Origin of the sequence: Microbacterium pseudoresistens (assembly GCF_013409745.1) — a bacterium.
Classification (GTDB): Bacteria; Actinomycetota; Actinomycetes; order Actinomycetales; family Microbacteriaceae; genus Microbacterium; species Microbacterium pseudoresistens.
On record NZ_JACCBH010000001.1, the window covers coordinates 448983 to 506653 of the forward strand.

A 57671-nucleotide genomic window follows, 5' to 3' on the forward strand; every position below is an offset into this window, starting at 1 on the left:
TCGCCGGTGTAGTTCTTCACGATGTGCAGCACGCCTGCACCGCGGTCGATCGCCGTCGTCGCCGCCTGCATCTGGTCCGGCGTCGGCGAGGTGAACACCGCGCCGGCGCAGGCCGCGTCGAGCATCCCGGGGCCGACGAATCCGCCGTGCAGGGGCTCGTGCCCCGAGCCGCCGCCGGAGAGGAGCGCGACCTTGCCCTGATCTTTCGGCGTCGCGCGGGTGATCACGCGCGTGTCGAAATCGACGGCGAGTTCGGGATGCGCCAGCGCGAGGCCGCGCAGCGACTCGACGAGCACGTCCTCGGGTGCGTTGATGAGCTTCTTCATACGTCCTCCTTGACGTCGTCCTCCCGAGGAAATCGGGTTAGAGATTTGGAATGCTTTTCGCTAATGTCGAATATCACGGGCTCAGGCTCGATTGTCAAGTGCGACGATCCGCTCCCCGGATTCGACGACGACACGGAGGGGAGAGCCCGCATGATCCAGTCGATCGATCGCGCCGCGCGGGTTCTCGAACTGCTCCAGGGTGCGCGGCATCTCGGCATCACCGAGCTCGCCGCGCGCCTGGAGCTGTCGCCGTCGACGGTGCACGGCATCGTCAAGTCGTTGCACGAGCACGGCTTCGTCGCCAAGGAGCGGGGCGGCCAGCGCTACATGCTCGGCCCCACGCTCCTACGCCTGAGCAATGTCTACCTCGACACCCTCGACGTGCGCGCCCGTGCCCTGCGGTGGACGCAGGAACTGTCCCGCCGCACAGGCATGGCCGTGCGGCTGGGTGCCGCGCACTTCTCCGATGTGCTCGTCATCCACCACGTGCTGCGCCCAGACGACAGCCCGCAGATGCTGGAGACCGGAATGGCCATCCCCGCGCATGCCTCGGCCATGGGCAAGGTGCTGCTCGCGCACGACCTCGGCTTCCAGCGCACCGTGTTCGCCGAGCCGCTGCGCAGCCTCACCGGCGACACCGTCACCGACCCCGCGCGCCTGGCGCTCGAGCTGCCCGGCATCGCCGATCTCGGCGCGGCGAGTGAACTCGACGAAGCTGTCATCGGCGAGTCGTCGCTGGCGGCACCGATCGGAGACGCCAGGGGCGACATCGTGGCGGCGCTGGCCGTCGTGTTCCCCTCCTCGCAGGCGCCGACCCCCGACCCCGTGCTGCAGGCGCTCCGCGAGACGGCCCGCAACATCTCGCGCGAGCTGGGCGCCACGATCTGGCCCCCGCATGTCGCCCCCGCCGACGACTGAATGCCTTCGCCTCAGCCCGACGAGATCATCGAACAGGCCCGAGGGGCCGCCCTCTCGCGCGCGTCCCTCACCCTGTGTCATAATTACTGAACGATCGGTCAGTAATTATGACAGGAGTCGATGATGACCTCCCCCGCGGACGCGCACGACGCCGACGCGCAGCGCGCCTTCGACGACCTCATCGCGAACGAGCGGCGCATCGAACCGCGCGACTGGATGCCGGAGGCCTATCGCAAGACGCTCATCCGGCAGATCAGCCAGCACGCGCACTCCGAGATCATCGGCATGCAGCCCGAGGGCAACTGGATCACCCGCGCGCCGAGCCTCAAGCGCAAGGCGATCCTCATAGCGAAGGTGCAGGACGAAGCCGGCCACGGGCTCTACCTCTACTCCGCGGCGCAGACCCTCGGCATCACGCGCGACGAGATGACCGACCAGCTCATCGACGGCCGCGCCCGCTACTCCTCGATCTTCAACTACCCCACCCCCACCTGGGCCGACATGGGCGCGATCGGCTGGCTCGTCGACGGCGCCGCCATCTGCAACCAGGTGCCGCTGTGCCGCGCCTCGTACGGCCCGTACGCCCGCGCGATGGTGCGCATCTGCAAAGAGGAGTCGTTCCATCAGCGGCAGGGGTTCGAGATCCTGCTCGCGCTCATGCAGGGGTCGCCCGAGCAGCGGGTGATGGCGCAGGATGCCGTGGACCGCTGGTACTGGCCGAGCCTGGCGATGTTCGGCCCGCCCGACGATCAGTCGCCGAACTCGGCGCAGTCGATGGCGTGGAAGATCAAGCGCTTCAGCAACGACGAGCTGCGTCGCCGTTTCGTCGGGATGCTCGTGCCGCAGGCCGAGGCGCTCGGCGTGACGCTGCCCGATCCCGACCTCCGCTACGACGCCGACCAGGGCGTGACGGCGATGGGCGAGATCGACTGGGACGACTTCTTCGCCGTGCTGCGCGGCGACGGCCCGTGCAACGCCGAGCGCATCCAGCGCCGCCGCACCGCCCACGAGGAGGGCGCGTGGGTGCGCGAGGCCGCGGCCGCCTACGCCGCGAAGCAGGCGGCGCCCCGAACGGAGGCGGCCTGATGACCGAGCCGACGACGAACCCCTGGCCGCTGTGGGAGGTGTTCGTGCGCGCGAACCGCGGACTCAGCCACGTGCACGTCGGCTCGCTGCTCGCACCCGATGCCGAGATGGCCGTGCGCAACGCGCGCGACCTGTACACGCGCCGCGGCGAGGGCGTATCGATCTGGGTGGTGCGCGCCGACGACGTCACGACGAGCGATCCCGACGCCAAAGACGCCTTCTTCGAGACCGCGGCGGGCAAGAACTACCGCCACGCCGTGTACTACACGGCATCGGAGGGGGTGCCGCACCTGTGAGCACCGCCGATGCCGCCGCGCACGTCACGGTCGAATCGCTCCGGCTGAGCGCAGAGCTCGCCGGATCGGACTCGCGCGCCCCGTCGGCCGATGTCGCCGCATACGCGCTGCGGCTGGGCGATGACGCCCTCATCCTGTCGCAGCAGCTGGGCGCGTGGATCTCGCGCGCCCCCGAGATCGAGGAGGACGTGGCCCTGGGCAACATCGCGCTCGACCTGCTCGGGCACGCCAGGGCGCTGCTGCGATACGCCGGTTCGTGGGACGGACGCACCGAAGACGATCTGGCCTACTTCCGCGACGAAGCAGAATTCCGCAGCTGCTGGCTCGTCGAGCAGCCCAACGGCGGTTTCGCCCAGACCATCGCGCGGCAGTTCGTCGCAGCGACCTTCATGGTCGAGCTCTACGCCCGACTGCGCACGAGCACGGATGCCACCCTCGCCGCCATCGCCGAGAAAGCCGCGAAAGAGGTCGACTACCACCGCGACCATGCCGTGCAATGGGTGCTGCGGCTCGCCGGCGGCACCGCGAAGTCGCGGCGACGGATGCTGCGCGCGCTGAACGACGTCTGGCCGTACGTCGACGAGCTGTTCCGCGACGATGCGCTCATCGACCGCCTCGACGGCACAGCCGTTCGCCCGTCCGAGCTGCGCGACGGGTTCGACACCGTCGTCTCGACCGTGCTCGGTGAGGCCGGGGTTCCCGTGCCCGACGTGCACCCCTCCGCCGCGGGCGGACGCAACGGTGAGCATTCCGTCTGGTTGTCGGGCATCCTCGCCGAGATGCAGGTGCTCGCCCGCCGCCACCCGGGAGCGCGCTGGTGACCGCGCCCGCCGCCATCGGCCGCCGCACCGCCCCCGGCGAGCCCTGCTCCGAACCTCGTGCCGACCGGGCCCGGAAGGTCGCGGCGCGCATCGTCGACCCGGAGATCCCCGTGCTCACGATCGACGATCTCGGCATCCTGCGCACGGTCGAGGTCGACGGCGACTGCGTGCGGGTCGACATCACCCCCACCTACAGCGGCTGCCCCGCCATCGACGCCATCCGCGACGACCTCGTGCTCGCCCTCACGGCGGCCGGCTACGCCGAGGTCGACGTGCGCCTCGTGCTCTCCCCCGCGTGGAGCACCGACTGGATCAGCGAGAAGGGCCGGCGCGCCCTGACCGCGTACGGCATCGCCCCGCCCACCGGGCGCCGCGCGGCGTCCGGTCCGATCCCGCTGCGGTTGTCGGTGCGCTGCCCGCGATGCGGCTCGCTCGACACGCGCGAGCTCTCGCGCTTCGGCTCCACAGCGTGCAAGGCGCTGTACTCCTGTGGCGCATGTCAGGAGCCGTTCGACCACTTCAAGGCGTTCTGATGAGCCTGTTCCGCCCGCCGATCGCCGCGCCGCTCGCCCGTTCCACGGCTCTCGGCGCCGCGACCCGCAGCTCCGCGACGGACGGCTCCGCGGAGTCGCCCCCGCGCCGCCGCGCCCGGTTCCACTCCCTCGCCGTCAGCCACGTGCGTCCGCTCACCGACGCCGCGATCGAGGTCTCGTTCGCCGTGCCGCCCGAGCTCGCCGACGACTACGACTACCGTCCCGGCCAGTACGTCGCGCTGCGCACGAGCCTCGACGGCGCCGAGGTGCGCCGCTCGTACTCGCTCTGCCGCCCTCCCGAGCACCGGGTCGACGGCTCGGCGGTGCTGAGCATCGCCGTCAAACGCGACGAGGGCGGCGTGTTCTCGACGTGGGCGCAGACCGGGCTCGTCGCGGGCACCCGGATCGACGTGATGAGCCCCCAGGGCACGTTCGTCTCCGCGCTCGAACGGCTCGACGGCGCGCACGTCGTCGGCATCGCGGCGGGCTCGGGGATCACCCCGCTCATGGCGCTCGCCCGCGACCTGCTCGCGGCATGCGAGTCGACCCGGTTCACCCTGCTCTACACCAACCGCGCCACGAGCGACGTGATGTTCCTCGACGATCTGTCCGACCTCAAAGACCGCTATCCGACCCGGCTCGTGCTGCATCACGTGCTTTCTCGCGAGCAGCGCACGGTGCCGGTGCTGTCCGGCCGCATCGACGAGAAGAAGCTGCGCATGATCCTCGCCGCGCTCATCCCGCCCGCCACGGTCGACGAGTGGTTCCTGTGCGGGCCGTATCCGCTGGTCGCGCTGTGCCGGCGTGTGCTCGCCGACCAGGGCGTGACCCGCGAGAACGTGCGGTTCGAGCTCTTCACGACGCCGGACTCGCCCACGACGTTGAACGCGCGCGGACAGCGGCCCACCGCGCCTCGTGCCGATGGCCCGAGCCGTCGCATCGAGCTCACCCTCGACGGGGTCTCATCCCTCGTGCGGAGCCCCGTGGATGCGCACGAGAGCGTGCTCGACGCGGCCCTGCGCGTGCGCCCCGATGCACCGTTCGCGTGTGCCGGAGGCGTATGCGGCACGTGCCGCGCCCGCCTCATCGAGGGCGACGTCGTCATGGCCGAGAACTACGCGCTCGAGCCCGACGAGATCGAACGCGGGTATGTACTCACCTGCCAGTCCCACCCCACCACCGAGCGGATCGTCGTCGACTACGACGGATGATCGGAGAGTGAGCGGCCATGATCGAGCTGACGATCGCCGACGACGTCGCCGACGTCGTGCTGAACGCGCCGGACAAGCGGAACGCCCTCGACGCCGAGGCACTGCGCGAGCTGGATGCCGCATACGCCGAGGCGGAGCAGGTGCGCGTGCGCGCCCTCGTGCTGCACGGCGAGGGCCCGTCGTTCTGCGCGGGCCGCGACATCGCCGGGGTGGATCCGGCCACCGACAACGTGCCGGGCTACCTCGACGGACTGCTCACGCCGCTGCTGCGACGCATGTCGGCCTTCCCCGCCCCCACCTTCGCCGCCGCGCACGGCGCGTGCCTGGGCGTGGGGCTCGGGCTGCTCATCGCGACGGATGTGGTGTACATCGCCGAGTCGGCGAAGATCGGCTCGCCGTTCGCGGCGCTGGGAGCGCTTCTCGACTCGGGCGGTCACGCCCTGTTCGTCGACCGGCTGGGCGCGCACCGCACCCTCGACCTCGTCTACACCGGGCGGCTGCTCACCGGCGCCGAGGCCGTCGCGGCGGGTCTTTTCTCGCGAGCGCTCCCGGACGACGAGGTGCTCGAAGCGACGCACGCCGCGGCGACGGCTGCAGCCCACGGGCCCACCCAGGCGTTCCTGGCGAGCAAGGCGCTCGTGACGCGCATCCGCGACGAGCGCCTCGCGCTGTGGGAGTCGATGGCCGTCGAGAACGCCGTGCAGGAGGCGCTGCGCGGCACCGCCGACTACCGGGAGGGCTTCGCCGCGTTCGCGCAGAAGCGCGCACCGCGGTTCACCGGGCTGTGATGCCGCGGGTCGACCCGCGACATGGGCTCATGCCGTGGGCGGCAGACCCAGATCCTCTTCGCGCACCGTGCCCCGGTAAGACCACGGGAAGTTGATCCACAGCGGGGTGTCCTTCCACGCGTAGTCGGGCTGGATGACCGTGCCCGGCTTCGTGTAGATCGTCACCGAGCGCACATCGGCGCCGCGTCCGCGCAGCAGATCGACGGCCAGGGCGAGGGTGCGCCCCGAATCGGCCACGTCGTCGACGAGCAGCACGCGACGTCCGTTCAGGTACTCCATGTCGAGTTCGGGAGGCAGCACCTCGGGCGCGTCGAGCACCGTGCCGATACCGGTGTAGAACTCCACGTTGATCGCACCGCAGTTCTTCGCCCCGAGCCCGTAGGCGATGGCGCCGGCCGGCAGCAGCCCTCCACGCGCGATGGCCACGACCACCTCCGGCACGAAGCCGCTGTCGAGAATCCGCCGTGCGAGGTCGCGCGTGGCCACCCCGAACCCATCCCACGTGAGCGTCTCGCGCCCGTCGTCTGCATCCGTCATCCCCTCATTCTCACCCATCCGCATCGCCGTCCCCGTCGCCGGCGCAGGCGCAGCGGTGCAGGCATCGACGCGGCGGTAGACTGGGGCCGTCCGGCGGTCGTGCACACACCGCCGCCGGTGCCCGAAAAAGGGGCACGCAGCCTGCGATGCCGCAGCGCGTCGCGCGAGACACATACGGAACACCACTCCTTCGTCTCGAAAGGCACGTTCATGCCGACCGTCTCCGCGCACGTCGCGCTCACCCTCGCCCAGCACGTCGACCACGTCTTCGGCCTCATGGGCAACGGCAACGCCTATTTCCTCGACGCGCTGTCCACCCAGACCGACGCCTTGTTCACCGCCGTGCGCCACGAGCAGGGCGCGGTCGTCGCCGCCGATGCGCACTACCGCGCCTCGGGGCGCATCGCCGCAGCCACCGCCACCTACGGCGCCGGGTTCACGAACACGCTCACGGCGCTCGCCGAGTCGGTGCAGGCGCGCATCCCGCTCGTGCTCGTCGTGGGCGACGAGCCGACCTCGGGCCCGCGCCCGTGGGATGTCGACCAGATCGCGCTCGCCTCGGCGGTGGGCGCGCGCACCTATACGACGGGGCGCGCGGATGCCGCGGCCACCACCGTCATCGCGATCGAGCATGCTCTCACCTACCGGGTTCCCGTCGTGCTCGCGATCCCGTACGACGTCGCGGCGCTCGAGGCCGGCGTCGTGCCCGAGGCGCCCGCGCCGCGCGTTCCCGTGGCGCTCGCCCCCGCGGGCGAGTTCGCCGACGGGATGCTCGACGAGATCGCTGCAGCGCTGCGCGGCGCCGAGCGTCCGTTCCTGCTCGCCGGGCGCGGGGCGTGGCTCGCCGGTGCAGGGGACGCACTGGGCGCCCTGGCCGATCGGGTCGGAGCCCTGACGGCATCCACCGCGCTCGGCCGGGGTGTGTTCCCCGCCGCGGAGTACGATCTCGGGGTGACGGGCGGGTTCGGCGCCGAGGGCGCCATGTCGCTCGTGCGGGAGGCCGACGTCGCGGTCGTGTTCGGCGCATCCCTCAACCAGTTCACGATGCGCTTCGGCGAGCTCTTCGCACCGGGAACGCGCGTCTTCCAGGTCGACGTGGCCCCCGCGGCGACGCACGCGCACATCGGCGGGTTCATCCGCGGCGACGCGCGGCTGGTCGCCGAAGCGCTCGTCGACCGTCTCACCTCCGCGAGAAACCCTTCTCTGCATGAGAAACCCCGCTCTAGGGGGTTTCTCATGCAGGAAGGGGTTTCTCACCGCGCGCCGTGGCGCGATGCGGATGCCGTCACCGCCGCCCGCGCGTACGCGCCCGGCAACGAGCTCGCCCCCGACGGCCGGCTCGATCCCCGCTCCGCCGCCCGCCGCATCGCCGAGCTGCTGCCCGACGACCGCGTCGTCGTCTCCGACGGCGGGCATTTCATCGGCTGGGCGAACATGTACTGGCCGGTCGCGTCGCCGGATCGGATGATCATGGTCGGCACCGCGTTCCAGTCCATCGGTCTGGGCTGGCCGAGCATCGTGGGCGCAACCAGGGCCCGACCGGAGTCGACGGTCGTGCTCACCAGCGGCGACGGCGGCGGGCTCATGGCGATCGCCGATCTCGAATCCGCCGTGCGCTCGGCCGCCGGTCGCGGGATGGCGGTGATCTGGAACGACGCCGCGTACGGCGCCGAGGTCAACCTCTACGGGCTGAAGGGGCTCGCCGAGGGGCCGATGCGCATCCCCGAGGCCGACTTCGCCGCGCTCGGCACGGCCGCCGGCGGCGAAGGCGTCGTCGTGCGCCGCCTCGAAGACCTCGACCGGCTGGGCGAATGGGCCGCGGAGGATCCCGCAGAGCGGCGCTTCCTCGTGCTCGACCTGCGCATCTCCGGCGATGTCGTGGCTCCTTACCAGCAGGAGATCATCCGCGTGAACTCCTGACCGGAACTCGACACCGACAGACATCGTGAGTCAGAGCCAGCCCTTGTCCTGAGCCATGCGCACGGCCTGAGCACGGTTGGCGGCGCCGACCTTGCCGATCGCCGACGACAGGGTGTTGCGCACGGTGCCCGCAGAGAGGAACACCTCCGCGGCGATCGCTGCGGCGCTGCGGCCGTCGGCGGCGAGTCGAAGCACCTGCCGCTCGCGTTCGCTGAGCGGATTGGCGCCTTCGAACAAGCTCGCCTCGGCGAGCGCGGGGTCGAGCACCCGCAGCCCCGCGTGCACACGCCGCACGGCATCGGCCAGCTGCTCCGCGGGAGCGTCCTTCACGACGAAGCCGTCCGCACCGGCCTCCAGCGCGGAACGCAGGTAGCCGGGTCGCGCGAAGGTCGTGACGATGAGCACCCGGGTCGCCGAGCTCGCCGCCCGCACCGCCTGCGTCGCCGCGATCCCGTCCATACCGGGCATCTGGATGTCCATGAGGCAGACGTCCGGATGCGCCTGCGCGACCACGCGCACGGCCTCCGCCCCGTCGCCGGCCGTCCCCACGACGGTGAGATCGTCTTCCAGCTCGAGCAGGGCGGCGAGCGCCCCGCGGAGCATCGCCTGATCGTCGACGACGACAAGGCGGATGGGCGTTGTGCCGCTCACCACGTCACCTCCACACGCGTGCCACCGCTCTCCGGCGCGCTGACGGCAAGGGTCGCGCCTCCCGTCGTCGCCCGCTCCCGCATCCCGCGCACCCCGTTGCCCTCCGCGCCGCCGACCCCCCGGCCGTCGTCGATCACGGCGAACGTCCCCGGCGCGATCCGCACGGTCATGGTCCGCGCGCCGGAGTGGCGCAGCACGTTCGTGGTCGCTTCGCGCAGGATCCAGCTCGCCGTGAGCGACTGCGCGGGCGACAGAGCCGCGGCATCCCCGTCGACGCGCAGCGCGATGTCGGCGGCGCCCAGGGCGTCGCGGCACGACCGCAACTGATCCGAGAGCGTCGCGCTGCGCACGCCAGCGACGGTCGCCCTGACGCCCGCGATCGCCTCCGCCGTGAGGGACTCGATGTCAGCGAGCTCGGCCTTCGCGCGTTCCGGGTCGCTGTCCATGAGGCGGCGCACGAGCTGCGCCTTGAGCTTCACGACCGTGAGGGAGTGACCGACGAGATCGTGGACGTCGCGGGCGACGGCCTCGCGCCCCTCGCTCGTGGCGAGTTCGAGCCCCAGCCGCTCCGCTTCGGCCGAGCGGATGATGAGGCTCGTCGAGACCGTGTTCACCACGCCCAGCAGCACGATGATCGCGAGAACCGATGCGTACGAGAGGCCATCGGGCAGCAGGAACACCAGCACGCCCGTGACGCTGACGCTCGCGGCCGCCGTGACCCAGTGCGCGAGCCGGTTCAGGCCGTAGGAGGCGAACGACATGATGAACGGCAGGAAGCCGACCGCGTATCCGCCGATACTGGGGATCGTCAGTGCGGCGCACGCGATCATTCCGCCGAAGGCGGCCCACTGGATGGGCCTGGGCGGATCGACGAGCCCTCCGCCGCCGAAGCTCATGCCGTTGATGAAGCCCGCGACGTAGACGACGACGAACGCCACCAGCGCCGCCCACCCCGTGACGATCCATCCCTGTGACGCCTCCGAGCGGACCAGCTGGATGAGCGGGTACGCGAGGAAGACGAGCCAGATCACGGCCATCAGCCAGCCGTAGCGCTCCCACGGCGACCCGGACCCCGGCCGGGGCCGCCGCGCGCCGGACGCCGCCCATGCCGCCGGCGCGGCGCCGGCCGCTGAGGCCGACACCGCGTCGCGGGTCACGTCTTCCGCCATGCAGTCGACCCTAGCGGCGCGACCGCGAGCGCTTGACGCCCGCCGCGACGAGCACCGCGAAGATCACGAGCCACACCACGACGTTCAGCACGACCCCCCAGAGCGGATCGGTCTGCCCCGTAGTCAGCACGCCGTCGGTCAGCGGCCAGCGGCTGAGCGCCACGAAGCCGTACAGCGGCGTGAACCGGGCGATGTCGAGCATGACGCCGTCGAGCGGGATGAAGACGTTCCCGAAGAACGCGAAGAAGGTCATCGAGATGGATGCCAGTGCCGCCGCGGAGTCGGAGTTGAAGAACAGGCCGACGCCGAGACCGAACAGGCCGTAGATGAGGCCGATGCCGAGGATGATGCCGGCCGCCGCCCACCAGCGCCAGGCGTCCGTGGCCTCCGCCCCGGTCGCGAGCCCTGCGGCGAAGACGAGAATCACGGCGAGCGCGGCGAACGAGACCGCCGTGAGCAGCTTCGTCATCGCGTACCCGGCCGTGCCGAGCGGTGTCATCGCGAGCTGGCGTCCCCAGCCCTGCTTGGCCTCGGTCGCGGCGAGCGAGGTGAGCGAGCTCATCGCGACCGCTGTGCCGTACGCCGCCATCGACACCATCACGTAGAACTTGACGTTGCCGTGTCCGGCGGAGATGTCGCCGTAGCCCATGCTCGCGCCGAACAGCAGGTACATCGCAACCGGCATCGCGAGGGTGAAGGCCAGGGTGTAGGGGTTGCGCACCTGACGCATCGCCTCGACGCGCATCATCGTGGGTGAGATGGTCATGATCAGTCCTCCGTCAGAGCCGTGAAGGCGGTTTCAAGGGTGGGGGCCGCGATCTCGAGATCGTGCGCGCCGGCGTTCAGCAGAACGGATGCCGCAGCATCCGAGTCGGCAGCACGCAGGCTCACACGGCCGGCGTCGATACGCACGTCGCCGATTCCCTCGGTCCGTTCGAGCCGGAGCACCAGCTCGTCCGCACCGCCTGCGGGGAGGTCGGCGGAGAGCGTGCGGCCGCCGAGGTTCGCACGCAGCTGTGCGGTCGGGGCGTCGGCGACGATCACTCCACGATGCATCACGACCGTGCGGCGGGCGAACTGCTCGGCCTCTTCGAGATAATGGGTGGCGAACAGGATCGTGCGTCCGGCATCTGCATCGGCGCGCATGACGTCCCAGAAATGGCGGCGGGCGGTGACGTCCATCCCCGCGGTCGGCTCGTCCAGCACGAGGATGTCAGGATCGGCCACGAGCGCGAGCGCGAACTTCACCCGCTGCTGCTCGCCGCCCGAGCACTTCGAGATGCGGCGGCGCGCGATGGGCGCCAGATCCGTGCGGTCCAGCACCGCGGGGACGCGGGCGAGGGCGTCGCCTCCGTGCAGGGATGCGATGACCTCGACGGTCTCGCGCACGCTGAGGTCGGAGAGGAGCCCACCGGTCTGCAGAACTCCGGCGATGACGCCGGCCTTCGCCGCCCGTGCGGGTCGCTGTCCGTAGACGGCCACCGATCCTGCGCTGGGATCGGTGAGTCCCAGCAGCATGTCGAGCGTGGTGGTCTTGCCCGCGCCGTTCGGCCCGAGGAGGGCGGTGATCTCGCCGCGACGGATGCTGAGGTCGATGCCGGCGACGGCCTTCACCGTGCGCTCGCCGAGACCGAAGTGCTTGTGCAGCCCTTCGATGGAGACGGCCATCTCGGACGCGTTGGTCGATGTGGATTCGTGAGTCTGCGTTTCCGCTGCTGTGCTCATGCCTCCAGCCTGGCCGCGCGGCACTCCGGAGTCCGGAGGGTGGTGTCACCTCGTTCGCATGACACGTGTCACGCGCATCCGCCCCACCGACGCCGGTTCAGGTCGCGAATCGTGCCGCTCCGGGGCCGCAATAACGGCATCCTTTGCGACCTGAACGGGACGAGGTCCGCATCGTCTGGGATTCGGACCGTCTCAGGCCGGCAGGAACACACCCTCGAGGAACTCGGCGAGCTGGGCCGTCGCGTCCATCGGCAGGACGGCGGCCACGTACTGATCGGGGCGCACGACGACGACGACCCCGTCACGCGACAGCTCGCGCTCGTCGAAGATGTCGGTTCGGCACCACGCGTTGGGCGCCGCCGAGTACACCTTCTCCCAGTCCGTGAGTCCCAGCGAGCCCGTCTTCGGCAGGAACAGCTCGGGCGATGCCAGCTGTTCGACCACGTCGAAGCCCTCCTGATAGACGACCTTCGCATCGATCACGGCATCCGCGTCGGCATCCACCGGCGTGACCCGGGCGATCAGCGGCGTCACGGCCGACGCCCACTCGCGGACCTTCGCGCCCCCCGCATCGGCGAACGCGTACACGCGCCAGCGTCCGTCCGCCTTGGCATGGTGCCCGAGGTGCACGACGTTGCCGTCGCAGACGCGGACGACCTCGGACGACGTGAAGCGCTTGCCGATCGGGAATCCGGCGGCGAGCGCCTGATGCGCAGCATCCCCCGTGATCGCCGACGGCGCGTACTGGGTCATGAATCCGGAGGGGAACTCGGCGGTGGCCAGGTAGTAGGTCGCGAGATCCTGAGGATCCGAGATCTCCTCGGGCTTGCGGGCCATGAGGCTCGACCACTCGCGGTCGAAGTCGATGAGCTGCTGGGCGACGGGCCGGCGCTCGGCCGCATAGGTGGCCAGCAGCGACTCCGGGCTGCGCCCGGTGAGCACCGATCCGAGCTTCCAGCCGAGGTTGAAGCCGTCCTGCATCGACACGTTCATGCCCTGACCGGCCTTGGCGCTGTGCGTGTGACAGGCGTCGCCGGTGAGGAAGACGCGCGGGGTTCGGTCGACGCCCTCGGGCACGTCGTCGAACCCGTCGGTGACGCGATGGCCGACCTCGTAGACGCTGTGCCAGGCGACCTCCTTCACGTCCAGCGTGTACGGGTGCAGGATCTCGTTCGCCCGACGGATGACCTCCTCGATCGGCGTCTTGCGCACGGCGTGGTTGTCGCTCTCGGGCACCTCGCCGAGGTCGACGTACACGCGACTGAGGTATCCGCCCTCGCGCGGGATGTGCAGGATGTTGCCCGCCTTGGCGTTGATCGCGCACTTGGTGCGCCAGTCGGGGAAGTCCGTGTTCACGACGATGTCCATGACGCCCCAGGCGTGCGCGGCGATGCTGCCCACGTGCACCCGCCCGATCGCCTCGCGCACGCCGCTGCGCGCCCCGTCGCAGCCGGCGACGTACTTCGCGCGGATCGTGCGCTCCTCGCCCTCGCGGAGCCCGGCCGAGTATCGCACGCGCACCTCGACCGGGTACTCGCCCTCCTCGTGCACCGTGAGTCCGAGGAACTCCACGCCGTAGTCCGGGGCGATGCGCCCTGGACCCTGTGCGGCCGCCTCGGCGAAGTAGTCGAGCACGCGCGCCTGGTTGACGATGAGGTGCGGGAACTCGCTGATCTTGAGTCCGTAGTCCTCGGTGCGGGAGGTGCGGATGATGTTGTCGGGCTGCTCCGGATCGGGCCCCCAGAAGTTCATCCAGCCGATGTTGTACGCCTCGGCGACGATCCGCTCGGCGAAGCCGAACGCCTGGAAGGTCTCGACGCTGCGCGGCTGGATGCCGTCTGCCTGCCCGAGCACGAGGCGGCCGTCGCGCTTCTCGATGAGGCGGGTCGTGACGTCCGGATACTGCGACATCTGCGCGGCCAGCAGCATGCCTGCAGGGCCCGATCCGACGATGAGCACGTCCATCTCGTCGGGAAGGTCTGCGGGCCGGTCGATGCCGGTTCCCGCGGCGTCCGCGATCCGGGGATCACCGGAGACGTACCCGTGGTGATGGAACTGCATCGTCGTCGATCCTTTCCGAGCCGCGTCCGCGCGGTCTTGTACGTATCTCTCGAATGTTCTATATTCGAACGTACCGTTCTGATATTGAACAAATCGTATACGACCTTGCGGGGCGACACAAGGCGCGTCCCGATCCCGCTCGTATCCCACTCGCACGCAGGAGGAGACCCCGTGGCACAGCAGACCGCCCCCGCGTCGCAGACGCTCAGCCGCGGCATCCGACTGCTGGAGATCCTCGCCGATGCGCGCACCGCGCTCTCGATCGACGAGCTGGCCGCGCGGCTCGGGGTGCACCGGTCAATCGCGTACCGGCTGCTGCGCACACTGCAGGATCACGGCCTCATCGTGCGCGACGCCGCCGGCCTCATGGCGCTGGGCCCGCGCATGGCCGCCCTGGCCGCGGGCGTCGCCCACGACCTTCAGGCCGAGGCCCTCCCCGAGCTCACCGCCGTCGCCAACGAATTGGGGATGACGTGCTTCCTGGGCGTGCTCGATGCCGGCGAATGCATCACGCTTGTGAGCGTGGAGCCGCGGCACGCGGTGGCCAGTGTCGTGCAGCATCCCGGTGCGCGGCATCCCGTCACCGTGGGAGCACCCGGCAAGGCCATCCTCGCGCAGGTGCGCGACGAGGAGTGGCCCGCCGACGTCTCCTCGACCCTGCGCGACGAGGTCGCCCGCATCCGTGTCGACGGCTTCGCCACGAGCCACGACGAGGTGATCCCCACCGTGCAGGCGGTGGCCGTGCCTCTACAGCTGCGCGGCCAGCGGCCGCTCGCCATCGCCGTGGTGCACGTGGCGACCGACCTCACGGATCCGCAGATCGCCGCACGTCTGCGCGAGAGCGCCGACGCGATCCGCGCATCCCTCGGCGCGTAGCCGGCCCCGGGGACGGGATCAGGCGTCGGCGAGGAGACGCTTCGCGGCCGCGGTGTGACTGGCGATGAGTTCCGCCAGATCCAGGTCGGCGATCGCACCGTCGAGCACGCGCCAGTCGCCCGCGACCATGACGCGGTCAGCCTGGCTGGCCCCGCACAGCAGCAGCGCCGAGATCGGATCGTGGCTGCCGGAGAAGCGCAGCTCGTCGAGACGATACATCGCCAGATCCGCCTGCGCGCCCACCTCGAGCCGCCCGATGTCAGTGCGCCCCAGCGCCGCCGCCGAGCCGCGTGTCGCCCAGCCCAGCACCCGCTCGGGCGTGACCTGCTCGGCGGGGTAGCGCAGCCTCTGGATGAGCAGGGCCTGACGCGCCTCCCAGATCATGTTCGAGTGGTCGTTCGAGGCCGAGCCGTCGACGCCCAGTCCCACCGGCGCTCCGGCATCCTCCAGCTCCACGGCACGGCAGATTCCGGAGGCGAGGCGCATGTTCGACGACGGGCAGTGCGCCACCGCCGTGCCCGCGGCACCGAGGCGTGCGATCTCCTCATCGTCGAAGTGGATGCCGTGGCCCAGCCACGTACGATCGGTCAGCCACCCGACACTGTCCAGATACTCGACCGTGCGCATGCCGAACATCTCGCGACAGAAGTCCTCCTCGTCGATCGTCTCGGCGAGGTGCGTGTGCAGGCGCACGTCGTGCTTCTCGGCGAGCAGCGCGCTGTCGCGCATTGTCTCGCGCGTGACGGAGAAGGGCGAGCAGGGCGCGAGGGCGATCTGCACCCTGGCTCCCGGACCGCGCTCGTGGTACTGCTCGATGAGGCGCACGCTGTCGGCGAGGATCACCTCGGGATCCTGCACCGTGCTCTGCGGCGGCAGGCCCCCCTCATCCTCACCCAGCGACATGGATCCGCGGGTGAGCGTGGCGCGCATCCCGAGGCGGCGGACGACCTCGACCTGGGTGTCGATCGCGTTCTCCAGCCCGGCAGGGAAGAGGTAGTGGTGATCGGCCGCGGTCGTGCAGCCCGACAGCAGCAGCTCGGCCATCGCGGCGGTCGTCGCCAGCTCCAGGTCGCGCGGGGTGAGCCGCGCCCACACCGGGTAGAGGTTCTTCAGCCAGGGGAAGAGCGGGGTGCTCACCACGGGCCGCCAGGCGCGGGTGAGCGTCTGGTAGAAGTGATGGTGCGTGTTGACCATGCCCGGGATGACGACGTGGCCGCTCGCGTCGAGCGTCTCGTCCACCGGGGCTGAAGGCGTGTGACCAGCGCCCAGCACTTCGGCGATGACGCCGTCTTCGACGACGATCCCGGCGGTCGCGTCGGCGTCCGTGGCGGTGAAGATCCCCTGCGGGTTCGAGATCCAGATCCTGTGCGGCATGTCCCACTCCTTGCTCGGTGGAGCGGAACCGGCCGGCCCCGCTCGGGTGCCAGCTCAGTGGGCCTGTCTGCTGATCCAGGGCCTGCGTCGACGCAGCGCAGGGCTGGGGAAAGATTACGCGGAGCCCCTCCGCGGTGTCAACGCGCGGAGGGGCACCCCCTCAGGCCCTGGCGAGCCCGTAGATCGGGCTGACGGCCTGCTCCTCCTCGTGCTCCGGCCCCAGCGGGATGCCGCTGCGGTCGCGCAGCAGGAGCGTCGCGATCAGGCCGATCACCGTCATGCCGGCGAGGTACCAGGTCACCGACATGGTCGTGCCGGTCGCCTTCACCAGCGCCGTGGCGATGGTCGGGGCGAACGCACCGCCGGCGATGGCGCCGATCGCGTACGAGATCGAGACGCCCGAGAACCGGATGCTGGCGGGGAACAGCTCCGTGTACAGCGCCGCCTGGGGGCCGTAGGTGAATCCGAGACCGATCGTGAGGATCGCGAGCCCCGCGAACAGCAGACCGATGTTGCCCGTGTTCACCAGCGGGAACAGGGCGAACACGCCGGCGAGCTGCAGAACCCAGCCGATGATGTACGTCGTGCGGCGGCCGAGCCGATCCGAGACGAAGCCGGCGAGCAGGGTCGACAGCAGCCAGGTCACGGCGGAGCCGGCCACGGCCCACAGTACCGGTCCGCGCGCGAGTGCGAGGGGGCCCTCGGGGTCGGTGGAGTAGTTCTGGATGTATCCGCCGGTGGTCATGTAGCCGACGGCGTTGTTGCCGGCGAACACCAGCGCGGCGATGATCACGAGCAGCAGGTGCTTGCGGAACAGCTGCACGATCGGCATCTTCGCCTTCTCCTTGCGCTCGGCGAGCTCGGCGAAGACCGGGCTCTCCTCGACGTTGCGGCGCACGTAGTAGCCGACCACGATGAGCACGACGCTGAGCAGGAACGGGATGCGCCAGCCCCAGGCGATGAACTGCTCCCCCGGTGCGATCGCCGTCATGATGGCCATGACGCCCGAGGCCAGCAGCAGCCCCAGCGGAACGCCGATCTGCGGCGATGCGCCGAACGCACCGCGCTTGCGCTTCGGCGCGTGCTCGACGGCCATCAGCACGGCGCCGCCCCACTCTCCGCCGGCGGACAGCCCTTGGAGAATGCGCAGCAGCACGAGCAGGACCGGCGCGGTCATGCCGATCGCGTCGTAAGTGGGCAGCACGCCGATCAGCGCGGTCGCCGCCCCCATGAGGATGAGCGTCCACATGAGCACGCGCTTGCGCCCCAGCTTGTCGCCGAAATGGCCGGCGAGGAAAGCGCCGAGCGGGCGGAACAGGAAGCTGATGCCGACTGTCGCGAAACCGATGAGGATGCTGTCGGCGCCCAGCGGCTTGAAGAAGAGCTCACCGAAGACGAGCCCGACGGCGGTGGCGTAGATGAAGAAGTCGTACCACTCGACGGTGGTTCCGACCACGGTGGCGAACACGACGCGGCGGCGATCGGCCGCGTTCGCGATGGTTCCTGTGGGGGTGAACCCCTCTGCCTGCTGTCCGCTCATGGACACTCCTGTTCCTGTGACCTCGTCGTCACGGCATATCCGACACGAGGCGCTCGAATCGGGCTTGCCGCAGATGGCTTGATCGTATACGATTTGAGATACGACGCAAGAGTAAACTCGGGAACGAGTCGTTCGTCGCATTCGCAAGGAGGCGTATCCGTGTCACTCCCCCTCACTCCCGGCAAGATCATCGCCGTGCATCTGAGCTACGAGTCGCGTGCGGCGCAGCGCGGCCGCCGGCCCTCGCATCCCTCCTACTTCTTCAAGCCGGTCAGCTCCGTCTCCGCTACCGGCGGCACCGTCGAGCGCCCCGTCGGCACCGAGCTGCTGGCCTTCGAGGGCGAGATCGCGCTCGTCATCGGCGAGCGCGCGCGGTGGGTCGGCATCGACGACGCCTGGACGCACGTCGCCGCCGTCACCGCCGCGAACGACCTCGGCCTGTACGATATGCGCGCGACCGACAAGGGCTCCAACGTCCGCAGCAAGGGCGGCGACGGCTACACGCCGGTCGGCCCGGAGCTCATCGATGCTGCGGGGCTCGACCCCGAGGGCATCCGCGTGCGCACCTGGGTCAACGGCGAACTGCGTCAGGACGACACGAGCGCGGGGATGTTCTTCTCCCTGCCGCAACTGGTCGCCGACCTCTCGCAGCACTTCACGCTGAACACCGGCGACGTCATCCTCACCGGCACGCCGGCGGGGTCGAGCGTCGTCGTCCCCGGCGACGTCGTGGAGGTCGAGGTCGACGTGCCGACCACCGGCGCCACCTCGGGCCGGCTCACGACCACCGTCACGCAGGGCGAGCACCCCTTCGACGAGACCCTCGGGTCGCTCCCCTCGGTCGACGACCTCCAGCGCACAGAGGCCTGGGGTTCGCGCGAGAGCGCGGGCCTTCCCGCAGAGGGATCGAGCGAAGCCGCCGGGCTGTCCGCCGCCACGCAGGGCCTCTCCCCCGCCCTGCGCGCCAAGCTCGAACAGGCACCGACGGCCGGGCTCTCGGCACAGCTGCGCAAACGCGGCCACCACGCCTGCTTCATCGACGGCGTGCACGCGAACATCCCCGGCGCAAAGATCGTCGGCACGGCGCGCACGCTGCGGTTCATCCCCTTCCGCGAAGACCTCTTCACGGCCCACGGCGGCGGGTACAACGCGCAGAAGCGCCTCTTCGACGACGTCGGCGAGGGCGAGGTCGTCGTGATCGAGGCCCGCGGCGACGCCGGCACGGGCACGCTCGGCGACATCCTCGCCCTGCGTGCGAAGACGCTCGGCGCGGCGGGCGTCGTCAGCGACGGCGGCGTGCGCGATGCCGACGAGGTCGCCCGCATCGGCCTGCCCGTCTTCTCCCAGGGCGCCCACCCCTCGGTGCTGGGCCGGCGGCACGTGCCGTGGGAGCTCGACACGACGATCGCCTGCGGTGGCGCATCCGTGCAACCCGGTGATGTCATCGTCGGCGACGGCGACGGCGTGATCGTGATCCCGCCTGCCCTCGTCGAGGAGGTCGTCGATGCCGCGCTCGCCCAGGAGGACGAGGACGCCTGGATCGCGACGCAGGTGGCGGCCGGGCACCCCGTCGACGGGCTCTTTCCCATGAACGCGCAGTGGCGCGCGAAATACGACGCCGACACGGAGCGGGGAGCATGAGCACCGTCGCGGACGGCGCCGACACGACCACCGCCGCCGAGGGGAGCAAGTCCGAGCGCGCCTATGCGTGGATGCGCGAGCGCATCTCGGCGCACGCGTTCGGACCGGGGTACCGGCTCGTGCTGAGCTCGATCGCCGATGAGCTGGGCATGAGCGTCGTGCCCGTGCGCGAGGCCGTGCGTCGCCTGGAGGCGGAGGGGCTGGTGACGTTCGAGCGCAACGTGGGCGCGCGCGTGACGCTCGTCGACGAGGGCGAGTACGCGCATACCATGCAGACCCTCGGTCTCGTCGAGGGTCTGGCCACGGCGCTGTCGGCCCCTCTGCTCGACGCCGCGGCGCTGGACCGTGCCGAGGCGGTCAACGACCGGATGCAGCGGCTGCTCGAGCACTTCGACGCGCACGTGTTCACCGATCTGAACAAGCAGTTCCACTCGGCCCTGTACGAAGCATGCCCGAATCCGCATGTGCTCGATCTCGTGCATCGTGGATGGCATCGCCTCTCGAGCATCCGCGACACGACGTTCGCCTCGGTGCCGGGGCGCGCCCAGCACTCCGTCGAGGAGCACGCCGAGATCCTCGACCTCATCCGCTCCGGCGCCGACCCGCTCGAGATCGAGCTGGCCGCGCGCAACCACCGCTGGCGCACCATGGATGCCTTCCTGCGCGCCCGGCACCCCGAACGCGAACAGATCCCCACGGAAGGACGATCATGACCGAGGCTCGCATCCCGACAGACCTCCCTGAGAAGATCCAGCACTACATCGACGGCGCATTCGTGGACTCGGTGGACGGCGGCACCTTCGAGGTGCTCGAGCCCGTGACCAACAAGACCTACGTCCATGCCGCCGCGGGCACGAAGGCCGACATCGACCTGGCCGTCGCCGCTGCCCGCCGGGCGTTCGTCGAGGGCCCCTGGCCGCGGATGCTCCCCCGCGAGCGTTCGCGCGTGCTGCACCGGATCGCCGACATCGTCGAATCCCGCGATCAGCGGCTCGCCGAGCTGGAGAGCTTCGACTCCGGCCTGCCGATCACGCAGGCGCTGGGTCAGGCGCGTCGCGCCGCCGAGAACTTCCGCTTCTTCGCCGACCTCATCGTGGCGCAGTCCGACGATGCGTTCAAGGTTCCGGGCAAGCAGCTCAACTACGTCAACCGCAAGCCGATCGGCGTCGCAGGCCTCATCACGCCGTGGAACACGCCGTTCATGCTCGAGTCGTGGAAGCTGGGGCCCGCTCTGGCCACCGGCAACACCGTCGTGCTCAAGCCCGCCGAGTTCACGCCGCTGTCGGCCTCGCTGTGGGCGGGCATCTTCGAAGAGGCCGGGCTCCCGCAGGGTGTGTTCAACCTCGTGAACGGCCTCGGTGAAGACGCCGGTGACGCCCTTGTTAAGCATCCGGACGTGCCGCTCATCTCGTTCACGGGCGAGAGCTCGACCGGACAGCTCATCTTCGGCAACGCCGCGCCGCACCTGAAGGGGCTGTCGATGGAGCTGGGCGGCAAGAGCCCGGCGATCGTCTTCGAGGACGCCGACCTCGACCTCGCCATCGACGCGTGCATCTTCGGCGTCTTCTCGCTCAACGGTGAGCGCTGCACGGCCGGGTCGCGCATCCTCGTGCAGCGCTCGGTGTACGACGAGTTCGTGGAGCGCTACGCCGCGCAGGCGAAGCGCGTGAAGGTCGGGCTCCCGAGTGATCCGACGACCGAGGTCGGCGCACTCGTGCATCCCGAGCACTTCGAGAAGGTCATGTCGTACGTCGAACTCGGCAAGACCGAGGGGCGGCTGGTCGCCGGCGGGGGGCGCCCGGAAGGCTTCCCCGAGGGGAACTTCGTCGCCCCGACCGTGTTCGCCGATGTGCCGTCCGACGCCCGGATCTTCCAGGAGGAGATCTTCGGCCCCGTCGTCGCGATCACGCCGTTCGATGACTGGTCGGACGCGCTCGAACTCGCGAACAACACCAAGTACGGCCTGGCCGCGTACGTGTGGACCAACGACCTCAAGGGCGCCCACAACTTCGCTCAGTCGATCGATGCCGGCATGGTGTGGCTCAACTCCAACAACGTGCGGGACCTCCGCACCCCCTTCGGCGGTGTGAAGGCCTCCGGACTCGGCCACGAGGGCGGATACCGCTCGATCGACTTCTACACCGACCAGCAGAGCGTGCACATCACGCTCGGCGAACCGCACAACCCCACCTTCGGCAAGCAGTGAGGACGCTGACATGACCGACAGAGAGCAGATGACCCTCACCTCCGCGGGCTACTACGTGAGCCAGGAGGCGCCGATCGTCACCGACAACCCCGTCGCGACGCCCGCGAGCGCGCCACCCGACATCCTGCGCTGCGCGTATATGGAGCTCGTCGTCACCGACCTCGCAGCATCCCGCGAGTTCTACGTCGACATCCTCGGGCTGTACGTCACCGAGGAGGACGACCAGGCGATCTACCTGCGCTCCACGGAGGAGTTCATCCACCACAACCTCGTGCTGCGCAAGGGCCCGGTCGCGGCCGTCGCGGCGTTCAGCTACCGTGTGCGCGCGGCGGACGACCTCGACAAGGCGGTGGCCTTCTTCACCGAGCTCGGCTGCGAGGTGCGCCGCAGCGAGGACGGCTTCGTCAAGGGCATCGGCGACGCGGTGCGCGTGATCGACCCGCTGGGCTTCCCCTACGAGTTCTTCCACCAGACCGACCACGTCGAGCGGATGTCGTGGCGCTACGACCTGCACGTCCCCGGCGAGCTCGTGCGTCTGGATCACTTCAACCAGATGACGCCCGACGTCCCGCGGGCTGTGAAGTACATGCAGGACCTGGGCTTCCGCGTCACCGAGGACATCCAGGACGAGTCCGGCACCGTCTACGCGGCTTGGATGCGGCGCAAGCCCACCGTGCACGACACGGCGATGACCGGCGGCGACGGCCCTCGGATGCACCACGTGTGCTTCGCCACGCACGAGAAGCACAACATCCTCGCCATCTGCGACAAGCTCGGGGCCCTGCGCCGCTCCGACGCGATCGAGCGGGGCCCTGGCCGGCACGGCGTCTCCAACGCGTTCTACCTCTACCTGCGCGACCCCGACGGACACCGCGTGGAGGTGTACACGCAGGACTACTACACCGGCGACCCGGACAACCCCGTCATCACCTGGGACGTGCACGACAACCAGCGCCGCGACTGGTGGGGCAACCCCGTCGTGCCCTCGTGGTACACCGACGGCTCGCTCGTGCTCGACCTCGACGGCAACCCGCAGCCGGTCATCGCCCGCACGGACAGCTCGGAGATGGCGGTCACCGTCGGCGCCGACGGCTTCTCCTACACACGCCGCGATGAGCGGGAGGGCAAGCTCGGCAATCAGCTGTAGGCCGCGTATCCCACCGAAGGCATCCCACCGAAGGAAGGAGGATCCGATGCTCGATGAGCACACCATCACCCGGCTCGCCGCCGAGCTGGCGGAGGCGGATCGCACGCACGGGGTGATCCCCCGGATCACGGCCCGTCACCCCGAGGCCACGGTCGAGGACTCCTACGCGATCCAGGGCGTCTGGCGCGATGCGCAGCAGGCCGCCGGGCGCCGGCTGATCGGCCGCAAGATCGGGCTCACCTCCAAGGCGATGCAGCAGGCGACGGGCATCACCGAGCCCGACTACGGCGTCATGTTCGACGACACGGTGTACGCGAGCGGCGCCGAGATCCCCTTCGATCACTTCTCGAACGTGCGCATCGAGGTGGAGCTCGCCTTCATGCTCGCGCGCCCCCTCGAGGGCCCCGACTGCACCTTGGACGATGCGCTGGCCGCGATCGACTACGCCGTGCCGGCCCTGGAGGTGCTCAACTCGCACATCGAGCTGGAGGGGCGCACGATCGTCGACACAATCAGCGACAACGCCGCATACGGCGCCATGGTGCTCGGGGACGTGCGCAAGCGCCCGGACGAGATCGACCTGCGCTGGGTCTCGGCGCTGCTGCACCGCAACGGCGAGATCGAGGAGACGGGGGTCGCCGCGGGGGTGCTGGGGCATCCGGCCACGGGCGTGGCGTGGCTGGCGAACAAGTTCTCTCGGCACGGCGCGCGACTGGAGGCCGGCGAGCTGATCCTGGCCGGATCCTTCACCCGCCCGATGTGGGTCTCACGCGGCGACGACGTGCTCTGCGACTATGGCCCGATGGGAGTGATCCAATGCCGTTTCGTCTGACCCCGGCCCCGTCGTTCCGCGACCGGCTCGCCGAGGCCGACCGCCCGCTCATGGGCGCCTGGATCTGCTCGGGCAGCCCGATCATCGCCGAGGTCGTGGCGGGTTCGGGCCTGGACTGGACCCTCATCGACGGCGAGCACAGCCCCATCGACCTCGAGACGATGCTCGCCCTGCTGCAGGCCGTGGCACCATACCCGATCACGCCCGTCGTGCGCGTGCCGGCGAACGACGCCGTGCGCATCAAGCAGGTGCTCGACCTCGGTGCGCAGAACCTGCTGGTGCCCATGGTCGACGATGCCGAACAGGCAGCCGCCGCCGTGGCCGCCACCCGCTATCCGCCGCGGGGCATCCGCGGCGTCGGCAGTGCTCTGGCGCGCGCCGGGCAGTTCAACCGGATCGACGACTACCTGCAGCGCGCGCACGAGATCACCTCGCTCACCGTGCAGATCGAGTCGGCCGCGGCCGTCGGCAACGCCCGCGCGATCGCGGAGACCGACGGAGTGGATGCCGTCTTCGTCGGACCCAGCGACCTCGCAGCTTCCATGGGCCTGCTCGGGCAGCAGGGGCATCCCGACGTCGTGGCGGCCGTGACCGAGACGATCCGCGTCGTGCGCGAGACGGGCACGCCCGTCGGCGTGAACGCCTTCGACCCCGCCATGGCACGGCGATATCTGGACGCCGGCGCCGACTTCGCCCTCGTCGCGGCCGATGTGTCGATCCTCGCGCGCGCCACCGAGAAGCTCGCCGCCGACTGGATCCCCGGCGCCGTCGACCCGGAGCGCACCGGCTACTGAGCGGGCTGGCGACTGAGCGATCGGCGCACCCGTGGCGGATTCATAGGGGTTCGCGCGACACTGGAGGCATGACCTTCGCCGCCCTGCAGTCCCTTGCCGATCGTGCCTCGCTGTTCACTGCGCTGCGTCAGAACGCCCTCGCCGAGGCAACGGACGCCCTCGGCGAGAACAAGTGGGACATCGACATGGCGGCGCGGACGCTCACGTTCACGGCTGCCGACGCCCCGTCCCGACAGCTCGTCGCCCGCGTCGACCTCATCGCCACGATCGCTCCGGGCCCCCGGTCGCTGCTGTGGGGCTGGGCGCACCCACGGGGAGAGGCCGACGGCCCCGCCGCCGCGTTGCGCGCGTACGGGGAGCAGCACGGGATCGTCGAGCTCACCACGCCCGAGATCCCCTTCCCCGATGAGACCGGTGAGGATGTCGAGGCGTGGGTCGCGCAGACCGCTCACACGATCGGCGGCGTCGCGGTGGAGATCATCGGGCGCTCGCCGTACTACTCCGCCCCGACCGGCGGAGGGTCGCGCGCCGTGTTCCTGCTCGATCTCCCCCTGCCCGTCCTCACCGTCGCGCAGGCCACGACGGCGCTGCCGCGCATCCGTGACGGCCTGACGATCGCCGACGAGCGCAGCGCGGCGTGGGATCTCGCCCGGCTCGCCGGATGGGGCATGCAGTGGGCCGATGACGCCTACTCGGGCGCCATCGTCTCGGATGCGACCGGGGCGAGCACGATCCGCTTCGACGAGCACGCCCGGATCTCGGGCATCGAAGCCGCCGCGACGCACTGAGCCGGGCGGCTCGATCAGCCGACCACCGAACTGTCGCAAGACATGCTCTTCCCTGCCCGCCCGAGTTGTGCCACTCTGGGCGCATGAAAACCTGGGTCGTTCGTTCCGTCGCGTTGTACATCTTCAACGTCGTCGTGCTGCTCCTCATCGGGCTCGTGCTGCCGAACGTGAGCGTCGGCTGGCACGCCCTGTGGGCGGCCGTCGTGCTGACCGCCGTCACGCTCTTCATCAAACCTCTGCTGAGCAAGGCGTTCGGAAACGCTACGAAGGCGACCTCCAACAAGACGTGGGAAAAGGTTGTGCAGTATGCGAGCGTCTTCGTCGTCGCGCTCGTGATCTGGTTGCTCACGGTCTTGTTCAGCGGCGTGCACGTGACGGGCTGGTTCTGGGGGTACGTGATCCCCGCCATCGTGCTGCTGATCGCATGGGTGATCTACGACATCATCGACGACCGCGTCGAGGCCAAGGCTGGTCAGCTCTACGACGACGTGGAGGCGCGACTCGGCCATGCCTCATCGACCGCGTCCGATGCTGCCGGGCAGGCCGGCAGCGTCGCCTCGAACGCCGCCTCGGATGCCACCTCGCAGGCCCGCACGGAGCTGAAGGACGGCCTTACGCCCGAGCAGAAGCGGATGCTCGACGACCTCAACTGAGTCTGACACGTCTCCCCGCCCGAGCGGCGGGGAGACGTGTCATGTCAGGGTGCGTTCGGCGGCCTCGACGACGTTCGTCATGAGCAGTGCGACCGTCATCGGGCCCACGCCTCCGGGGTTGGGCGAGAGCCAGCCGGCGACCTCTGCCACATCGGGGTGCACGTCGCCGTAGACGCGGCTCTTCCCGCTCTCCGGGTCATCCTCGCGGGTGACTCCCACATCCAGCACCGCGGCACCGGGCTTCACGTCCTCGGCGCGGATGAGGTGCTTGACCCCCGCACCGGCGACGATCACATCGGCCTGACGCAGGAACGGCGTCATATCGGGGGTGCCGGTGTGCACCTGGGTCACCGTGGCGTTGAGGTCGCGCCGGGTGAGCAGCAGTCCCATCGGCCGCCCGATCGTCACGCCGCGACCGACGACTACGACGTGCTTGCCCTTCAGGTCGTAGTCGTTGCGCAGCAGCAGCTCGATCACCCCGCGCGGCGTGCACGGCAGCGGGGTGAGGATGGGCGCGTTCACGTTGAGCACGAGGCGACCGAGGTTCGTGGGATGCAGGCCGTCGGCATCCTTGGCGGGATCGATGCGCTCGAGGATCGCATCCGTGTCGAGGTGCTTCGGCAAGGGCAGCTGCACGATGTATCCGTGGCATGACGGATCGGCGTTGAGCTCGTCGATGACGCGCTCAACGTCTTCCTGCGTGGCATCGGCGGGCAGCTCGCGCTGGATCGAGTTCATCCCGATGGCCTCGGACTGCCGGTGCTTCATCCCCACGTACAGCTGCGAGGCGGGGTCGGCTCCCACGAGCACCGTGGCGATCCCGGGCACGATGCCCTTCTGCTTCAGCGCCGCGACCCGTTCGGTGAGCTCGGCGCGGATGGCCGCCGACGCCGCCTTGCCGTCGAGGATCGTCGCGGTCACTGGGTCTCCCTCCGCTCCGCTCCTTCCCGCGAGACGTCGACTGCGTTCCGAGACCGTGCGCGAATTCCTCGGTCTCGGAACGGCGTTGCCGTCTCGCGAATAGCAGAAGTCACTGCTGCAGATCGGGGTAGAGGGGGAACGCCGTGGCGAGCGCCTCGACCCGGGTGCGCAGCGCCTCCACATCCGCGCCCGGCTGGAGCGCCAGAGCGATGATGTCTGCGACCTCGGTGAACTCCGCGTCCCCGAATCCGCGGGTCGCGAGCGCCGGGGTGCCGATGCGCAGACCCGAGGTGACCATCGGCGGGCGAGGGTCGTTCGGCACCGCGTTGCGGTTTACCGTGATGTGGATCTCGTGCAGCAGGTCTTCGGCCTGCTTGCCGTCGATCTCGGCATCGCGCAGATCGACGAGCACGAGGTGCACGTCGGTGCCGCCCGAGCGCACGGCGATGCCGGCATCGGCCACGTCCTGCTGCGAGAGGCGATCGGCGATGATCGCCGCGCCCCGCACCACACGTTCCTGGCGCTCTTTGAACTCCGGGGTGCCGGCGAGCTTGAACGCCGTCGCCTTCGCCGCGATCACGTGCATGAGCGGGCCGCCCTGCTGACCGGGGAAGACGGCGGTGTTGATCTTCTTGGCCAGGTCGGCGTCGTTGGTGAGGATGAAGCCCGAGCGCGGGCCGCCGATCGTCTTGTGCACGGTCGAGGAGACCACGTGCGCGTGCGGGACGGGGCTGGGGTGCAGGCCGGCGGCGACGAGACCGGCGAAATGCGCCATGTCGACCCACAGGTAGGCGCCCACCTCGTCGGCGATCGCACGGAAGGCGGCGAAGTCGAGCGTGCGGGGGTAGGCCGACCATCCGGCGATGATCACCTTCGGCTTGTGCTCCAGTGCCAGACGGCGCACCTCGTCCATGTCGATGGTCGAGGTCTTGGGGTCGACCCCGTAGGCGACGATGTCGTACAGCCGCCCCGAGAAGTTGATCTTCATCCCGTGGGTGAGGTGGCCGCCCTGATCCAGCGAGAGGCCCAGCAGGGTGTCGCCCGGGCGGGCGATGGCATGCAGCACGGCAGCGTTGGCCGTGGCACCGGAGTGCGGCTGCACGTTGGCGAACTCGGCGCCGAACAGCGACTTGGCGCGCTCGATCGCGAGCTCTTCGGCGACGTCGACCTCTTCGCAGCCGCCGTAGTAGCGGCGACCGGGGTAGCCCTCGGCGTATTTGTTCGTGAGCACCGAGCCCTGCGACTGCAGCACCGAGACGGGCACGAAGTTCTCCGAGGCGATCATCTCGAGGAACGTGCGCTGGCGGTTCAGCTCGCGCTCGAGCACCTCGGCGATCTCGGGATCGACCTCGGACAGCGGGGCGTTGAAGTACGGATCGGTCATGGCGTCCTCCTCAGACGGATTCGAAAAAGGATGTGTTGTTCCTCATCGGCCCAGGCGCGCGGTCGAATCCGTGATGGTCGCTCCCCGGTGGTGACCCACCCAGACGCCAGTCGCGACGCCTCCGAGCATACCCGAGCGATGGCCTCTGACGGATGCGTGTTCCGACGGGTGCGCGATAGGTTTTGTTCATGGTCTTTCCTGATCCGCTGCCGCTCGTCCCGTTCCCCGTGTCGGTGCAGCGTCTCGACGGCACGCTGCCCCTCCCGGCCACCGCACGGATCGCGGGCGACGACGCCCTGACGGCGCTGCTGCGCGACGACCTCGCCGCACGGACCGGACTCGTGCTCGGGACCGCCGGGACGGCATCCGCCGGCGACATCGAGGTGCACATCGATTCCGCCGTCTCACACGACGAGGGCTACGCCCTGACGGTGACCGACCGCATCCGCATCGTGGGGCACGACGCGGCCGGGGCCTACTTCGGCACGCGCACACTGCTGCAGCTCGTGCAGGCCGACGGCGACGCGTGGTCGGTTCCGCGCCTCGAGATCGAGGATGCGCCGCGCTTCGCGTACCGCGGCGTCATGCTCGACGTCGCCCGACACTTCTTCGACGTCGACGCCGTGAAGAGATGGATCGACCGCGCATCCGACCTCAAGGCCAACACGCTGCATCTGCACCTCACCGACGACCAGGGCTGGCGGCTGCACATCGACGCCTGGCCGCTGCTGACCGAGCGCGGCGCGGCGACCTCGGCGCTCGGCGACCCGGGCGGTTTCTACACGAAAGACGATATCCGCGAGATCGTGACGCACGCCGCACGCCGGCACATGATCGTCGTGCCCGAGATCGATCTGCCCGGGCACACCCACGCCATCGGCCTCGCCTATCCCGAGCTCGTCGAGCCGCCGGTCATGAACGACGCGCTCCGGGCGGATGCGGAACGCCTCGGCCAGCCGCTGCCCGTCGCCGGAGAGCCCTACCTCGGCTGGGGCGTCGGGCACTCTTCGGTGCGGATCGGCGACGAGCGCGTGTACGAGTTCGTCGCCGATGTGCTCGACGAGACGGCGGCGCTGTTCCCCGGCCCCTACCTGCACATCGGCGGCGACGAGTGCCTGGGCACCGATCCGGCCGACTTCGCCGCGTTCATCGCACGGGCCACGAGGATCGCGGCGGACACGGGCAAGACGCCGGTCGCCTGGCACGAGGCGGGTGCCGTCGCCGACGTCGCGCCGGGCACCGTCGGCCAGTACTGGGGCGCTCTCGATCCGAGCGAAGCGCACGCCGCCGACGCCGCGCACTTCGTCGCCCGCGAGGGGGCCCTCATCCTCTCCCCCTCTGACGCCGCGTATCTCGATATGAAGCCGTCGGCGGACTTCCCTCTCGGCCTGACATGGGCGGGGGTCGTCGACCTGCACCGCGCGTACGGGTGGGACCCCGCGACTGTCGTCGACGGCATCGACGACAGCGCGATCCTCGGAGTGGAGGCGCCGCTGTGGACCGAGACGGTGCGCACGCCGGAGGATGCGGACCGCCTCGCCTTCCCCCGAGCCGCCGCGATCGCGGAGATCGCCTGGTCCTCCCCCGACGGCCCGGAGCGCGAGTGGGCCTCGTTCCGCGATCGCGTCGCGAGGCTGGCACCGGCGTGGAAGACTGCCGGAATCCGCTTCACCCCGATCGAGGAGATCGCATGACCGACCGCACGACCGACTCCACCACGGACGGGTCGCTGATCGTCCACTCGGCCCGGGTCGTGTCCGGCGGAGAGGTCGCCGACGACGCCTGGGTCCGCTTCGAGCGCGGCGAGGTCGTCGCCCGCGGCGACGGAGACGGATGGCAACCCGCCGACCGGGTCGTCGATGCGCGCGAGGCGGCGGGGCCGGGTGCCGTGCTCATGCCCGGCTTCATCGACATCCACGGCCACGGCGGCGCGGGGGCCGCCTACGACGACGGCGTCGACGCCATCCGTACGGCCCGCGCCGTGCATCGCGCGCACGGGACGACGCGCGCCGTGGTCTCGCTCGTGACGGGCACACTCGACGGCATGGCTGCGGCGGTGAGCGCGATCGCCGCTCTCACGGCATCCGACGTCGACATCCTGGGCTCGCACCTCGAGGGGCCGTTCCTCGACCCGGGTCACAAGGGCGCGCACGACCCCGCGCTGCTGCGCGCCCCCGCCCCGGCGGACGTGCAGCGGCTTCTGGATGCCGGCCGCGGCACGGTGCGCCAGGTGACCCTCGCCCCCGAGCTGCCGGGGGGTCTGGATGCCGTGCGCCAGGTCGTCGCCGCGGGCGCGGCCGCCGCCGTGGGTCACACCGATGCCGATGACGATGTGATGCGCGCGGCCTTCGATGCCGGAGCTACCATCCTCACGCACGCCTTCAACGCGATGCGCCCCATCCATCATCGCGATCCCGGCCCCGTGCTCACGGCCGCCGCTGACCGCCGCGTCGTGCTCGAGGCGATCGCCGACGACATCCACCTGCATCCCTCGGTGCTCAAACTGGTGTTCGACGAAGCGCCGGGTCGCGTCGCCCTCGTGACCGACGCCATGGCCGCGGCCGGCGCTGCCGACGGCGACTACCTGCTCGGCGCGCTGGAGGTCGCGGTGCGCGACGGCGTGGCCCGTCTGGAGAACGGGGCGATCGCCGGCTCTACGCTCACCCAGGAGGTGGCGCTGCGGCGCGCGTACGCCGCCGGGGTTCCCCTGGCTGCTGCCGTCGAAGCGCTCACCGCGACGCCCGCGCGAGCGATCGGGCTCGGAGGTCGCCTCGGCGCGCTCGAGGCTGGATTCGCGGGCGATGCCGTCCTCGCAGATGCGCACCTGCGGGTGACGCGTGTGTGGACGGGCACGGCGGTATGAACGGCGCAGGACGCGAGCCGGAGCAGAGCCTGAGCCGGAGAAGGGCCGCCGTTCCCCATCCGGCGGCCCGTCCTACGGCCGGAGACACGGGCCGGAAACTCCTCCCCCGAGGCTTCCGATCGCACGGTCTCTCAAGAGAGAGACGACCCCGCACCCGTTTCATTACGCGAAGCGCGCAGCCTTTTTCTTCACGAGCTTTTCTCTGCACAGATCCGGTCGTTCCTCTGGCCCTTCTCAGCAACAAGGGGAAGAATAGGAAGTCCGCGTGATACGAGACACCGAAGCATGACCGACGAACATCAGACCCCCGCCGCAGAGACCGCCGACGCCGAGTCCCCGCGCAGCGACGCAGACCTCGTCCATCGATCCCGTTCCGGCGACGCCGACGCGTACGCCGAGCTCTGGCGACGCCACTACGGTTCGGGCATCGCCGTCGCCCGCTCGCTCACCAGCGCCTTCGATGCCGACGACCTCGTGCAGGAATCGTTCGCGCGCATCTTCCAGGCGATCCGAAAGGGATCCGGGCCCACAGCGGCATTCCGCGCCTACCTGTACACGACCATCCGGCACACCGCTGCCGAGTGGGGCCGGGCCCGACGAGAGTCGACGCTCGATGAGCTCGACTCCGTCGCAGACCCGCGCACGACCGACGCCGCCACCGAGGAGGCACTCGATCAGGGGCTCAGCGCGCAGGCGTTCCGCAGCCTTCCCACCCGCTGGCAGGAGGTGCTCTGGTACTCGGAGATCGAGCGGATGAAGCCCGCCGCGATCGCCCCGCTGCTCGGGATGTCGGCCGGCGCGACCTCTCAGCTCGCGTTCCGCGCCAGGGAGGGACTGCGCGAGGCATGGATCCAGGCGCACCTCCGGTCGGCCGAGACCGGTTCCGACTGCGAATGGACGATCGAGCGCCTGGGCGCCTACTCACGCGGAAACCTCGGCGCGCGCGACCGCGGCAAGGTCGATGCGCACCTCGAGGGCTGCGCGCACTGCATCATCGTCGCCGCGGAGGCCGAAGACGTCTCGCGCCGACTCGCCCTCGTGCTGGTTCCGCTGGTGCTGGGAGTCGGCGCATCGGGCGCCTCTCTCGCCGCGCTGCAGGGCGCCGGAGCACCCGTGGCCATCGCCGCCATGCCCTCGAGCGTCATCGGCGGCGCGAGCTCGGCAGCGGTGAGCACCGCCGGATCGGGCTCCGCAGCAGGCTCGGGAGCAGCATCCGGCTCGGGATCCGCCTCCGGTGGGGGGATCGTCTCCGGGCTCGGAGCCCTCGTCGGCGTCGGATCCGCCGCGCTCATCGTTGCCGGCGCGGTCGTCGCATCCGCGGTCGTGCCGGCTCTGGTCGCCGGGCCCCCGTCGACCTCCGCCCCCTCGGCGAGCGAGCTGGGTGCACCGGGCATCGTCGCGCAGGTCACCACGCCCGTCATCGACACCGAGCCCGAACCCGTGGTCGCCCCGACCGCGCCCGCGCAACCGGATGCCCGTCGCGAGAAGAAGGAGACCGCCGACCGGCTGGCCGGCCGGCAGCCCGCCGTCTCCGTGCCGTCGCCCCCTCCCGGCCTTCCTCCCATCGCGGATCCCGATCCCGACCCCGCTCCCGACGAGCCCGAGGACCCGGCGGATCCGGAAGACCCTGCGGACCCGGACAACCCCGACAATCCTGGCGACCCGGACAACCCCGACAATCCTGGCGACCCGGACGAACCCGGCGAGGACCCTGACCAGGGCGACCCGGATCCGAGCGATCCCGACCCGGGGGACTCCGATCCAGGGGACTCCGATCCGCAGCCGGTCGGCCCGAACGATCCTGATCCAGGTCTGCCCGCGGGAACGCCGTCCTACGGCACCGCCGATGTGCAGTGTGTCGCCGAGAACGGCGACCTGCCCTGGACCGCGCACTATTTCGTCCCCGTCGACGGTGTGCCCGGCGCCACCGTGCAGCCGTTCCTCGACGGCAGCGCGGCCGGGACGACGGCGGCCACGCTCGATGACGACGGCCACGGCGTGGTCGACCTGCGCCCGACGGTCCCGCAGCTTTGGTTCGACGCCACCGTGACCTTCCGCTATGCCTACGATGGCGAGTTCGGCGACGCCATCAGCGTGCGACTGTCTGAGTTGGGCTCGTTGATCGACTGCCTGCCGCTGGATGTCGCATCCGCCACGGCGCCCGCGCCCGTTGTCGATGAGGTCGCCGTCCCGGCCACCGTGTCCGTCCCGGAGCACGGCCCCGATGTCGGTTCCGACCCGGCTCCCATCGCCGATCCGGCTCCCGTCACAGACCCCGAAGCCATCGCCGACCCCGTGCCCACCAACCCTGCGAAACCCGGCGACAGCCCCTCCGTGAGCACCGACCCCGCGCCCGCCGCACCCGAGACGGCTGCCGACCCGGCTCCGGTCGCAGCGCCGATCGCCCGCCTTGTCACGGTTCCAGCCCCTGCGGCGATCGTCGCCGACGACGCGAGCACGCAAGGCGGGGGCGAATAGACTGGAGGCCATGTCCTCGACGCCGCAGAGCCCGCCCGCGGGAGTCGGCCCCCGCGCCACCGCGCTCGACATCGTCCGCGTCATCGTCCTTCTGGTGGCTCTCGCCTCGCTCGCGATCTGGGGCCTGGCCGCCTGGCCGATGCCGTGGAGCATCGTGGCGGCCGTCGCCGCGCCGTTGCTCGTGCTGCTCGTGTGGGCGCTGTTCCTCTCGCCTCGCCCCGTACTCGCCGTGCACCCGTTCGTGCGGGCGGCCGTGGAGCTCGTCGTCTACGCCGCGGTGACGATCGCGTGGTGGTCGCTCGGGCAGACGTGGATCGGACTCGGATTCGGCGTCGTCGCCGTCGCGACCGGCGTCATGGCCGGGCGCCGTGCGCTGAGCTGATCGCCGTGGACGTCGTCGCGCAGCTGCAGGCCGCACTGGGCGCGCGCGTCGACGTCTCCCCCGCCGCGCTGCGCGGGGCACGCGCGGACCGCTCGGGACACTCCTCCTCCGGTGACCCGCTTGCCGTCGTGCACGCCGAGAGCGTCGCCGATGTGCAGCAGACGTTGCGGATCGCACACACGACCTCGACCCCGGTCGTCACGCGCGGTGCAGGCACCGGCCTCGCCGGCGCCGCGAACGCCGGGCCCGGCCAGATCGCCCTCTCGATGCGACGGATGGACCGCATCCTCGAGGTGCGACCCGACGACCTCCTCGCTGTCGTCGAACCGGGCATCCTCAACGCCGATCTCGGCCGCGACCTCGCCGAGCAGGGCCTGTGGTGGCCACCCGATCCCGCCAGCCGGGAGATCTCCACCGTCGGCGGCAATATCGCCACCGGCGCGGGCGGACTGCTGTGCGCCAAGTACGGGGTGGTGCGCGACGCCGTGCTGGCCTTGGACGTCGTGCTCGCCGACGGTCGCCTGCTGCACCTCGGCCATCGCAGCGTCAAGGGAGTGACGGGGCTCGACCTCACGGCGCTGATGATCGGCTCCGAAGGTGTGCTCGGCGTCATCGTGGGCGCCACCCTCAAGGTGCGAAGGATCACTCCCGGATCGCCCTGCAGCGTCGTCGCGGTCTTCGACGGGGTGCGCTCGGCCGCCGCCGCGTCGGCGACCGTCACCGCGAGCGGCGTGCAGCCGGCGATCATGGAGCTCATGGATGCGGCGAGCCTCGCCGCCGTGCACAGCCTCCTCGGGCTGACAGAGCCCGCGCCGGGAGCTGCGCAGCTGACCATCCAGACCGACGGGCCCGCTGCGGCCGATGAGGCCGACCGGATCGCCGAGATGCTGCGCGGTGCCGGCGGCGCGGTCACGGTGTCACACGATCCCGACGAGGGCGAGAAGCTGCTGGCCATCCGCCGTTCCATGCATCCCGCGATGGCGGCGCGAGGCATGACCCTCATCGAAGACGTCTCGGTGCCGCGCAGCGCCCTGGCCGCGATGTTCGATGAGATCGCGCGCATCGAGCGGGTCCACGGTCTGACGATCCCCACGGTCGCGCACGCGGGAGACGGAAACCTGCATCCGAACTTCGTCTTCGACGGGCCGGATGTGCCCGACGTCGTGTGGCGAGCGGCCGACGACCTGTTCCGTGCGGCGATCCGCCTGGGCGGCACGCTCACCGGCGAGCACGGCATCGGCACGCTCAAGGCGCGCTGGCTCGCCGACGAGCTGGGCGATGATCAGTGGCGGCTCCAGCAGGACATCGTGCGCGTGTTCGATCCGGCCGGCATCCTCAACCCCGGCGTCGTCTTCGCCCACACCGATGCTGCGGGGCACACCGACCAGAAGGATCCCGATGCCTGACATCCACGTGAGCGCCGCCGTGATCACGGACGCCGCCGGGCGCGCCCTGGTCGTGCGCAAGCGCGGCACCGAGCGATTCATGCAACCCGGTGGCAAGCCCGAGCCCGGCGAGACGGCGGCGCAGACGCTCGCCCGCGAGCTGGAGGAGGAGCTGGGCCTCGTCGTCGCGCCCGGGGCGCTGCGGCCGCTGGGCGTGTTCATCTCGGCCGCGGCGAACGAGCCGGGTCATCGTGTGGTCGCCACGGCGTTCGCGATGACGGCTGAAGACGCCGATGTGCGGGTACAGGCAGAGCTCGAGGAACTGCGCTGGATCCGCCCCGACGAGACGACCTCGCTCCCCCTCGCCCCGCTGAGCACAGAGCACCTGCTCCCGCTCGCCTGGCCGGGCGGAATGCGCGGCTAGATGCCCTGCCAGGCCGGCTTGTTGTCGAACGTGTACCGGTAGTAGTCGGCGAGCGCCAGGCGCGAAGCGGCCGCCTCGTCGATGATGACGGTGGCGTGCGGGTGCAGCTGGATGGCGGATCCGGGCAGCATGGCGCTGACCGGCCCCTCCACGGCACCGGCGACGGCCTGCGCCTTGCCCTCGCCGAAGGCCAGCAGCACGAGGTGGCGCGCTTCGAGGATCGTGCCGAGGCCCTGGGTGATGCAGTGCATGGGCACGTCGGCGATATCGTCGAAGAAGCGCGCGTTGTCCTCACGGGTCTGCGCCGTGAGCGTCTTCACGCGCGTGCGCGAGGCGAACGACGAGCCGGGCTCGTTGAATCCGATGTGGCCGTCGGTGCCGATGCCGAGGATCTGCAGGTCCACGCCGCCGACCGCCGCGATGGCCGCGTCGTAGTCGGGGCCCGCGTGTTCGATGCCTTCCAGCGACCCGTTCGGCACCTGGATGCGGCGAGGATCGAGGCCCAGCGGCTCGACGACCTCGCGGGTGATCACCGACCGGTAGCTCTCCGGATGCGCAGGGTCGATCCCGACGTACTCGTCGAGCGCGAAGCCGCGCACCTGCGAGACGTCGACGCTCTCGAGCTTCGCGCGCAGCGCCGTGTAGACCGGCAGCGGCGTCGAGCCCGTCGCCAGTCCCAGCACGGCGTCGGCGCGCCCGCGGATCACCTCGACGATGGCGTCAGCGACGAGCGCTCCCGCGTCGTCGGCAGTGGGGACGATGACGACCTCAGCCATGGATTCCTGCTCTCTGCGTCGTGTTGTCGGTGCGCTTCGCCTCCGCCTGCGCGGCACGCTCGCGCGTGGCGGGGCCGTGCACGAGCGGATTGCGCGCCGCCGCGCCGATGAGCGCGGCGCCAAGTGCCGCAGCGGGCGAACCCAGCGGCAGAAGTTCGATTCTCTCATCGAGCCGCAGCGAGGCGAGGAACGCCGACCCGGAGCTCTCTTCGCGCAGTCGCACGACGACGTCGTCGAACAGTCGGCGGCCGAGCGCCGTGATGCCCCCGCCGATGATGACGGTCTCGACATCGGCGCCGAGCACGATGATGCGCACCGCCGCGGCCGTGCCGAAAGCGATCCCCTCGCGCAGCTCCCTGGCGTGCGCATCGCCTGCGTCGGCGGCGTCGTAGATGTCGCGGATGGGCAGCGAACCGGGCCGGTCCCAGGCCCTCGCGACCGCGCCGCCGCCGCAGAACGTCTCCACGCATCCGCGCTGACCGCATCCGCAGATCCGTCCATGCGGATCGACGCTGATGTGGCCCACTTCGCCGGCCGTACCGCGTGCGCCGCGCCACAGCTCGCCCTCGACGACGATTCCCGCCGCTACGCCCGTGCCGAGGTTCAGGTAGGCGAGCGAGCGCATGTCGCCGCGCAGGGCACCGGCGCCGAGAGCCGCCGCCTTCACGTCGTTCTCGACGGCGACGGGCACGCCGAGTCGGTGCCCCACGGCCCCGCCCAGGTCCAGCGACGACACCTCGAGGTTCACCGCGTGCAGCACCCGCCCGGTGCCGGGTTCCACGAGCCCCGGGATGCCGATGCCGACCGACTCGATCTCGCCGCGGTCGAGCTCGGCCTCGCGCCGCACCTCGTCGACGGCGGCGAGCACCGTCTCGACGACCTTGTCGTCTCCGCGTCCTGTGGGCGTGCGCACGCGCGCCCGCACCGAGCCGTCGGTGCCCAGCGCGACGGCCTCGGTCTTGGTGCCCCCGACGTCGAGACCGACGCGGATTCCCCGCCCCGCCGGAATCGCGAGCTCATCGATGTACACCATCACGACACCCCCAGCTGAGCGGAGAGCACCATGACCGCGGCGCCGCGCAGAACGATGTCGTCCTGACGGGTGAGTCTCACGTCGATGTCGCCGAACACGCCCTCGAGGGTGCGATCGCGCAGCACATCCCTGGTCGTGCCGATCAGGGTGCCGTCGAGAAGGTCAGCGGGGCCCGACAGCACGATCTCGGACAGATCCAGGGCGGCGACGATCGGAGCGACGGCGACGGCCAGGCGCTCGCCGGCGTCGCGCAGCACGACCTCGCGCGCAGCATCGGTATCCGCGGCCTCGACGCGTTCACGGAGAGAAGCGGCGTTGAGCCATGCCTCCAGGCATCCGTGACGGCCGCACACGCACAGCGGGCCGTCGCCCGCGCCGACGACGACGTGGCCGATCTCGCCGGCGGCGAATCTGCTCCCCACGAGCGGTTGGCTGCCGGAGATGAGTCCCGCACCTACACCGCGACCTACCTTGATGAAGAGGGTGTCGGATCGCGCGGCGCCGAAGGTGTACTCGGCGAGCACCGCGGCGTTCGCATCGTTGCGCACGGTCACCGGAAGATCCAGAGCCGCGGCGAGCTTGCGCTCCAGCGGGAACTCGCTCCAGCCCAGGTTGGGCGAGCTGAGCACCACGCCGTCGGGGCGCACGATGCCCGGGGCGCCGACGCCCACGCCCAGGATCGGCACGGTCGACAGCGCCGCGAGCTCGACCGCGAGAGCCTGCACGGCCTCATACGCGTCGTCGCCGCCGGCCGGACGCGGCACCTCTCGACGCTCGATCACCTCGCCGTCCAGGCTCATCAGGCCGCCCTCGAAGACGCCGGGCAAGGACAGATCGATGCCCACGATGCGATGGCCGGTGCGATCCATGTCGACGAGGATCGCGGGCTTGCCGGGCCCGCTGCTCTCGCGCACGCCTTTCTCCACCACGATGCCGTCGGCGATGAACTCGGCCACGAGATCGGAGATCGTCACGCGGGTCAGACCCGTCTGGCGCGAAAGGTCTGCGCGGCTCATCTCGCCCTCGTGATACAGCGTCTGCAGCACGAGCGAACGGTTATGGCCGCGGGCGTGCTCGGGAAGGACCTTGCCCTTGGTGCGAAGCCGACCGGAGGAGCCGAAGGAGTGCGGATCGGATGCCGGCCACGACGAGGCCCCCGCGGCGTGCACAGGCGGCGTGCGGGAGGAGTCAGCCGGGTCGGACATGTTTGTTAGTAGACCTTACGAACAAAATTCGCGCAACCCTTCTCGGGTCTGCGCGATACACGGTTACCGAAACGTTACCCGATAGGTCGCGGGCACGGCGAACCGCCACGACGGCCCTGGGTCGATTCGCCCTTTGCGACCGCCTGTGCTTGACTGTCAGGCTGTCCCATTCCGGGGCGGCGTTGAATCACACCGCCCAGGGGGGTACCACCATGAACCGTCGCATCATCGCACTCACCGTCACCACCGCCGCCGTCTTCGGCCTCGCCGCGTGCTCGAGCGCACCCGCCGCCGACACCGACGAGAAGAAGGGCACGGACACGTCGACCAGTAGCCCGTCGACCGGCAGCGACAGCGACGCGGCACCCGCGGACCAGAGCGTCAACGAGGCGTGCGAGGACGTGCAGAAGGCCATCGCCGACGCCGGCTCGCAGTTCCAGAGCCTCGACTTCGAGGCCGCCATGGCCGACCCGCAGGCCACGGTCGATCAGTTCAAGACCGCCGCCGACGGCATCGGACAGGCCGTCTCGGCCGCGGGCAATGACGAAGTCCGTGCCGCAGGAGAGGCTGTGCACTCGGGCTACGTCAAGCTCGCCGACATCCTGCAGAAGGCGCTCATCGAACAGGACACCTCTGTCATGGCCGATCTCAGCTCGGTGCAGACCGAGTTGACCGAGAGCGCGCAGAACTTCGCCGAGGTGTGCACCGCCGGCTGAGCGCACAAGACTGAGCGCCCTCGCGACCCGCCGGGTCCGGGGGCGCTCAGTCATCCCGCAGCGGAGTCCAGGCTTCCGTTGCCGTTCCGTTACACCGATCCCGTACCATGAATTCCAGGTTTCTTACAACCGATATCTGGGGGCAATCATGACCGATCTCGCGACCTCGCCCGAGGCGGCGACAGGCTCGACGCCCGTCGCCGACCGCGCCACGGGCGAAGAGCACGCGACGGACATGCCTGCCGAGCACGTCGAGGAGACCCTGGACGAAACCGCATCCGAGGCCCCCGCAGAGGCCGAACCCGCCGCGCAGTGGCCCGCGGAATCGTCGATCGAGAACGCCGAAGACGGCGCATCCGAGGCCGCCGAGACCGTGTCCGAGAACGAGTCCACTGACGCCGACGACGAAGAGGCCGCCACCACCCCGGAGGCCGCCACCACGAGCGTCATCGGCAGTGCGGACGAGGCCGAGGCCGCGGCGACCGCTCCGCACGGGGTCGGGAGCGATGCGGAGGCGGAGACCGACGCCTCGGGCGCGGACGACACCCCGACCGCGCAGTGGGCGCCCGTCGAGCCCGAGCGCAAGAAGCGGCACGTCGGTCGCTGGATCGCCGTGGGCGTCGGAGCCCTCGTGCTCGGCGCTGCCGCCGTGTCGACGATCCTCATCGCCCCCGGCGTCACCATCGCGGGGATCCCCGTCGGCGGGATGACCCCTGGTGCGGCCGCGGAGGCCGTGCAGCACCGGCTCGACGACTTCCAGGTGAACCTCAGCGGCCCCGACGGCGACGCCACCATCACCGGCGCCGACCTCGGCGCGAACACCGATGCCGAGGCCTTGGCGGACAAGGCGTTCGACGCGCACCCGATGTGGAACGTCACCACCTGGTTCCCCGGCAGCGACGAGGGCGAGATCTCGCTCGACGAGGCCCAGGCCAAGGACGCGCTGCGCACTGCCGCTCCCTCGGTGTACCTCGACCCGGTCGATGCCACGGTCTCCTTCGACGCAGCCAGCAGCGCCTACGTCGCCACCCCCGCCGAGCGCGGCACGGGCATCGATCAGAACACGCTCACCTCGACCATCGCCGATGCGCTCGCCGAGGGCAGGAGCACCGTCGACGTCACGGCCAAGGCCTCTCCCGTCGCACCGTCGATCTCCGATGCCACGGCCAAGAAGGCCATGGACGACCTCAACGGCGTCATCGCGACGGCCGGGTTCTACGTGGGCGCCGAGCGCACCGTGCCGATCGACGCGGCGACGCTCGCATCCTGGCTCACCGTCTACGACGAGGACGGCTCGATCGAGATCGATGCCGACAGCACCGCCATCCAGGCCTCGGTCGACGCCCTGCCCGGTCTGGTGAACCGGGCGCCGGTGAACGCCACCACCGTCGTGGACTCCGGAGGCAATGTTCTCTCCACGATCGCCGACGGCATCAACGGGCGCGAGCTCGGCGACGTGTCCGGCCTCGCCTCGACCTTCGCCCGCGCGCTCGAGAAGGGCGGTGCAGAGTCCGGCATCGCCGCGCTCCCCGTCACCGAGGTGCCCTTCGCCGTGACGCCCCTCGTGCGCACGATCGACGTCGACCTCGCCAACCAGACGGTGACCGCGATCGAGAACGGCGTCGCCATCGATTCATGGCTGGTCTCGTCCGGCCGCGGAGAGTTCGCGACGCAGACCGGCCACTTCACCGTGAACTGGAAGCTCAGCAGCCAGAACATGGGCAACCGCGACCTCACCCAGGCGCCGTTCTACTTCCAGCCCGACGTGCGCTGGGTGATGTACTTCAACGGCGACGAGGCCCTGCACGGCGTGTACTGGCACGACAACTGGGGCGTGCCGATGAGCCACGGCTGCGTGGGCATGCCCGAGTGGCGTGCCCAATGGCTGTACGACTGGTCGCCCGAGGGCGTCGAGGTCAACGTCCACTACTGATCTCGTAGACGATACGACATCGACCCGCCGGCTCCTCTTGGAAGCCGGCGGGTCGATGTCGTCGCAGCTGATGTCGTGTCAGGCCAGGGCGTCGATGACGGCGTTCAACGCGGCGCTCGGGCGCATGACGGCGGCGACCTTCTCGGCGTCGGTACGGTAGTAACCGCCGATGTCGGCCGCCGAGCCCTGCGCGGCGAGCAGCTCGTCGACGATCGTCGACTCCTTCGCCGCGAGCGCCTCGGCCACCGGCGCGAAGGCTGCGGCCAGCTCGGCGTCGTCGGTCTGCGCCGCCAGCTCCTGCGCCCAGTACAGGGCGAGGTAGAAGTGGCTGCCGCGGTTGTCGATCGTGCCCAGCTTGCGACCAGGCGAGCGGTCCTCCTCGAGGAAGGTGCCGGTCGCGGCATCGAGGGTGGTGGCGAGGATGCGCGCCCTCTCGTTGCCGGTGCGGTCGGCGTAGTGCTCGAACGACGCCGCCAGCGCGAAGAACTCGCCCAGCGAATCCCAGCGCAGATAGTTCTCCTCGACGAGCTGCTGCACGTGCTTGGGGGCGGAGCCGCCCGCGCCGGTCTCGAAGAGTCCGCCACCGGCGAGCAGCGGCACGATCGAGAGCATCTTGGCGCTCGTACCCACCTCGAGGATCGGGAAGAGGTCGGTGAGGTAGTCGCGCAGCACGTTGCCGGTCACCGAGATGGTGTCCAGGCCGTGGCGCATGCGGGCCAGCGTGTAGCGGGTGGCCTCTTCGGGGGCGAGGATCGAGAACTGCGCGCCGGTGGTGTCGAGCGTCGCCACGGCCTGATAGATCTTCGCGATGAGCTGAGCGTCGTGCGCCCGGTTCTGGTCGAGCCAGAACACCGCGGGCGACCCGGTGGCCTGCGCCCGCGAGATCGCCAGGCGCACCCAGTCCATGACGGGGATGTGCTTGGTCTGCGTCGCGCGCCAGATGTCCCCGGCGGCCACCTCGTGCTCGATGACGACGGTGCCTTCGCCGTCGACGACCTCGACCCGGCCCGCCGCGGCGATCTCGAAGGTCTTGTCGTGGCTGCCGTACTCCTCGGCCGCCTGCGCCATGAGGCCGACGTTGGGCACGGTGCCGATCGTGGCGGGGTTCAGCGGGCCATTGGCGATGACGTCGTCGATCACGGCCTGGTAGACCCCGGCGTAGGAGGAGTCGGGGATGACGGCGAGCGTGTCGTCCTCTCCCCCGTCGACGCCCCAGAGCTTGCCGCCGTTGCGCACGAGCGCGGGCATCGACGCATCCACGATGACGTCCGAGGGAACATGCAGGTTGGTGATGCCCTTGTCGGAGTTGACGTACGACAGACGCGGCCCCGCGGCGACGGCCCTCTCGAACTCGGCGATGATCTCGGCGCCGCCGTCGATCTTGGCAAGACCGGCGAGGATCGAGCCGAGGCCGTCGTTCGCACTGAGGCCGGCCTCGGACAGCTGATCGCCGAACCGGTCGAACACGTCGGCGAAGAACGCCGTGACGACGTGCCCGAAGATGATCGGGTCGGAGACCTTCATCATCGTGGCCTTGAGGTGCACGGAGTACAGCACGTCGTCGGTCTTGGCCGTCTCGAGCGTCTCGGCGAGGAAGGCGTCGAGCGCGGCGGCCGACAGGAACGTCGCGTCGACGATCTCGCGCGGCAGCACCTTCAGGTCGTCCTTGAGGATCGTGACCGTGCCGTCTTCAGCGGTGTGACGGATGGTGAGCACGTCGTCGTGCGCGGCGACCCAGCTCTTCTCGTTGTGCTTGAAATCGTCGTGGCCCATGGTCGCCACCCGGGTCTTCGAGCCCTCGGAGAACGGCTTGTTCATGTGCGGGTGCTTCTTGGCGTAGTTCTTCACCGCCAGCGGAGCGCGGCGGTCGCTGTTTCCCTCGCGCAGCACCGGGTTGACGGCCGATCCCTTGATGCGGTCGTAGCGCGCACGCACATCCTTCTCTTCGACCGAGCCGGGCTCGTCGGGGTAGTCCGGGATGTCGAAGCCCTTGTCCTGCAGCTCGGCGATCGCCGCCTTCAACTGGGGGATGGAGGCGGAGATGTTGGGGAGCTTGATGATGTTCGCCTCGGGAAGGGTGGCCAGGCCCCCGAGCTCGGCGAGCGCGTCGCCCACCTCCTGCTCAGCGGTGAGCCGCTGCGGGAAGGCGGCGAGGATGCGCCCTGCCAGCGAGATGTCGCGCGTGGCGATCTCCACTCCCGCCTGGTGCGCGAAGCCGCGCACGATGGGCAGCAGGGAGGCCGTAGCCAGCGCCGGCGCCTCGTCGGTATAGGTGTAGATGATGGCGTCGTCGGTCACCGGATCTTCTCCGTTCGCATGCGGATTTGTCTCGATACCAAGATACCTGAGGGAGTGCGCGAGCCAACTTCTGCACACGATCGGGCGCATCCGATAATTCGTGCGCCGCGAGGGGTTAGCCTGGGGGCATGACGGATCTGCGCCTGGTCGAACTCTCCGCAGCGACGATCGTCGCTGTCAACAACCTGTCCCTCAAGCCGGGGCAGGAGCAGTTCCTCGCCCCCGTCTCCTACGGGATCGCCGCCACGGTGATCAACCCGCAGACCTCATGGCAGCGCGTCGTGCTCGACGGCGACGAGGTCGTGGGATTCGTCAGCGCCAACTTCGACCCCGAGGCGCAGGAGGATCACTTCCGCTCCGTGCTGTGGCGCATCAACGTCGACGCCGACGACCAGGGTCGCGGCGTCGGCCGGTTCGCCGTCGAGAACCTCGTCGCCGAGGCCCGCCGCCGTGACTTCGATCACCTCAACGTGATCTACGAAGCGGGCGAGAACGGTCCCGAGGCGTTCTTCGAGCGCGTGGGCTTCTCGCCGGTCGGCGAGACCCAGTACGGCGAGGTCATCGCCGAGGTGCGCTTCACGAAGTAGTCCGGATCGCCGGATCACCCCACAGTCCGGCGGCGGGGCCTCGGATCCCCTCCCCCACCGAGGCTCCGTCGCCTTCTCATCCCTCCAGCGCGTACACCCGCGCCTCGTACGGGACCAGGCGCCTCTCGTCTCCCGCACCGGTGGCGTAGAGGAGGCGGGCCCGCGCGGGCATCCGCCACCGATGGGGCCGGTCGGTCAGGTTCGCGGCGACGCCGATCGTCTCGTCCTCGGCGCGGCGCTCGTAGAGCCAGAGTCCGCGACGCCTCGGGCCGAAGACGATCGCTCCGCGCGTGAGGGCGGGATGCGCGCGGCGCAGCGCGATGAGGTCGCGGCAGGCGCGGAGCACGGATCCCGGGTCGGCCGCCTGATCCTTCGCGTTCCACTTCTCGTGGTCGCCGTCGCCCATCAGCCACGGCGTGCCGTCCGTGAATCCGCCGTACGGTCCCGAGGTCCACGGCATCGGAACCCTGGCGTGGTCTCGACTGCCGGCGAGCACCTCGGCGAACGCCTCCGCGTCGCTGCGCCCGAGCTCGCGCAGCGCGGCGTAGCGGTTGAGGCTCTCCACGTCGCGCAGCTGCGCGACGGAGGAGAACGCGTGGTTCACCAGCCCCAGCTCCTGCCCCTGGTAGAGAAAAGGCGTGCCCCGAAGGGTGAGCTTGAGCAGCAGGAGCAGTGTGCCCAGCGCCGCGCGGTGCTCGGGGCGCGGGTCGATCTTGGAGATCATGCGCGGGTTGTCGTGGTTCTCGAGGAACAGGCTCGGCCAGCAGGTCGCGCCGTACTCGCGCTGCCAGTCGGTCCAGGCGTCGCGCAGGTGGCGCAGGTCGTATCGGTAGTCCTCGAAGCGGGTGCGGCCGGGGGCGTCGAGATGGTCGAAGCCGAAGATCATGTCGAGCTCGCCGCGGTCCGGCGCGGTCAAGAGGCGTCCCAGCCGGGCGCCCACACCGGGGGTCTCCCCGATCGACACCGCCGCGTACGGCTCGAAGGCCTCCGCCCGCAGCTGCCGCAGGTGCTCGTGCAGGCGGGGTCCGGCGAAGTAGTGCTCCACGCCGGTGTACTCCATGAGCGCGCCGACGGTCGCATCCCCGTCGGGGAGCGCGGGCGGCTTGGAGATGTAGTTGATGACGTCGAGACGGAAGCCGTCGACCCCCTTCTCGAGCCACCAGCGCACCATCTCGACGATCTCCTCGCGCATCGGCGGATGGGTCCAGTCGAGATCCATCTGCCGGGGAGAGAACAGGTGCAGCGCCCATTCGCCGCGCTCGGGGAACCACCGCCACGCGGAGCCGGAGAAGAACGAGGTCCAGTTGTTCGGCGGCGCATCCGGCTCGCCCGGGCGGAAGAAGTAGTAGTCGCGGTAAGGCGAGGCGGGATCGGCGAGCGCCTGCTGGAACCAGGCGTGCTCATCGGAGGTGTGGTTGACGACGAGATCCATGATCAGCCGCATGCCGCGGCGGTGCAGCTCGTGGACGAGGCGGTCGAGATCGTCCATCGTGCCGAACTCGGCCATCACCGCGCGGTAGTCGCGGATGTCGTAACCGTTGTCGTCGTTGGGCGAGTCGTAGACGGGCGAGAGCCAGAGGGCGTCCACGCCGAGGTCCTGCAGATGGTCGAGTCGGGCGAGGATGCCGCCGAGATCGCCGATGCCGTCGCCGTCGGAGTCCATGAACGAACGCGGATACACCTGGTAGAAGACCGCATCCTGCCACCAGGCGCGCGGACGCTCGGCGACCTCGTCGCTCGGGATATCGCGATGCTGGTTCAGCAGGTCGAGCAGCGTCGGGACGAAGCCCTCGCCCACCCGGCGCGCGAACAGGCGGTGCACGGTGCCAAGGCGCAGCGAGCCGATGACCGGGTTGTCGATCCAGCGGGTCGACCGGCCCAGTTGCAGGAGGATCTTCTGCACGATGTCGTGTCCCAGCGGATGCGCCCTGACGTCGCGCACCCGGCTGCCCATGTCCAGCAGCGGTGCCTGCTCAGCCACCGATCGCCCCCTCGCGCGGTGCGACGTCGTGGGCGCGCAGGCGGAGCTCTTCGACGATGCGGGCGTACCGGGCAGCGTCGAGGCGGTACCAGATCCGGTAGACGAGGTAGCTGAGCACGATCAGGATCAGCGGCAGCCAGAACATGCTCCCGCGGATCAGCGTCGTCCCCTCCGGACTCATGTCGGCGGCGCCCGTGGCCTCCTGCATGCCCGAGGCGATGACCGTCCACCCGATGACGCCGTTGGAGACTGCGGCGGCCATCTTGTAGACGAAGGGCTGCAGCGACAGGGTGATGCTGTCGTTGCGGCTGCCGAGCTTCCAGTGCCCGTACTCGACCGTGTCGGCGATGAACATGAGCATGAGCAGCTGGATCGCCGCCTGCGCGGAGAAGATCAGCAGCCCCGCGATGACGATCATCGCCAGCGCCCCGGGCGGGGTGAACGAGAACAGCACGTACCCCAGAGCCACGCACGCCACGGATGCCGTGAACAGAGTACGCCGCGAGGCGAGCCGGCTCAGCAGGGGGAAACAGGCCAGAGCGGCGATCTGGGCGACGCCGAGCACGACGGCGAACACCGAGTAGACGCCCTCGTCTCCGAAGACGTACTTGAAATAGAAGAGTCCGAGCCCGGTCGTGATCGAGAAGGCCGACATGAACAGCAGCATCGCGACGCCGGCGACGAGGAGCTGGTCGTTGCGGACGATGATCCGGAACAGCTCGCGCAGCTTCGTCGCCCCGCTGGGCACCGGGATCGTCGGGTCCTCGCGGACCAGGAGCACCATCACCGTCTGGAAGACGAGCATGAGCACCGCCGCGGCGAGTGCGATGACCGTGTACGCCGAGCGCAGGTCGCCGGTGACCGCGGCCAGCGCGTTCGAGACGGGGACGATCGCGACGACCATCGAGAAGACGCCGATGTTGGCGCAGATCCGGGCGAAGGCGCCGATGCGCTCGCGCTCGTCCTGATCCTGCGTGAGCGCGGGAAGCATCGACCAGTAGCCCAGGTCGTTCATCGTGTACGAGATCTCCCACGCCACATACACGACGGTGAAGACGACGACGAAGGCGGCGTCGTCGAGGCCGAAGTCGGTGAACATCAGCACGAGGAAGAGGCAGGAGAGCACCGCCCCGACGACGATCCAGGGCCGGAAGCGTCCCCAGCGGCTGCGGGTGTTGTCGACGATCAGCCCCATGAAGGGGTCGTTGACGGCGTCGAAGACGCGTGCGATGACGAGGACGACCGTGACTGCCGCGAGCACGCCCGCCGAGACCTCCAGCACATCGCTGAGGTAGAAGATCAAGTACATGCTCACGAGCGTGTACGACAGGTCCCGTCCCAGCGTCCCGATCCCGTAGCCGTAGCGGGTGCGCCGCACGTGCGGACCAGGAGCGGTCACTTCTCGCCCCGCCGGAACGGATTGCGCTCGGTCCATTGCGAGATCGCAGAGGAGACCGCACCCGCGGCATCGTCCAGGAGCCGGGCGGAGCGCCCGATGGCGTCGTGCGCCGCCTCCTGCCACGATGCCGCCCTGGCGCGCTCGGCGGCCGGGTCGCGCCCCTCGGCTCTCGCCCGCGCCGCGCGCTCCGCGCGATCCAGGGCTCGACCCATCGCGTCGACGGCATCGCGATACGCGGAGAACGCCGACGCGGTCACCTGCCGGTCGTCCGCATCGGGGCGCAGCCGCTGCGCCTCGGCGGCCGCGGTGAAGAACAGGCCCGTGTCGGGGTCGCGACCATCGCTCATGGTCGGAAAGGCGATGAGCTTGTGCGGATCGGTCTCGTACGTCATCCAGCGCGCCGTGAGCGCATCGTGCGCGCGGTGCAGACGAGGCAGCGGCCACTGCTCGGGCGGCAGCGCCGAGGCGAGCTCCTGCCGGGCGGCGTCGCGCTGCGCCCTGCGCGCCCGGACGGCGGCCACACCTGCTCGGAGCGCCAGTTCGGCGTCGCGCAACGCCCTGCGCGCCGCCGCGACCTCGGCGGCGCCGACCGCCGACACGGCCCGATCGGCCGCGGCCTTTGCGGCATCCGCCCTGGCGAGCTTGACCGTCACCCGCGCACGCGCCACTTCTTCCTGCGCGCGCTGCAGGTCGTGCCGAGCGGCGTCGTAGGCGAGTCGCCGACGCAGATCCCGCTTCATGCCGCGCACCGCCAGCACCCCGGCAGCGCCCGCGGCCGCCGCGACGGGGCCGAGCCACCAGAACTCGGCCGCGAACGCCCACAGAGGATCCACCCGTCGAGACTATCCATCGCCGCCGTCGCCATGGGACGAGCCTACGTCGCCACCCTCACACCAGAGTCTGCTGCCAGGCCGCGTGCAGCTGGGCGAACTTGCCCGTGCCGCCGATGAGGGCGTCGGGGGTGTCGTCTTCGATGATGCGGCCGTGCTCCATGACGAGTACCCGGTCGGCGATCGCGACCGTCGACAGGCGGTGCGCGATGATGATGGCCGTGCGGTCGGCGAGCAGCGTCTGCAGCGCATCCTGGATGAGTCGTTCGGAGGGGATGTCCAGCGATGCCGTCGCCTCGTCGAGGATGAGCACGGCGGGGTCGGCCAGGAATGCCCTCGCGAACGAGATCAGCTGGCGCTGCCCGGCGGAGACCCGGCCGCCGCGCTTGTTCACGTCGGTGCCGTAGCCGTCGGGCAGCGCCTCGATGAACCCGTCGGCGCCGACCGCGCGTGCCGCGGCGCGGATCTCGTCGAGCGTCGCATCGGGCTTGCCGAGGGCGATGTTGTCGGCGACGGTGCCGCTGAACAGGTACGCCTCCTGCGTGACCATCACGATGGCGCGGCGCAGGTCCTTCGGATGCAGCGAGCGCAGATCCACGCCGTCGAGCGTCACTGCGCCGACGGTGGGGTCGTAGAAGCGCGAGATGAGTTTGGCGAGCGTCGACTTGCCCGCACCCGTCGTGCCCACCAGCGCGATCGTCTGCCCGGCGGGGATGTCGAGCGAGAAGCTCGGCAGGATCGTGCGCTCGTCGGCGTAGCCGAAGGTGACGTCGTCGAAGCGCACGTGCCCCTTCGACTCCCACAGGTCGACCGGCCGCGCGGGGTCGGGAACCGTCGGCACCTCCTCGAGCACGCCCGAGACCTTCTCCAGCGCCGCCGTGGCGGACTGGTACGAGTTCAGGAACATCGCGATCTCCTGCATGGGCGAGAAGAAGTTGCGCACGTACAGCACCGCGGCCAGCAGGATGCCGACCTGGATCTCGCCCTGTGACATGCGGATGCCGCCCCACACGACGACGACGCCCAGCGTGATCGCCGCCACGGCCATGAGGCCCGGCTCGAAGACGCCGAACAGCAGCATCGAGCGGCGGTTCACATCGCGGTACTCGCCCGCGATGCCCTGGAACGTCTCGTCGTTGCGCGGCTCCTTGCGGAAGGCCTTGACGGCGCGGATGCCGGTCATCGTCTCGACGAACTGCACGATCACCTTGGCGCTGATCACGCGCGACTCCCGGTACACGCGCTGCGAGCGCAGGTAGAACCAGCGCATGAGGTACATCAGCGGGATGCCGGCGAGCACGAGCACGACACCGGACTGCCAGTCCACGAGCATGAGCGCGATGAACGTGAACGCGCCGTACAGCAGCCCGGAGACGAGCTCGTTGAGCCCGCCGTCGAGCAGTTCGCGGATGGAGTCGAGGTCGCTCGTCTGCCGGGAGATGATGCGCCCGGAGGTGTAGCTCTCGTGGAACTCCAGGCTCAGCCGCTGAGTGTGCAGGAACATGCGCTTGCGCAGATCGATCAGCACGGCCTGCGTGATGCGGGCCGTGAGCACGGCGTACCAGCCGATGAGCGCGGCACCCAGCAGCCCGATGAGGAGGAACCCGATGCCGACGACGAGCGTGGGCATCCAGTCCGCGTGCTCGAGCACGGCAGGCAGCGCGTTGTTGAGCCCGTACGCGATCAGCGCGGGGCCTGCGACCTGGGCGGCGGTGGAGATCACGAGCACGGCGGCGGTGAGCACGATGTGCGCGCGCAGCGGCGTGATCAGCGACCCGAGCAGCCGCAGCGAGCGGCGACGGATGCTGCGGCTCTCCTCGCGCGAGTAGTCGGCGCGGTCCTCGCCCTGCGTTCCGGTGACGGCCGTGGTCATGCCTGCACCTCCTCGTCCATGATGTCGTCCGCGTTCTTGATGTCGATGGGATCCGGGGTCGAGACGATCGGGATCGCCCCGGTGCGCGCGGCCTCCTCCGCCTCGAGGCTGGAGATCACGTGCCGGTAGTGCGCACTCGTGCGCAGCAGATCGGAGTGGGTGCCCACGGCCGAGACCCGCCCGCGTTCGAGCACGGCGACCCGGTCGGCGAGCGCGACGGTCGAGGGGCGGTGGGCGACGATGAGCGCCGTGGTGTCGGCGAGCACATGCCGCAGCGCCTCCTCCACGAGCGCCTCGGTGTCGACGTCGAGGGCCGAGAGCGGATCGTCGAGCACGAGCACCTTGGGCTTGGCCGCGACGGCGCGCGCCAGCGCGAGGCGCTGGCGCTGTCCGCCGGACAGGCTCAGCCCCTCCTCGCCGATGAGCGTCTCCACGCCCTCGGGCAGCGCATCCACGAATCCGGCCTGCGCGACATCGAGGGCCTCGCGCAGCACGGCCTCGGCCTCGGTGCTGTGCACGTCGAGGTCCGCGCGGCCCAGCAGCACGTTCTCGCGTACGGAGGCGGAGAACAGGGTCGCGTCTTCGAAGGCCATCGCGATATGCCGGCGCAGCTCTGCCAGCGTCAGGTCGCGCACGTCGACGCCGTCGAGCGTGACGCGCCCGCCGGTGACGTCGTACAGACGCGTGGGCAGGGTCGTCAGCGTCGTCTTGCCCGAGCCGGTCAGACCCACCAGGGCCATCGTCTCGCCGGGGCGCAGCACGAGTTCCACCCCGTCGAGCAGGTCGCGTTCGGCGGCCCCCGCATCCTGGTAGCGGAAGTGCGCGGCCTCGAAGGCGAGCTCGCCGCGGGGCTCCGCGATGGTCGCAGGCTCGGCGGGATCGGTGATCGTGTTGACCTCGTCGTAGATCTCGAAGACGCGATCGGTGGCCGTGCGCGCATCCAGCAGGAACGAGAAGAGGAAGCCGATCGACTCGATCGGCCAGCGCAGCACCGTGGCCATGGCGAAGTAGGCGAACAGCTCGGGCGCGGACAGCACGCCCTGCACGATGAGCCAGATGCCCGCCATGAGGTTGAGCGCGAAGGCGATCTCGGGCATGAGCACGAGCCAGAACCAGATCCAGCCCACCGAACGGGCCTTGCTCAGCTCGGTCTCGCGCAGCGACTCCGCCTGGCGGCTGAAGCGCAGCAGCGCGTGCTTGCCGCGGCCGAACGCCTTGAGCACACGGATGCCGTGCACGCTCTCCTCGACGCTCGTGGCGAGATCTCCCGCCTGATCCTGACTCTGCCGGGTGAGCACGCCGTAGCGCTTCTCGAAGCGGAAGCCCGCGATCCACAGCGGCACGGCCGTGATGAGGAAGATCGTGCCCAGCAGCCAGTGCCAGCGGAACAGCATGACGGCGCCGATGACGATCGTGAGCAGGTTGACCACGAGCAGCACAAGGCCGAAGGCCAGCCAGCGCCGGATGAGGCCGATGTCCTGCATCATGCGGCTGAGGAGCTGGCCGGACTGCCAGCGGTCGTGGAAGGCCACGGGAAGCCCCTGCAGACGCGAGTACAGGTGCGTGCGCATCGTGTACTCCACCTGCGTGGCGGGGTTGAGCACGAACTGACGGCGCAGGAACACCATGAGCGCCTCGCCGAGGGCGAGGGCGAACACGGCGGCGGCGCCGGCAATGATCGCGGCGGTCGCGCCCGAGGCGATGGGCCCCTCGAGCACGCCTTCGAGCACGAGCGGGATGCACAGCGCGATGACGGCGGCGGCGAGCGCGCTCAGCCCGCCGCCGAACAGGCGCCAGGCGGCGGGCTTGACGAACGGCCACAGCCGTGCGAGGGCGCGCACCGTGGACAGGCGCGGGGGCGAGGTTCGAGGAGTGGACGTGGAAGACATGATTCCCAGACGCGAGGGCGGAAGACGGAAAGGGGACGACGAAGGGGCGGATGCCGGGCATCCGTGGCATGACCGGGAGTGTGCGGCGGCTAGCTCTGGGAGCGAGCGGGAGCGCCCGGGACATCGCGACGGATCGACGAATCGGTGGTCGTGATCATGATGTCCTCCAGAGGCTCGGCCGGTGCCGCGCGGGCGGCGCGACAGCCCTCCAGCCTAAACGGACGAAGTGGCCGAGAGCAAGGCCGAGGGCGAATCGCGCAGAGGGTCTGCACGACTCAGCGCTGTGCTCACCCCTGCGCGGCCTCACGGGCGAGGAGCCGTTCCTTGACGTCGACGCCCCACGCGAAGCCGCCCAGCGAGCCGTCGGAGCGCAGCACCCGGTGGCACGGCACGAACAGCGCGGGCGCGTTGCGGGCGCAGATCGATGCGGCGGCACGCACGGCACGGTCGTTGCCGAGAGCCGCGGCGAACGCCGTGTAGGTGAACGGGCTCCCCGGGGCGATCTCGCGCAGCGCGGCCCATCCGCGCCGCTGCAGCGCGGTGCCGAACTGGCGCACGGGCACCGTGTCGATCGCCGAGAGCTCCCCCGCGTAGTACGCGGCGACGGCCTCGGCGGCGGGGCTCGCGGCGTCCACGGCCCGCACGTGCGCGGGGCGGTGGGCCGGGGCGAGTCGGGCGAGCACGGCGTCGGGATCCGCCGTCCAGCCGGCGACGAGCACCCGCCCGTCGTCGTCGGCGAGGATGCTGAACGCGCCGTCCGGGGTGTCGACGGTCTGGATCGTTGCGGACGGGATCGCGGCGGTCATGACTGCTCCTTCGATGCGGTCGCACGGGTGCGGGCGGGCCTGGGCGGGACCGCACGCCACAGGTGCGCGGTGAGGTAGCTGCGCCACGGGGCGGTCGTGGCCGCCCATCGGGCGAGCGGGGCGGGCTCGGCGGGCAGGCCCGCGGCGGCGGCTCCCGTGCGCACGGCGACATCGCCGGGGAGGAACACGTCGGGATCGCCGAGCACGCGCATCCGCACGTAGTCGGCCGTCCACGGCCCGATCCCGGGCATGGCCAGCAGCGCCTCCCGCTGCTGCGCGCCGTCATCGCCCAGGGTCAGCACGAGTTCACCGCCGGCGAGGGCGGCGGCCGCACCGGTGATCGCGCGGATGCGGGCGGCGGGTCCGCGCAGCACCTCGGCGCCGTGTTCGGCGATGGCCGCCATCGTCGGAAAGAGGATCCCCGCGGTCTCCGCGTCGCCTGACTCGCCGACCCGCTCACCCAGCGCCGCGGTGAGCGCCGTGAGCGCGGTGCGCGCCGAGGCGACGGAGATCTGCTGGCCGACCATGGCGCGGATGAGCATCTCGTGCGGATCCGCCGCCCCCGGGACCCGGATGCCGGGTGTGCGGGCGACGAGCGGCACGAGCGGGCGATGCGTCGAGAGGGCCTCGTCGACCGCGGCGGGATCGGCATCGAGGTCGAACAACCGCCGGGCGCGGGAGACGAGCGGCGCGAGGTCGGACAGCTGCGCGAGGCGGGCACGCAGTCGTATCCGCCCGTCGTCGCCGCGGCGCAGCTCGAACCAGGCCGGCCCGCCGCCCAGTCGCAGATGCCGGGCGAACCGGCGATCCCCCGCCTCTTCGACGCCGGGGATCGCCCGCACCCTCATCCAGTCGAACAGGCCCGCGGAATCGAAGGGCTCGCGGTGCGGCAGCACGAGGTCGATCGCGCCCGGAGAGCCGTTCGCCCCGTGTCCCGGCCGACGCAACCGGAGCGCGCCGGGGGTCATTCCGAACACTTCGCGGATCGTATCGTTGAACTGCCGCACGCTGGAGAATCCGGCTGAGAAGGCGACGTCGGCGATGGGCAGGTCGGTGGCGATCAGCAGCATCCGCGCGGTCTGGGCGCGCTGCGCCCTCGCCAGGGCGAGCGGCCCCGCGCCGAGCTCGGCCGACAGCAGCCGGGTGAGGTGGCGGGAGGAATAGCCCAGCCGCCGCGCGAGCCCCGGAACACCCTCGCGCTCCACGACGCCGTCGGCGATGAGGCGCATCGCCCGCGCCGCGGCATCCCCGCGCAGGTTCCACTCCGGCGACCCTGGTGCGGCCTCGGGCAGGCACCGCTTGCAGGCGCGGAACCCGGCCTCGTGCGCGGCGGCGCTGGTCGGGTAGAAGGTGACGTTCTCTGCCTTCGGCGTGCGGGCGGGGCAGCTGGGCCGGCAGTAGATACCCGTCGAGCGCACGGCCGTGACGAACTGCCCGTCGAAGCGGGTGTCGCGCGCGCTGATGGCGCGGTACCGCTGGTCGAAGGAGGTCGTCGAGAGGATCACGTGCTCCACTCTGCCATCTGCACACGGCGTCGGCTGGCGGAAATCGGACGCGGCGGCCTCGCCCTTCGAGGGTGTGACCGGCTCAGTGGAAGAAGTGGCGCTCCCCGGTGAAGAACATCGTCACGCCGGCCTTGCGCGCCGCATCCACGACCTCCTCATCGCGCACCGATCCGCCGGGCTGCACGATCGCCGTGATCCCCGCGTCGATGAGCACCTGAGGGCCGTCGGCGAATGGGAAGAACGCGTCGGATGCGGCGACCGAACCCGCCGCGCGCTCCCCCGCGCGCTCCACGGCCAGACGGCACGAATCCACCCGGTTGACCTGGCCCATGCCGACGCCGACGGTGGCGTTGCCCTTGGCGAGCACGATGGCGTTCGATTTCACCGCACGACAGGCCTTCCACGCGAAGATGAAGTTCTCCATCTCGTCGTCGTCGGGGCGCTCCCCCGACACGAGCTCCCAGTCGCGGGCGACCGAGGCGATGTCGTCGGGGAAGCGATCGGCGTCCTGCAGCAGCAGACCGCCGGAGACCAGGCGCACATCCATCCGCTCCTGCTGCCAGTCCTCGGGCAACTGCAGCAGGCGCAGGTTCTTCTTCGCCCGGAACACCTCCAGCGCCTCGGGCTGGAAGGAGGGCGCGACGATCACCTCGGTGAAGATGTCCTTGAGATTCTCGGCCATCTTCAGCGTGACCGTGCCGTTGGCGGCGATCACCCCGCCGTATGCGGAGACCGGGTCGCACTCGTGCGCGCGCAGATGGGCGCTGGCGATCGGGTCGAGCGCGTTCGGCGCCGTCGTGGCGATCCCGCACGGGTTGGCGTGTTTGACGATCGCGACGGCGGGAAGCACCATGTCGTACGCGGCCCGCAGGGCGGCGTCCGCATCCACGTAGTTGTTGTACGACATCGCCTTGCCCTGCAGCTGCGTGGCCTGCGCGATGCCGTGCTCGCCCACACGGGTGTAGATCGCGCCGCGCTGGTGCGCGTTCTCGCCGTAGCGCAGCGTGGCCAGGCGCTCGGCCTTGATCGTGAGGTGCGCCGGGAGGTCGTCGCCGTCACCGAGCGTGCCCTCGGCGAACCACTGCGCGACGGCGGAATCGTAGGCCGCGGTGTGCGCGAAGGCCCTGGCGGCGAGCTCGCGGCGCTGCGAAAGCCTGGTGCCGCCGGCGCCGACGGCCTCGACGATCGCCGGATACGACTCGGGCGAGACGACGATCGTGACGTTCGCGTGGTTCTTCGCCGCGGCGCGCACCATCGCGGGCCCGCCGATGTCGATCTGCTCGACCACCTCGTCGGCATCGGCACCCGAGGCGACCGTCTCGACGAAGGGGTACAGGTTCACCACGACGAGCTCGAACGGCACGATTCCCTGCTCGTCGAGCTGACGCTCATGATCCTCCAGGCGCAGGTCGGCCAGCAGCCCGGCGTGCACGTTCGGGTGCAGGGTCTTGACGCGCCCGTCGAGCATCTCGGCCACGCCGGTGACGCTGGCCACATCCCCCACGGCGATCCCCGCGTCGCGGATGGTCTGAGCCGTCGACCCCGTCGAGATGATCTCGACGCCGGCATCCGCCAGGCTCTGCGCGAGCGGGATGAGCCCGGTCTTGTCGCTCACCGACACCAGTGCACGACGGATCGGGATGAGGTCTCGCGTGCGGTACAGGGACGGATCGTGACGGGGACCGGACATCGGGTTTCCTTCCGGGTGGATGAGTCGTCGCGGCGGACGTGCTGTTGTGCGGTTCAGGAGGGCGAGGCGGCGCGCGCAGCGTCGAGGGCGAGGGAGCCCTCCGCGATGCGACGCACGACATCGATGAGCAGGCGGCGCTCGACGGGCTTGATGCGTTCGTGCAGGCTGTGCTCGGTGTCGCCGGGGAGCACGTCGATGCGCTCCTGGGCGAGGATCGGACCGGTGTCGACGCCGTCGTCGACGACGATCACGCTCGCGCCGGTCTGGGTCGCGCCCGCGGCGAGCGCATCGCGCACGGCATGCGCGCCCGGGAACTCGGGCAGGTGGGCGGGGTGCGTGTTGATGAGGTGCGGCGCCCATCCGGCGACGAACGACGGCGGCAGCAGGCGCATGAGCCCGCTGAGCACGACGAGGTCGGGGTTCCACACGCGCAGCTGCGCATCGACCTCGGCGGCCCAGGCCTCGCGGCTCTCGTGCTCGTGCCATGGCACGGTGAACGAGGGGATGCCGTACGCCTCGGCGTGCGCGAGACCCTCCGCCTCGCGGTCGGCGCCGACGACGACGATCCGGGCCGGGTACGAGGGGTCCGCGGCGGCGTCGAGAAGCGCGCGCAGGTTCGATCCGGTGCCCGAGATGAGGACGGCGACCGTGAGCACGACCTCAGTCTAGCGGCGCGTCGACGGGCGCCGAATCCTCATGGCGGGGCGGGGCGACGGCGTCGAACTCGGTGCGGTGCAGGGGTGCGAGCAACAGGATGGCGGCTCCGATGAGCACCTCCACACCGACCGCGAGCGCCACCGGACCCGGGTCGGGCCCGGCCACCGCGAGACGGCCGGGCCCGAGCGAGCCGGATGCCAGCGCCGCCAGCATCGCCGCCCCGGCCCCGGCCAGGGCGGCGATGGTGACAGCCGTGACTGTGCGCGGTCCGTAGCCGGACTCGCGCCCTTCCGACACGATCCGCGAGCGCACGATCCAGCCGGCCAGCGCCCCGGCGGCGATCGGTGCGAGCACGACCACGAGCATCCACGGCGATGAGGTCTCGGGCAGCAGGCCGAGCACGGGGATGCCGGGCACGACGCCCAGCTCGGTGCCGGCCGGCGAGATCGCGGTGCCCGTGCCGAGTGAGAAGCCGGGCCCGGCGATCCAGGACAGCGCCCACACCACGAGCGTCGGCAGGTAGCCGAGCTGGCCCAGCGAGATGACCGTCGTCCCCAACGCGTCCACGCGCAGTGACTCGAACAGCGAGACCATCTCGCCTCCGCGCAGCAGCGCGGCCAGCGCGACCGCCGCCGCCGAGCTCCCGAGGAGTCCTACCAGCGCCGCGGACGCCCCGCGCAGGGCGTCGGGGACGACCCCATGCCAGCGGCCCCATCCGTCGACCCGATCGTGCAGAGCGTCGACGATGCCGCCGTCGCCCTCG

At 70.4% G+C, this 57671-nt stretch carries 51 protein-coding genes and 1 riboswitch (2 of these 52 cut by a window edge); of the genes, 26 read left to right on the forward strand and 25 right to left on the reverse strand.

Annotated elements, in window-relative coordinates; all coding sequences use genetic code 11:
- Positions 1–326 carry the start of a dihydroxyacetone kinase subunit DhaK gene (gene dhaK, locus BKA02_RS02195; protein WP_179430871.1) on the reverse strand. It extends 670 nt beyond the left edge of the window, so the window shows 326 of its 996 coding nt (coding positions 1–326); it begins with the start codon at positions 324–326; the stop codon falls past the left edge of the window.
- Positions 327–476: 150 nt separating this feature from the next.
- On the opposite strand from dhaK, the gene BKA02_RS02200 reads away from it, so the two are divergent.
- The 7 genes from BKA02_RS02200 (at position 477) to BKA02_RS02230 (ending at position 5979) form a co-directional block, all read left to right on the forward strand.
- A complete protein-coding gene (locus BKA02_RS02200) occupies positions 477–1244 on the forward strand; it encodes an IclR family transcriptional regulator (RefSeq protein ID WP_179430873.1) in 768 nt (255 codons plus the stop codon).
- A 123-nt stretch (positions 1245–1367) separates the two neighbouring features.
- The gene (gene paaA / locus BKA02_RS02205) at positions 1368–2330 is read left to right on the forward strand and encodes a 1,2-phenylacetyl-CoA epoxidase subunit PaaA (protein WP_370467887.1); all 963 of its coding nucleotides are present in this window, start codon (positions 1368–1370) and stop codon (positions 2328–2330) included.
- On the forward strand, positions 2330–2626 hold the full coding sequence (gene paaB / locus BKA02_RS02210; protein WP_179430877.1) for a 1,2-phenylacetyl-CoA epoxidase subunit PaaB: 297 nt from the start codon (positions 2330–2332) through the stop codon (positions 2624–2626). Before paaA ends, paaB begins: the two co-directional genes overlap by 1 nt.
- Positions 2623–3447 (forward strand): 1,2-phenylacetyl-CoA epoxidase subunit PaaC, encoded by an 825-nt coding sequence (gene paaC, locus BKA02_RS02215; RefSeq protein WP_343045319.1) that lies wholly within the window; start codon positions 2623–2625, stop codon positions 3445–3447. Before paaB ends, paaC begins: the two co-directional genes overlap by 4 nt.
- A 14-nt stretch (positions 3448–3461) precedes the next feature.
- Positions 3462–3980, forward strand: coding sequence for a 1,2-phenylacetyl-CoA epoxidase subunit PaaD (gene paaD, locus BKA02_RS02220; RefSeq protein ID WP_370467891.1), 519 nt, complete (start codon positions 3462–3464; stop codon positions 3978–3980).
- A complete protein-coding gene (gene paaE, locus BKA02_RS02225) occupies positions 3980–5191 on the forward strand; it encodes a 1,2-phenylacetyl-CoA epoxidase subunit PaaE (RefSeq protein ID WP_179430879.1) in 1212 nt (403 codons plus the stop codon). Before paaD ends, paaE begins: the two co-directional genes overlap by 1 nt.
- 17 nt (positions 5192–5208) lie before the next feature.
- Positions 5209–5979: an enoyl-CoA hydratase/isomerase family protein gene (locus tag BKA02_RS02230; protein ID WP_179430882.1), complete on the forward strand. Its 771-nt coding sequence runs from the start codon at positions 5209–5211 to the stop codon at positions 5977–5979.
- A 27-nt stretch (positions 5980–6006) separates the two neighbouring features.
- On the opposite strand, the gene BKA02_RS02235 is transcribed toward BKA02_RS02230, so the two are convergent.
- Positions 6007–6516, reverse strand: a complete 510-nt coding sequence (locus tag BKA02_RS02235; RefSeq protein WP_179430884.1) for a phosphoribosyltransferase — start codon at positions 6514–6516, stop codon at positions 6007–6009.
- A gap of 210 nt (positions 6517–6726) precedes the next feature.
- Here BKA02_RS02235 and BKA02_RS02240 point away from each other — a divergent pair, with 210 nt between their 5' ends.
- Positions 6727–8436, forward strand: a complete 1710-nt coding sequence (locus tag BKA02_RS02240) for a thiamine pyrophosphate-binding protein (protein WP_179430886.1) — start codon at positions 6727–6729, stop codon at positions 8434–8436.
- Positions 8437–8466: 30 nt separating this feature from the next.
- Here BKA02_RS02240 and BKA02_RS02245 read toward each other — a convergent pair whose 3' ends face one another.
- The 5 genes from BKA02_RS02245 to BKA02_RS02265 form a co-directional block, all read right to left on the reverse strand.
- Positions 8467–9087, reverse strand: a complete 621-nt coding sequence (locus BKA02_RS02245) for a response regulator (protein ID WP_343045320.1) — start codon at positions 9085–9087, stop codon at positions 8467–8469.
- On the reverse strand, positions 9084–10256 hold the full coding sequence (locus BKA02_RS02250; RefSeq protein ID WP_179430889.1) for a sensor histidine kinase: 1173 nt from the start codon (positions 10254–10256) through the stop codon (positions 9084–9086). Before BKA02_RS02250 ends, BKA02_RS02245 begins: the two co-directional genes overlap by 4 nt.
- 10 nt (positions 10257–10266) lie before the next feature.
- Positions 10267–11022: an ABC transporter permease gene (locus tag BKA02_RS02255; protein ID WP_179430891.1), complete on the reverse strand. Its 756-nt coding sequence runs from the start codon at positions 11020–11022 to the stop codon at positions 10267–10269.
- Between the two features lie 2 nt (positions 11023–11024).
- Complete coding sequence (locus BKA02_RS02260; RefSeq protein ID WP_179430893.1) at positions 11025–11981, reverse strand: ABC transporter ATP-binding protein; 957 nt, start codon at positions 11979–11981, stop codon at positions 11025–11027.
- A gap of 192 nt (positions 11982–12173) precedes the next feature.
- Positions 12174–14042, reverse strand: a complete 1869-nt coding sequence (locus BKA02_RS02265) for an FAD-dependent monooxygenase (protein WP_179430895.1) — start codon at positions 14040–14042, stop codon at positions 12174–12176.
- A 171-nt stretch (positions 14043–14213) separates the two neighbouring features.
- On the opposite strand from BKA02_RS02265, the gene BKA02_RS02270 reads away from it, so the two are divergent.
- Positions 14214–14918, forward strand: coding sequence for an IclR family transcriptional regulator (locus BKA02_RS02270; protein WP_343045321.1), 705 nt, complete (start codon positions 14214–14216; stop codon positions 14916–14918).
- A gap of 18 nt (positions 14919–14936) precedes the next feature.
- Here the strand turns inward: BKA02_RS02270 and BKA02_RS02275 are convergent, their stop codons facing one another.
- Both BKA02_RS02275 and BKA02_RS02280 read right to left on the reverse strand, forming a co-directional pair.
- Positions 14937–16292 carry an 8-oxoguanine deaminase gene (locus BKA02_RS02275; RefSeq protein ID WP_179430897.1) on the reverse strand — a complete coding sequence of 452 codons (1356 nt, stop codon included), beginning with the start codon at positions 16290–16292 and terminating at the stop codon, positions 14937–14939.
- Between the two features lie 160 nt (positions 16293–16452).
- A complete protein-coding gene (locus BKA02_RS02280) occupies positions 16453–17832 on the reverse strand; it encodes an MFS transporter (RefSeq protein ID WP_179430899.1) in 1380 nt (459 codons plus the stop codon).
- A gap of 159 nt (positions 17833–17991) precedes the next feature.
- Between BKA02_RS02280 and BKA02_RS02285 the strand changes: the two genes are divergently transcribed.
- The 8 genes from BKA02_RS02285 (at position 17992) to BKA02_RS02320 (ending at position 25893) form a co-directional block, all read left to right on the forward strand.
- On the forward strand, positions 17992–19473 hold the full coding sequence (locus BKA02_RS02285) for a fumarylacetoacetate hydrolase family protein (RefSeq protein ID WP_179430901.1): 1482 nt from the start codon (positions 17992–17994) through the stop codon (positions 19471–19473).
- Complete coding sequence (locus BKA02_RS02290; protein ID WP_179430903.1) at positions 19470–20186, forward strand: GntR family transcriptional regulator; 717 nt, start codon at positions 19470–19472, stop codon at positions 20184–20186. Before BKA02_RS02285 ends, BKA02_RS02290 begins: the two co-directional genes overlap by 4 nt.
- Complete coding sequence (gene hpaE / locus BKA02_RS02295; protein ID WP_179430905.1) at positions 20183–21679, forward strand: 5-carboxymethyl-2-hydroxymuconate semialdehyde dehydrogenase; 1497 nt, start codon at positions 20183–20185, stop codon at positions 21677–21679. Before BKA02_RS02290 ends, hpaE begins: the two co-directional genes overlap by 4 nt.
- Positions 21680–21689: 10 nt before the next feature.
- On the forward strand, positions 21690–22826 hold the full coding sequence (gene hpaD, locus BKA02_RS02300) for a 3,4-dihydroxyphenylacetate 2,3-dioxygenase (RefSeq protein ID WP_179430907.1): 1137 nt from the start codon (positions 21690–21692) through the stop codon (positions 22824–22826).
- A 46-nt stretch (positions 22827–22872) separates the two neighbouring features.
- Positions 22873–23658 (forward strand): fumarylacetoacetate hydrolase family protein, encoded by a 786-nt coding sequence (locus tag BKA02_RS02305; protein WP_179430909.1) that lies wholly within the window; start codon positions 22873–22875, stop codon positions 23656–23658.
- Positions 23643–24452, forward strand: coding sequence for an HpcH/HpaI aldolase family protein (locus BKA02_RS02310; RefSeq protein WP_179430911.1), 810 nt, complete (start codon positions 23643–23645; stop codon positions 24450–24452). The genes BKA02_RS02305 and BKA02_RS02310 overlap by 16 nt, the downstream gene beginning before the upstream one ends.
- 68 nt (positions 24453–24520) lie before the next feature.
- A complete protein-coding gene (locus BKA02_RS02315) occupies positions 24521–25240 on the forward strand; it encodes a DUF6882 domain-containing protein (RefSeq protein WP_179430913.1) in 720 nt (239 codons plus the stop codon).
- 83 nt (positions 25241–25323) lie between these two features.
- Positions 25324–25893, forward strand: a complete 570-nt coding sequence (locus BKA02_RS02320) for a phage holin family protein (RefSeq protein WP_179430915.1) — start codon at positions 25324–25326, stop codon at positions 25891–25893.
- Between the two features lie 39 nt (positions 25894–25932).
- On the opposite strand, the gene BKA02_RS02325 is transcribed toward BKA02_RS02320, so the two are convergent.
- On the reverse strand, positions 25933–26814 hold the full coding sequence (locus BKA02_RS02325) for a bifunctional methylenetetrahydrofolate dehydrogenase/methenyltetrahydrofolate cyclohydrolase (RefSeq protein WP_179430917.1): 882 nt from the start codon (positions 26812–26814) through the stop codon (positions 25933–25935).
- Positions 26815–26923: 109 nt separating this feature from the next.
- Complete coding sequence (glyA, locus tag BKA02_RS02330) at positions 26924–28198, reverse strand: serine hydroxymethyltransferase (RefSeq protein ID WP_179430919.1); 1275 nt, start codon at positions 28196–28198, stop codon at positions 26924–26926.
- Positions 28199–28239: 41 nt separating this feature from the next.
- Positions 28240–28322: riboswitch (ZMP/ZTP riboswitch) on the reverse strand.
- Positions 28323–28386: 64 nt separating this feature from the next.
- Between glyA and BKA02_RS02335 the strand changes: the two genes are divergently transcribed.
- The 6 genes from BKA02_RS02335 (at position 28387) to BKA02_RS02360 (ending at position 35730) form a co-directional block, all read left to right on the forward strand.
- On the forward strand, positions 28387–29892 hold the full coding sequence (locus BKA02_RS02335) for a beta-N-acetylhexosaminidase (RefSeq protein WP_179430921.1): 1506 nt from the start codon (positions 28387–28389) through the stop codon (positions 29890–29892).
- A complete protein-coding gene (nagA, locus tag BKA02_RS02340) occupies positions 29889–31061 on the forward strand; it encodes an N-acetylglucosamine-6-phosphate deacetylase (RefSeq protein ID WP_179430923.1) in 1173 nt (390 codons plus the stop codon). The genes BKA02_RS02335 and nagA overlap by 4 nt, the downstream gene beginning before the upstream one ends.
- A gap of 285 nt (positions 31062–31346) precedes the next feature.
- Positions 31347–33539: a sigma-70 family RNA polymerase sigma factor gene (locus BKA02_RS02345; RefSeq protein ID WP_179430925.1), complete on the forward strand. Its 2193-nt coding sequence runs from the start codon at positions 31347–31349 to the stop codon at positions 33537–33539.
- A gap of 10 nt (positions 33540–33549) precedes the next feature.
- The gene (locus BKA02_RS02350) at positions 33550–33921 is read left to right on the forward strand and encodes a YrdB family protein (protein ID WP_179430927.1); all 372 of its coding nucleotides are present in this window, start codon (positions 33550–33552) and stop codon (positions 33919–33921) included.
- Positions 33922–33926: 5 nt separating this feature from the next.
- Positions 33927–35327: an FAD-linked oxidase C-terminal domain-containing protein gene (locus BKA02_RS02355; protein ID WP_179430929.1), complete on the forward strand. Its 1401-nt coding sequence runs from the start codon at positions 33927–33929 to the stop codon at positions 35325–35327.
- Positions 35320–35730 carry an NUDIX hydrolase gene (locus BKA02_RS02360; RefSeq protein ID WP_179430931.1) on the forward strand — a complete coding sequence of 137 codons (411 nt, stop codon included), beginning with the start codon at positions 35320–35322 and terminating at the stop codon, positions 35728–35730. The genes BKA02_RS02355 and BKA02_RS02360 overlap by 8 nt, the downstream gene beginning before the upstream one ends.
- On the opposite strand, the gene nagB is transcribed toward BKA02_RS02360, so the two are convergent.
- Genes nagB through BKA02_RS02375 form a run of 3 tightly spaced genes read right to left on the reverse strand, consistent with a single transcriptional unit; the run spans position 35727 to position 38744 of the window.
- Entirely contained in the window at positions 35727–36506 is a 780-nt protein-coding gene (nagB, locus tag BKA02_RS02365; protein ID WP_179430933.1) for a glucosamine-6-phosphate deaminase, read from the reverse strand. The genes BKA02_RS02360 and nagB overlap by 4 nt on opposite strands.
- Complete coding sequence (locus BKA02_RS02370; protein ID WP_218844415.1) at positions 36499–37539, reverse strand: ROK family protein; 1041 nt, start codon at positions 37537–37539, stop codon at positions 36499–36501. The genes nagB and BKA02_RS02370 overlap by 8 nt, the downstream gene beginning before the upstream one ends.
- On the reverse strand, positions 37539–38744 hold the full coding sequence (locus BKA02_RS02375; RefSeq protein WP_179430935.1) for an ROK family transcriptional regulator: 1206 nt from the start codon (positions 38742–38744) through the stop codon (positions 37539–37541). The genes BKA02_RS02370 and BKA02_RS02375 overlap by 1 nt, the downstream gene beginning before the upstream one ends.
- A 212-nt stretch (positions 38745–38956) precedes the next feature.
- Here BKA02_RS02375 and BKA02_RS02380 point away from each other — a divergent pair, with 212 nt between their 5' ends.
- Both BKA02_RS02380 and BKA02_RS02385 read left to right on the forward strand, forming a co-directional pair.
- Positions 38957–39460: a hypothetical protein gene (locus BKA02_RS02380; protein ID WP_179430937.1), complete on the forward strand. Its 504-nt coding sequence runs from the start codon at positions 38957–38959 to the stop codon at positions 39458–39460.
- Between the two features lie 148 nt (positions 39461–39608).
- Positions 39609–41393 (forward strand): L,D-transpeptidase family protein, encoded by a 1785-nt coding sequence (locus BKA02_RS02385; protein WP_179430939.1) that lies wholly within the window; start codon positions 39609–39611, stop codon positions 41391–41393.
- A 78-nt stretch (positions 41394–41471) separates the two neighbouring features.
- Here the strand turns inward: BKA02_RS02385 and BKA02_RS02390 are convergent, their stop codons facing one another.
- Positions 41472–43691 carry an NADP-dependent isocitrate dehydrogenase gene (locus BKA02_RS02390; protein WP_179430941.1) on the reverse strand — a complete coding sequence of 740 codons (2220 nt, stop codon included), beginning with the start codon at positions 43689–43691 and terminating at the stop codon, positions 41472–41474.
- Between the two features lie 128 nt (positions 43692–43819).
- Between BKA02_RS02390 and BKA02_RS02395 the strand changes: the two genes are divergently transcribed.
- A complete protein-coding gene (locus tag BKA02_RS02395; RefSeq protein ID WP_179430944.1) occupies positions 43820–44278 on the forward strand; it encodes a GNAT family N-acetyltransferase in 459 nt (152 codons plus the stop codon).
- A gap of 76 nt (positions 44279–44354) precedes the next feature.
- On the opposite strand, the gene BKA02_RS02400 is transcribed toward BKA02_RS02395, so the two are convergent.
- The 10 genes from BKA02_RS02400 to BKA02_RS02445 all read right to left on the reverse strand — a co-directional run.
- Complete coding sequence (locus tag BKA02_RS02400) at positions 44355–46259, reverse strand: alpha-amylase family glycosyl hydrolase (RefSeq protein ID WP_179430946.1); 1905 nt, start codon at positions 46257–46259, stop codon at positions 44355–44357.
- Positions 46252–47658 carry a glycoside-pentoside-hexuronide (GPH):cation symporter gene (locus tag BKA02_RS02405; protein WP_218844419.1) on the reverse strand — a complete coding sequence of 469 codons (1407 nt, stop codon included), beginning with the start codon at positions 47656–47658 and terminating at the stop codon, positions 46252–46254. The genes BKA02_RS02400 and BKA02_RS02405 overlap by 8 nt, the downstream gene beginning before the upstream one ends.
- Complete coding sequence (locus BKA02_RS02410; RefSeq protein ID WP_179430950.1) at positions 47655–48491, reverse strand: hypothetical protein; 837 nt, start codon at positions 48489–48491, stop codon at positions 47655–47657. The genes BKA02_RS02405 and BKA02_RS02410 overlap by 4 nt, the downstream gene beginning before the upstream one ends.
- 55 nt (positions 48492–48546) lie before the next feature.
- On the reverse strand, positions 48547–50361 hold the full coding sequence (locus BKA02_RS02415) for an ABC transporter ATP-binding protein (protein ID WP_179430952.1): 1815 nt from the start codon (positions 50359–50361) through the stop codon (positions 48547–48549).
- On the reverse strand, positions 50358–52250 hold the full coding sequence (locus BKA02_RS02420) for an ABC transporter ATP-binding protein (protein ID WP_179430954.1): 1893 nt from the start codon (positions 52248–52250) through the stop codon (positions 50358–50360). Before BKA02_RS02420 ends, BKA02_RS02415 begins: the two co-directional genes overlap by 4 nt.
- 287 nt (positions 52251–52537) lie before the next feature.
- Complete coding sequence (locus tag BKA02_RS02425; RefSeq protein ID WP_179430956.1) at positions 52538–53056, reverse strand: methylated-DNA--[protein]-cysteine S-methyltransferase; 519 nt, start codon at positions 53054–53056, stop codon at positions 52538–52540.
- Positions 53053–54561, reverse strand: a complete 1509-nt coding sequence (locus BKA02_RS02430; RefSeq protein ID WP_179430958.1) for an AlkA N-terminal domain-containing protein — start codon at positions 54559–54561, stop codon at positions 53053–53055. Before BKA02_RS02430 ends, BKA02_RS02425 begins: the two co-directional genes overlap by 4 nt.
- 82 nt (positions 54562–54643) lie before the next feature.
- Positions 54644–56251 (reverse strand): bifunctional phosphoribosylaminoimidazolecarboxamide formyltransferase/IMP cyclohydrolase, encoded by a 1608-nt coding sequence (purH, locus tag BKA02_RS02435; RefSeq protein ID WP_179430960.1) that lies wholly within the window; start codon positions 56249–56251, stop codon positions 54644–54646.
- A gap of 53 nt (positions 56252–56304) precedes the next feature.
- Positions 56305–56907 carry a phosphoribosylglycinamide formyltransferase gene (gene purN, locus BKA02_RS02440; protein ID WP_179430962.1) on the reverse strand — a complete coding sequence of 201 codons (603 nt, stop codon included), beginning with the start codon at positions 56905–56907 and terminating at the stop codon, positions 56305–56307.
- A 4-nt stretch (positions 56908–56911) separates the two neighbouring features.
- A protein-coding gene (locus BKA02_RS02445) for a cell division protein PerM (RefSeq protein WP_179430964.1) crosses the window boundary here: on the reverse strand, positions 56912–57671 show its 3' portion. Its footprint extends 506 nt past the window's final position; 760 of the gene's 1266 nt are visible here — the last part of the coding sequence; its start codon lies off the right edge, out of view; the stop codon is at positions 56912–56914.

Excerpts from the sequence above, each read along its gene's own strand:
- BKA02_RS02380 (WP_179430937.1), top strand. The coding sequence starts at position 38,957 with ATGAACCGTCGCATCATCGCACTCACCGTCACCACCGCCGCCGTCTTC.
- BKA02_RS02240 (WP_179430886.1), top strand. The coding sequence starts at position 6,727 with ATGCCGACCGTCTCCGCGCACGTCGCGCTCACCCTCGCCCAGCACGTC.
- BKA02_RS02360 (WP_179430931.1), top strand. The coding sequence starts at position 35,320 with ATGCCTGACATCCACGTGAGCGCCGCCGTGATCACGGACGCCGCCGGG.
- BKA02_RS02260 (WP_179430893.1), bottom strand. The coding sequence starts at position 11,981 with ATGAGCACAGCAGCGGAAACGCAGACTCACGAATCCACATCGACCAAC.
- BKA02_RS02290 (WP_179430903.1), top strand. The coding sequence starts at position 19,470 with ATGAGCACCGTCGCGGACGGCGCCGACACGACCACCGCCGCCGAGGGG.
- hpaD (WP_179430907.1), top strand. The coding sequence starts at position 21,690 with ATGACCGACAGAGAGCAGATGACCCTCACCTCCGCGGGCTACTACGTG.
- BKA02_RS02310 (WP_179430911.1), top strand. The coding sequence starts at position 23,643 with ATGCCGTTTCGTCTGACCCCGGCCCCGTCGTTCCGCGACCGGCTCGCC.
- BKA02_RS02370 (WP_218844415.1), bottom strand. The coding sequence starts at position 37,539 with ATGGTGTACATCGATGAGCTCGCGATTCCGGCGGGGCGGGGAATCCGC.
- BKA02_RS02350 (WP_179430927.1), top strand. The coding sequence starts at position 33,550 with ATGTCCTCGACGCCGCAGAGCCCGCCCGCGGGAGTCGGCCCCCGCGCC.
- BKA02_RS02415 (WP_179430952.1), bottom strand. The coding sequence starts at position 50,361 with ATGACCACGGCCGTCACCGGAACGCAGGGCGAGGACCGCGCCGACTAC.
- paaE (WP_179430879.1), top strand. The coding sequence starts at position 3,980 with ATGAGCCTGTTCCGCCCGCCGATCGCCGCGCCGCTCGCCCGTTCCACG.
- glyA (WP_179430919.1), bottom strand. The coding sequence starts at position 28,198 with ATGACCGATCCGTACTTCAACGCCCCGCTGTCCGAGGTCGATCCCGAG.
- BKA02_RS02335 (WP_179430921.1), top strand. The coding sequence starts at position 28,387 with ATGGTCTTTCCTGATCCGCTGCCGCTCGTCCCGTTCCCCGTGTCGGTG.
- purH (WP_179430960.1), bottom strand. The coding sequence starts at position 56,251 with ATGTCCGGTCCCCGTCACGATCCGTCCCTGTACCGCACGCGAGACCTC.
- BKA02_RS02315 (WP_179430913.1), top strand. The coding sequence starts at position 24,521 with ATGACCTTCGCCGCCCTGCAGTCCCTTGCCGATCGTGCCTCGCTGTTC.
- BKA02_RS02375 (WP_179430935.1), bottom strand. The coding sequence starts at position 38,744 with ATGTCCGACCCGGCTGACTCCTCCCGCACGCCGCCTGTGCACGCCGCG.
- BKA02_RS02280 (WP_179430899.1), bottom strand. The coding sequence starts at position 17,832 with ATGAGCGGACAGCAGGCAGAGGGGTTCACCCCCACAGGAACCATCGCG.
- paaA (WP_370467887.1), top strand. The coding sequence starts at position 1,368 with ATGACCTCCCCCGCGGACGCGCACGACGCCGACGCGCAGCGCGCCTTC.
- nagA (WP_179430923.1), top strand. The coding sequence starts at position 29,889 with ATGACCGACCGCACGACCGACTCCACCACGGACGGGTCGCTGATCGTC.
- BKA02_RS02395 (WP_179430944.1), top strand. The coding sequence starts at position 43,820 with ATGACGGATCTGCGCCTGGTCGAACTCTCCGCAGCGACGATCGTCGCT.
- hpaE (WP_179430905.1), top strand. The coding sequence starts at position 20,183 with ATGACCGAGGCTCGCATCCCGACAGACCTCCCTGAGAAGATCCAGCAC.
- nagB (WP_179430933.1), bottom strand. The coding sequence starts at position 36,506 with ATGGCTGAGGTCGTCATCGTCCCCACTGCCGACGACGCGGGAGCGCTC.
- BKA02_RS02230 (WP_179430882.1), top strand. The coding sequence starts at position 5,209 with ATGATCGAGCTGACGATCGCCGACGACGTCGCCGACGTCGTGCTGAAC.
- BKA02_RS02305 (WP_179430909.1), top strand. The coding sequence starts at position 22,873 with ATGCTCGATGAGCACACCATCACCCGGCTCGCCGCCGAGCTGGCGGAG.
- paaB (WP_179430877.1), top strand. The coding sequence starts at position 2,330 with ATGACCGAGCCGACGACGAACCCCTGGCCGCTGTGGGAGGTGTTCGTG.
- BKA02_RS02255 (WP_179430891.1), bottom strand. The coding sequence starts at position 11,022 with ATGACCATCTCACCCACGATGATGCGCGTCGAGGCGATGCGTCAGGTG.
- BKA02_RS02345 (WP_179430925.1), top strand. The coding sequence starts at position 31,347 with ATGACCGACGAACATCAGACCCCCGCCGCAGAGACCGCCGACGCCGAG.
- BKA02_RS02250 (WP_179430889.1), bottom strand. The coding sequence starts at position 10,256 with ATGGCGGAAGACGTGACCCGCGACGCGGTGTCGGCCTCAGCGGCCGGC.
- BKA02_RS02420 (WP_179430954.1), bottom strand. The coding sequence starts at position 52,250 with ATGTCTTCCACGTCCACTCCTCGAACCTCGCCCCCGCGCCTGTCCACG.
- BKA02_RS02320 (WP_179430915.1), top strand. The coding sequence starts at position 25,324 with ATGAAAACCTGGGTCGTTCGTTCCGTCGCGTTGTACATCTTCAACGTC.
- BKA02_RS02235 (WP_179430884.1), bottom strand. The coding sequence starts at position 6,516 with ATGACGGATGCAGACGACGGGCGCGAGACGCTCACGTGGGATGGGTTC.
- BKA02_RS02275 (WP_179430897.1), bottom strand. The coding sequence starts at position 16,292 with ATGCCGCACAGGATCTGGATCTCGAACCCGCAGGGGATCTTCACCGCC.
- BKA02_RS02265 (WP_179430895.1), bottom strand. The coding sequence starts at position 14,042 with ATGCAGTTCCATCACCACGGGTACGTCTCCGGTGATCCCCGGATCGCG.
- BKA02_RS02385 (WP_179430939.1), top strand. The coding sequence starts at position 39,609 with ATGACCGATCTCGCGACCTCGCCCGAGGCGGCGACAGGCTCGACGCCC.
- BKA02_RS02425 (WP_179430956.1), bottom strand. The coding sequence starts at position 53,056 with ATGACCGCCGCGATCCCGTCCGCAACGATCCAGACCGTCGACACCCCG.
- BKA02_RS02200 (WP_179430873.1), top strand. The coding sequence starts at position 477 with ATGATCCAGTCGATCGATCGCGCCGCGCGGGTTCTCGAACTGCTCCAG.